Raw genomic sequence first — 57,671 nt, 5'->3', positions numbered from 1 at the left:
TTCTTCATCAGCGGTCTCGAGCGCGATGGCCGCAAGCGTCTCTTCGTCTCCCGCGTCGTCGACCTGGCCCACACACTCGGGACGAAGGTCGTCGCCGAAGGCGTGGAGCGCGCGGAAGAGCTTCAGGCCTGCCGGGAAGCAGGCTGCGACCTCGTACAAGGCTTCCTCGTCTCCAAACCGACCTGCGATGGATCGGAATTGCGCAACGTCTATTCCATTGTCGCATCACTCAGCAGCAAAAGCGCACTTCAGTCGGCGTCCAGCCTCGACAACGAAGGCGTAATCACCCCGCTCGGATCCATCGCCGATTCCACGCGTCTCTCATCCGTCGTGGAATACTTCCTAACTCACCCGGAATGCAGCTTCCTTCCTGTCGTCGACGGCAGATCCATGCCCGTTGGCATCATTCGCGAGCGCGACCTGCGCTCTCTCATGCAGTCTCCATTCGGACGCGATCTTCTGAAGAATGGATCGTTTCCACTCACCGTTCGCGATTATGTCGCGCGTTTGCCCGTCGTCGATGCCAAGATTTGTCCGACCCAGCTGATTGAACAGTGCGCGCAATCAATAGAGGAAGGCATCATCGTCACCACCGACATGCACTATTCGGGTTTCGTGACCTCAAATGCACTCCTGCGCTTGGCTGGCACGATCCGCCTGCGTCAAGCGCAAAGCCAGAACCCGCTGACACATCTGCCTGCCAACGACGCCATCCTGGACTTCATTGGACGTGCCTGCGCCGACAACAGCCAGGAGCATGCGTTCTGCCATCTCGATTTCAACGACTTCAAACCGTTCAACGACGCCTACGGCTTCCACATCGGAGACCGGGCGATCATCATGTTCGCTGAGCTCCTACGCTCCGAGTTTGGCAGCGACAACGCTTTTCTGGGCCACATTGGTGGCGACGATTTCTTCGCTGGTATATCCGGCCCAGCGGAAGATTTCGAAGCGAGGCTGATTGCGGTGCGCAAGCGCTTTGCGTTTGCGGCAGAGAGCCTCTATGCGCCCGAACACCGGGCTAGGGGATACATTGAATCGAAAAGGCGTGATGGCACGCTGGCGCGCTTCCCGCTGCTGTCTTGCTCAGTTGCGCTGCTTCACCTGGCGGCTGGCACACACGACAAAACGACATCGGAAATTTCGCAGGAGCTGGCTCGACTGAAGACCGCCGCCAAGCTATCCGCCACGGGACTTGCTGTGGAGGCAGCGGGTCCGGTAGCGATTGCCATCAATCAGTCCGTTGCGTTGGCCCGCGCAGCAGGTTGAAGCTACTGCTGCCTGCCCGCCGGCCTACAACGGCACCTCTTTCACGCCCGCCGTTTCGAGCGCAGCAAGCCTGCGCCGAAGTACGATCACGTAGTAGAGCATGTAGAGATACTGGAAGGTCTCCATCACTTCGCTGGGACGCGTGAAGACCGACGAGCCCAGAATGACCTTTCCAAGTCCATCGATCCCCTTGAAAGTCAGCGCGATCAGAGCCGCAGGCGCGATCGCGAGCGTCGGCGTGAGAAGCGCGAGCAATGGCTGGCGGAAAGGTCCCGTCCGAAGCTGAATGAAGGGGATCACCAGGCCGCCGATGAACATCGCGGTGTCGAACAGCAGCTTCGGGCGCTGATTGAACCATGCAGACGTATTGTGCAGATTGGTTTCCTGCTGGCGGTTGATCTCCGACCAATAGGACGGCGTGTTCCAATTGAAGAAATGCTGGCCCCAGCTGTGCTCCTCGCCTGCGATGTAAAATGCGGCCAGAGCAAAAAACAGAATCGCGAACCACAAAAGTCTGCTGTTCTTGACGACCTGCAGCCCCAGCGCCTTGAAGCACAAAATGGAGGCGGCCAAAGCGAGAAAGAACTGGGTCAGCTCGAGAAAGCCGTAGCCTTCCGGCAGCACATGCGCGCGATAAAAGTCCAGGGCCACAAAATGAATTGCGACAACCGCCGCAACGATGCCCAGCGGAAGGTAAGTCGTCCACCAGGCATCCGACCGGCGGGGCGACCAGGCGCTAGCAGGAATGGCATCCAACGGAGGCTCCAACGGCCCCAATTGCGAGGAAATGGCCATGTGCAGACCCTAAGAGAAGCGCATGCAGCGCAGTGAAGCAGGCGTGACACATGACAAATTTGCGACGCCGTCACAAGCATCCAATCGGACTTACGTCCAAGTTGCCCTCAGGATTGGCGCGTAAGGGTCACAGGCCGCTTCTGCTGGCGATGTAATAGGCACGTCTGCAGGCAAATTCACAAACATGAACTTTTCTTAAGGTGAGCGTTATCGGTGGCTTCCCCTCTTGAATCGAACGGTCATCGAATTATTTTCGCGCACGCCAGCGGGCACTGGCGCTGAACGGTGCGAAAAAACAAGAACGGCGCCAACAAACATCGCCGTCTCGAATAGGTGGCGCAAAGGAGACTTGAGATGGCGGCTCTCGTGGAGACAAGAGGATTGCGCAAGACGTTCGGCGCGATCAGGGCCGTCGATGGCATAACGCTGAGTGTAAAGAAGGGCGAAGTCCTGGGTTTCCTAGGCCCAAACGGCGCCGGCAAATCCACGACGATGAAAATGATCACGGGCTTCCTCGAGCCCGACGCCGGATCGTCCTCCATTTGCGGGATCGACGTCCAGGACGCCCCCAAAGAGGCAAAGTCCAAGCTCGGCTATCTTCCGGAAGGCGCGCCCGCCTATGGCGACATGACCCCGCACACGTTCCTCGCCTTTATCGCGGAGATCCGTGGTTATCGAGGAAACGACACACGCGCCCGCGTCGAAGCGGCGATTGCGCGCGCAGGACTTCAATCCGTCGTCGATCAGCGCATCGAGACACTTTCGAAAGGCTACAAGCGCCGCGTCGGCATCGCGCAAGCTATCCTTCACGATCCACCCGTCCTGATTATGGACGAGCCAACGGATGGTCTCGATCCTAACCAGAAGCATCACGTTCGCGAGCTCATCCGCGAGATGGCGCCGTACAAAGCCATCATCGTCTCGACGCACATCCTGGAAGAGGTCGAAGCCGTCTGCACACGCGCGGTGGTGATCGCCAAAGGTCGCATCGTGGCCGACGGCACCGCTGAAGATCTGCTCCGGCGTGCGCCGGGCCACGGCGCCGTCGCGATCCACGTCTCGGCAATGGACGCCGCTAAGGTCGCCAAGGCAATCGGCGCCCTTGCAGAAGTCGCCAGCGTCGAGACGAACGGCCAGACGGCCTCCGGCGTCAAGTTACGCGCACTCCCCAAGAACGGAGCCCTCTCCGCCCAGTCGGTCGGCGATCTGCTGCGCGGCCAGCAGCTCTCGTTCGAAGAGATCTACGTCGAGCGCGGAAAGCTCGACGACGTATTCCGCGACATCACCACGACAAACCAGGCCTGATGCCCATGCGCGAAACATTCAGAACCGCCTTCATCATCGCCAAGCGGGAGTTCGCCGCCTACTTCGCGACCCCGCTCGCCGCGGTCTTCCTCACCATCTTCGTCGCGGCCACCGGCGCTTTCGCCTTCTACATCGGCGGCTTCTTCCAGCGCGGACAGGCAAACCTCGACTCGTTCTTCGCCTACCATCCGTGGCTCTACTTGCTGCTGGTCCCCGCAGTCGCGATGCGCCTCTGGGCCGAGGAGCGCAAGAGCGGAACCATCGAGCTTCTGATGACGCTGCCCGTGACGCCGGCCGAGACCATCCTCGGCAAGTTCTTCGCTGCCTGGGCCTTCATCGCACTCGCACTGGTCCTCACTTTCCCCATGTGGATCACCGTCAATGTGCTGGGCAATCCCGACAACGGCATCATCCTCACGAGCTACATCGGCAGCTTCCTCGTTGCCGGCGCCTTCCTGGCCATCGGTGCCTTCATCTCCGCGCTGACGAAGAACCAGGTGATCGCCTTCATCCTCTCGGCAACCGTGTGTTTCCTGCTACTCACGAGCGGGATGGAGCTGGTGCAGAACACGCTCCGCACCTGGGCGCCACGCATCGTCGCCGATGCCGTCGCGAGCATGAGCTTCCTGACGCACTACGAGCAGATCACGCGCGGCGTCATCGGACTCGGATCACTGATCTTCTTCGTCTCCCTCATCGCATTCGCCTTGTTCGCGAACGCCATCGCCGTCAGCCAGAAGAAATCCGCTTAAGGACCGGCCGCCCATGAATGACTTCCTCGCCTCCGTGCGCGCCCGTATCGCCACAGCTTTCTCCGGCCTCGTCGACTACGCGTCGCGCCTCACGCCGGCGCGCCTCGCCTGGGGCGGACTTGCACTGGCCGCCGTCACACTGCTCTCCGTCAACCTGATCGCCTCGCAGACGCTTGGCGGCTGGAAAGCCGACCTCACCGAGGACAAGCTCTATTCCATCTCGCCCGGCTCGGTGACAGTGCTGACCTCGATCGACGAGCCGATCAAGGCACGCCTCTACTTCACGAAGAAACTCGGCGAAATCGCGCCGTCCTACGCGCGCTACTTCGATCGCATCCGCAGCATGCTGGAAGAATACCAGCGCATCTCAGGCGGCAAGCTGCAGCTTGAAATCCTCGACCCCGAGCCCTTCTCAGATGCCGAAGACCAGGCCGTCGCCGCCGGCCTCCGCGGCCGCCAGCTCAACGCTGAAGGCGAGATGGGTTACTTCGGCCTCGCCGCATCGAACTCCACAGACAATCAGGAGGTCATCGGCTTCTTCTCGCCTGACCGCGAGAACTTCGTCGAATACGACGTCACCAAGCTGATCCACGCGCTCGCGAACCCGAAGAAGCGCACCGTTGGCCTGATGACGTCGCTACCGCTCGACGGCGGCCAGAACCCTATGACGCAGCAGCAGAGCCAGCCCTGGCTGATCATGAGCCAGATCCGCGAGTTCTTCGACGTACAAACCGTCGATCAAGCCATCACGGAAATTCCCTCCAAAATCGACGTGCTGCTCGTCGCCCAGCCGACCACGCTAACGCCGCAAACCGCCTATGCCATCGACCAGTACGCGCTCAAGGGCGGCAAGCTTCTCGTCCTGATCGATCCCATGGCGGAAGCCGCGCAACTCGAACTGTTGCAGAAGCAGGGCGAAGGACGCGCAGAACTCGCCAAGCTGCTCAAGACCTGGGGCGTCGGCTTCGATCCCTCGAAAACCGCAGCCGACATTCGCCACGCCCGCCGCGTTCAGTTCGGTCGCGAGCAAGGCATGGTCACGGAATACGTCGCCTGGCTCGGCCTCGACCAGAGCAACATCGACCAGCGCGATGTTTTGTCGAGCGGCATCACAAATCTCAACCTCGCGTCCGCCGGGATCCTGACCAACGTAGACGGCGCAACGACGACCGTAACGCCGATCCTCAAAACGTCGTCTGAGGCGATGGAGATTTCGACCCAAAAGGTAGGCATGTCCGCAGACCCGATTGGGCTACTTCGCGCCTACAAGCCCGGCGGGCACCCCCTCACGCTCGCGGTTCGGATCTCAGGGGATACCAAGACCACCTTCCCGAACGGAGCGCCGAAACCGGAGGCGAAAAAGGACAAAAAGACTGAAAACGGCGCCGCCCCGGCAACGGATGTTGCGAAGGAGCCGTCCAAGCCCGCGGACACCAAACCCGGACCGGGGCACATCGCCTCCGGCCGCGTCAACGCCATCGTCGTCGCCGACACCGATCTCATGGCCGACCGCTTCTGGGTCGAAAGCCGCGAGATGCTCGGCCAGGAATTCGCCGTCCCGTCAGCGAGCAACGCCGCCTTCATCGTCGGCGCGCTTGAGAACCTGACCGGCAGCGACGCGCTCATCGCGCTCCGCGGCCGCGGTATCAAGGAGCGCACCTTCACCCTGGTCGAGGATTTGCGCCGCGATGCCGAGCGTAAGTTCCGCGAAAAGGAGGAGGCGCTCACGGCAAAGCTCAAAAGCGTGGAACAGGAGCTGGAGAAGCTGCAGACCGCAGGCGCCAACGGCAACGTCGTCACCTCCGACAAAGAGCGAGAGGCGATTGAGGGCTTCACCAACGAGATGCTCGAAACACGCCGCGAGCTGCGGCAGGTTAAGCTCGCATTACGCCAGAGCATCGATAGCCTCGACGGCTGGCTCCAGTTCGCCAACATCGCGTTGATCCCGCTCTTGATTGCAGTGGGTGGCGTGGGTTGGACAGTCTGGCGTTCGCGCCGCACCCCGAAATCGTGACGGAGCGCACAGCGATGAAATCCAAGAACTTCGCAGCCCTCGCCACCGCAGCCGGCCTCTCTCTGATCGCAGCCGTCGCCGTCTATTCGGCGCGCGCACCGTGGACCGTGTCCACGACCGGCACCGAAAAGCTGATGCCAGGTCTGCAAACCGATGCCGGAAAGGTTGTGCGCGTTGTCGTGACACAAGGTGGCAAAACCACCACCATCGAAAAATCCAGCGACCAGTGGCAGGTCAGGAACCAGGATGGCTATCCGGCCAGCGCCGACAAAGTTCGTACCCTCCTGACCGCCCTTGCCGATGCGAAACTTCTCGAGCCCAAGACTCGCATGACCGAGCGCTACGCGACGCTGGAAGTCGATGACCCGTCAGGCAAGAACTCCAATGCCCGTCTCATCAAGCTCGAAGACGCAGATGGTGCCACCGTCGCAGCAGTCATTGCAGGCAAACCCCGTCTGCACGGCGGGACGGCGGGAGCGGGAGCGGCGGGGACATACGTCCGCATGCCGGGTGAGGAGCAGAGCTGGCTCGCAAGCACCACGATTTCGGGAGGCGCGGCACTGAAGGACTGGGTCAATCCTCGCGTTTTCGAAACACAGACCGAGAAAATCGGCGAGGTTACCGTCGAGGTGCAGGGCGAGCCGCCATACGCACTCAAGCGCGGTGCCGACGGTACACATCAGTTGGACCCGATCCCGGCGGGCAAGAAAGTCAAATACGTGAACATGGTCGACAACATCATCGAGGCCGCATCGTTTCTCGACTTCGACGGCGTTCGCAAACAGACCGCCAGCGAAGAAGGAAAGGCCGGCTCTGTAACCTTCAAAACGGATGACGGCCTGACGATCACACTGAAGGTTCGCCGCGAAAAGGACGGCACCTGGGCCACGATCGACGCCACGGGCGAAGGCAACGCGAAGAAGACGGCTGAAGACATCAGCGCCCGCGCAAAGGGCTGGGAGTTCGAGATCATGCCCTCGAAGGCCGACACCATGCTGAAGAAGCAGGCCGACCTGCTGGAGGACGCAGCGTCCTGATCCTCAGGGCTTTGCTACCGCTGTCACGATCTCGCACGTCTCCCACACGGGCTTTCTGAAACGCTCGACCAGGAAGTCGATGAAGACGCGCGTCTTGGCTGCAAGAAAACGGTTCGGCGCATAGAGCGCGTGGATGGTGCCCTCCTGCGGCGGATAATCGGGAAGCACGACGGCGAGCTTCCCGCTCGCAATTTCCGATCCGACGAGGAAAGCAGGCAGCCGTGCAATGCCGATCCCCTTCACGGCCGCATCGCGCAGTGTATCGCCGTTGTTGGAGCTGAGGCACGCGGCAACGGGCACCGAGATCGGTTGACCGTTCGCTGTCAACTGCCAACGCGGCACTGTCGTCGAATGTCCGTAGTGCAGGCACTTGTGACTGACGAGATCCGACGGCGTCTCAGGTGAACCGTTGCGCGCGAGATAGGCCGGGCTCGCGACGAGGACCACCCGTACGGTCGAGATGCGCCGCGCGATCAGGCTTGAATCGACCATTGCACCGATCCGCACCGTAACGTCCACACCCTCTTCAAGCGGATCGATCATGCGGTCCGTGAGTGTCAGCTCGATCTTGAGATCCTCGTACCGCTCCATGAATTCGGCAATTGCCGTACCCAGATAGAGGGTGCCGAACGACATCGGCGCATTCACCTTGAGCACACCCTTGGGCTCGTCATGCAGCCGAGAGATCTGGGCTTCGGTCTCGGAGATTTGCGCCAGGATCGCGAGGCACCGTTCGTAGTAGGCCAGCCCGGCCTCGGTCGGCACCACACGCCGCGTCGTGCGATCGAGAAGACGCACACCCAACTCCTGTTCGAGCTGAGTGATCGCCTTGCTGATCGCCGAACGTGTCACGCCCAAGCGACGAGCGGCCTCCGCAAAGCTGCCGCTCGCCACCACCTTGACGAGCACATTCATGGCATCGAGTTTGTCCATCTGGACGAGTGTCTCTCCGTCAGAAGAGCGTCTTGAAGTTCTTGTACAGCGTGCGCGCCACGGCGGTATAGGTCGGAAGCAGCTTCGCGACTTCTCCATCTAGCCGCTCGACACTGCCCGGGCCAAGCGTCGCTTCCAGCGCACGCGCATACTCGGGGATCGCAGCCCAGTCCGCCACTGTCGTGCCGGTCGCTTCCACATGGCATTGCAGGCCATAAGCGCGCGTTCCATAGCGGAAGGCCTGGATGGCACACACATCGGAGCGCGCCAGGGTAACACCACCCTCTGGCAGCTCCTTCACTTCGGCGCCATGCCATTGCAGCACCTGGATCGGATCGGGCACGCCCACGAAGAGCGGATCCCGCTTGCCCTCATCCGTCTGCGAAATCGTCAGAGCGCCGACCTCAGGCTTCGCGCCGGGTCCGACCTTCCCGCCCAGCGCATCCGCAAGAAGCTGATGCCCAAGGCAGAGACCGAAGTAGGGGCGTCCCATATCGGCAACAAAACGCCGGATCGCGGCCTTTTCGGCCTTGAGCCACGGGAACTGATCCTCCTGCCATGTGTCCTGCGGACCGCCCATGACCATCATGCCATCGAACGGATCGAGATCCGGAATCGGCTCCCCCTGGTCCAGCTCGACCGTGCGCCACTCGAAACCATCCTCACGCAGAAAATCCCGGAACACGCCGGGATGTTCGACTTCGAGATGCTGCAGGACCAGAATCTTCATGCGCAGTGCCCCTCCGCTCTATCATGACCGAATATTTGGCATGGTGCTGCCTAAAGGAAAAGCTGCGGCATCGTCACGCGCGAGCACTGCGAAAGGGGGCGATGGCGGACAATTCCGAAGCCGCTAAGCTCGACACCATTCTTCGCGGCTCCTCTGCCAGGTCTCCCCATGCATCCGACTCTTCTGACTGTCCCGATCGAGCTTTGGATGTTCGGTGCGATCCTGGCAGCGGTTGCGATCTTTCATCGCCACACGCTCGCGGTTGCGGTAACCGGCATCGCGGCAATCGCGGTCTATAAAGTGGCCATCACGGGCTTCAAGAGCGGTCCCGGTCTCGAAGGACTGGCCACCCATTTCACGCACGAGAGCGTGCTGCTCGCCAACTTGCTCCTGCTACTGACGGGTTTCGCGATCCTCGCACGCCATTTTGAGGACTCCCAAATTCCGGCCCTCATGCCGGACCTGTTGCCGGACAACTGGACCGGCGGCTTGGCCCTACTCGGCTTGATTTTCGTGATGTCGGCATTTCTCGACAACATTGCAGCCGCCGTGATCGGCGGCACGGTCGCGCGCACGGTCTTTCGCGGACGCGTACACATCGGCTATCTCGCGGCCATCGTCGCCGCCTCCAATGCCGGCGGCTCCGGCAGCGTGGTCGGCGATACGACAACGACCATGATGTGGATCTCGGGTATCAGCCCGGCAATCGTCGTCCACGCCTATGTCGCGGCTATCGTCGCCTTCATCGTATTCGCCATTCCGGCCGCACGAAGCCAGCACCGGTTCCAACCCATCTTAAAGGATGCCGCACCGGGGACTCGGATCGTCCCTGGACGTATTGCCATCGTCGGCCTCATCCTGATCAGCGCCATAGCAGCCAACGTACTCGCAACGATTTACGCACCTGAGATCTTGGATCATCTCCCTTTGGTTGGACTGGCCGTATGGGCTGCCATCCTCGTGGGCGCTGCCCTCCATGCACCCGACTGGAAAATTCTGCCTGAGGCCACGAAAGGAGCGTTGTTTCTGCTCGCGTTGGTCGGGGCCGCCTCCATGATGCCCATTGAGGCACTCCCCGCAGCGTCTTGGTCGACTGCTCTGATGCTGGGATTTGTCTCCGCAGTCTTCGACAACATCCCGCTGACCGCACTCGCAATCAAGCAGGGTGGCTACGACTGGGGCTTCCTGGCCTACGCCGTCGGCTTCGGCGGCTCCATGATCTGGTTCGGCTCATCGGCGGGTGTCGCACTCGCGAACCTCTTTCCCGAGGCGCGATCCGTGAAGGCATGGGTAACGGCCGGATGGCACATCCCGCTCGCCTATGTCACCGGCTTCTTCGTGATGCTGGCCGCTCTCGGCTGGTCGCCGTGAAGTCAGCCGCCGGAAATGGCGGTCAGAATGTGAACCCGATCGCCGGTGTTGAGCGCCGTACCCAGCGTCGCGCGCCGCCCGCCGACAAACACATTGATGTGACGGCGCACGCGCGGCGTTGAATCGCAGAGCCGGTCGCGCATACCCGGCCAGCGCGCGTTAAGCGCGGACATGATCTCCTCGACGGAGCGCGCCGCAAGCTGAAGCTCGGCCGGCGCGCCCGGAAAGAGATCGAGCAACGCGCGCGGGAGCACGACCGAAACGGTCACGGCTTCCATGCTCTCCGCCTTTGTTGTTCCGTCCATGGCCTTTGCTGACGCTAGTCGACGACCAATGTTTCGACCGACGAGATGGTCGGAAGATGCTGCGCGAGGCAAGTCCAGTTCTCGCCCTCGTCGGCGCTCGCAAACAATGCCCCGCCCCCGGTACCGAAATAAACGCCGGCCGGTTCGCGCCGATCCGTCGCCAAAGCCTGCCGCAGCACGCCGAAGTAGGCGTCCTGCTGAGGAAGCCCGTTGCGGAGAGCGCACCAGGAGTTCCCGGCATCGCGCGTCCGCCAGACGGCCGCCCGCGCCTCCGGCATGTACCGTCCATGGATGTCGCCATTGAGCGGCAGGAGAAAAAGCGTGTCAGGGTCGCGCGGATGCACCGCCGCCGGGAAACCAAAGGTTGAGGGCAAGCCAGCCTCGATGCTCGTCCACGTCTTGCCGCCGTCATCACTGCGATACATGCCGCAATGGTTTTGCTGGTAGAGCCGCTCGGACCCGTCTGGCGCGAGCGCGAGGCTGTGCACGCACTGACCCCATTCCGGATATCTCTGGTCCTCCGGCATGTAATCCGCGCGCGTGCCGCGATTGCGCGGCTCCCAAGTTGTGCCACCATCCGCCGAGTGAAAGACTCCTGCCGACGAGATTCCAACCCAGATCTTTTTCGCATCCTTGGGATGCGGGACGATGTGGTGGAGGATGAGCCCGCCACCCCCCGGCTGCCAGTTCGGCCGCGTGGGATGATCGCGCAAACCGGACACATGCGTCCACGTTTCGCCGTCATCCGTGCTCTTGAAGAGCCCAGCCGGTTCCACGCCCGCATAGAGCCCATCCGGCCCCTGCGCCAGGCTCCATGCGGCAGCGACAGGCTCGGCCCCCTCGCCGTAGTTCAGGCCCTCGCTCGAGTGCGTCCACGTTCCGCCGAGATCGGTCGACTTCCACACCGCCCCCCCGAACCACGCGTTACCACCCGCGGCATAGATGGTGCCGCTGGCCGGATCCGCGATGACGTGCTGGATCGGCCACGTGGCGCAGAACGGCCCTTTGAGCGTCCAGTCCCGGCGCACCGCGTCGCTTTCCAGGATGAAGGCTCCCTTCTTGGTCCCGACCAGAATAAGCGTCTTGGCCATGAAAACCTCCCGTTGGAAAACTAGCCCTGCACCGCTGGTACCGATGCGCCCTCAACCAGAGACTTGAGGCTGGCGAGGCCCTTCTCGAACTCGCCGCCGCACATCCGATCCATGTCGACGAAGAGATGCAACACCTTTGCGAACAGCGGCACGTTTCCGTGCATCGTCCAGGTCACCTTCGTCTGTTTCCCCTCGGGAACGAGCGTAAACTGCACACCATTGTTGGCCGCCATCGGCCGCACCATCCTGAGTTCCATGTTGACCTCGGACGACGGCGACGAGCTGACAATCGTCAGCGTACCCTGGCCAACTTCGGAATTTCCATCCCAATCCAGTTTCTGGCCTTTGCCACTCTCCGGTCCGCTGTAGGCCCGCTTGATGTTGGGATCTTTCTTTTCGAACGGCGACCAGGTCGAGAGCAGTCTGAGGTCATTGATGAGCGGAAAGATCTGATCGGGCGCAGCTTCGATCCTTGTGGATCGCGCCGTCTCGAACGTGTCGGGTCGTCTGGAAGCATAGGCCACCACCGCAAGGAACAAAGCAGCGAGGCCGAGCGCGATATAGAGTGCTGTCGTGATCATGATGGATCTCCTCCCATTCCGCTCAGGCGTTATTCTCAACCCGTTTGAGTAGACGCTGCTCCTGCTCACGCAGCTCGGGCGTAAACTCGGCGCCGAAATCTTCGGCCTCGAACACCGGACGGATCTCGAGCTCGCTGTTGCCGGGGTGCGGGTTCGGGCAGCGCTTCGACCACGCGATGGCCTCGTCCAATGAACGAACTTTCCAAAGCCAAAAGCCCGCAACGGTGTTGTCGAGTGAGAAGGGTCCCTTCATCACGGTGCGATCCCGCCCCGAGAAGACGACCCGCGCGCCCTTGCTCGTCGGGTGCAGCCCCTCACCGGCGAGCAAGATGCCAGCGTTCACCAGATCCTCGTTGTACTTGCCCATGGCTGCGAGCAGCTCGGTGCTCGGCATCTCACCGGCCTCGGATTGGGCTGTCGCCTTGACGATGACCATGACTTTCATTGCGTTCTCCTGATTCCTGCTCCTGCATCGTGTACGGGACTAGGACGAACGAAATTGGGAGGAGCCGACAGCGCCGTTCAAAAAATGTAAGCGGAAAGTATTCTTCGGAATCTTGGCGTTATCACGCCTTCGTGCCGGCCTTCTTGGACGGCCCGGAATCCTTGGCCAACCGGTCGAGTACGAGCCGGATGTGCGTTGCTTCCTGCGGGGTCCGCGCCAACGCAATGGCGCGATCGAACGCCTCGCGTGCCTCACTTGTCCGCCCAAGCTCGGAGAGAAGCGCCCCCTTGAGGCCAAAAAAATGAAAATAGCCGGATAGCTTAGCCGCCAGCGGCTCGACCATGGCGAGGGCCGGCTCGGGACCCAGGAGTTTGCTCACGGCCACTGCGCGATTGAGCGTGACGACAGGCGACGGCTGCATCTGCTCGAGCCCGGCATAGAGGCCGTCGATCTGCGCCCAGTCGGTGTCCTCGAAAGTGGGCGCCGTTGAATGCAGCGCCGCAATCGCCGCCTGGATTTGATAAGCTCCCGGCCGGCGATGGCGCATGGCTTTCTCGATGAGCGCTTCGCCCTCCGCAATCATTCCCTTGTTCCAGAGCCGCCGGTCCTGATCTTCAAGCAGGACGATGGCGCCATCCCCGTCGAGCCGCGCCGCCGCCCGCGCGTGCTGAAGCAGCATCAGCGCAGAGAGCCCCAAAATTTCCGGCTCGGACGGAAAAAGTCGGAGAAGCAGTCGGCTGATCCGGATCGCCTCTTCGCAAAGCGGCGCACGAACGTGCGCCTCGCCTCCGCTCGCCGAATACCCCTCGTTGAACAGTAGATAAATCATCGCCGCGACCGTACCGAGCCGTTCGCTGCGCTCCACTGGCCCTGGCGTCTCGAACGCGACACCGGCGTCGGCGACGCGCCGTTTTGCCCGCGTGATGCGCTGCTCCATCGCGGCTTCGCCAACGAGAAAAGCGCGTGCGATCTCAGCCACCGTAAGTCCCGACACGACGCGAAGAGCAAGAGCAATCTGCTGTGTGCTCGGCAAATCAGGATGACAGCAGATGAAAAGGAGCCGGAGGATGTCGTCTCGATAGTGCGCGTCATCGAGCCGGTCGACGAGCGCCGTCTCGGCATCCTCGAGATCCGACAGCACGTCGTCGTCCGGCAAGGCTTCGGATTTCTGTTCGCGTCGGATCGCATCGATCGCAACGTTGCGGCCGACCATGATCAGCCACGCGGCCGGGTCGCGCGGCGGACCGTTCTGCGGCCACGACTTGAGCGCCTTGAGCGAAGCTTCCTGGAATGCCTCTTCCGCCCGGTCGAGATCGCGAAAATACCGGAACAGCGCGGCCATCGCCTGCGGGCGCGCTCCGGTGACAGCCGCATCGAGCCAGGCGAGATCGGTCACGATCCAGCGCTCCAATCATGAAAATAACCGATGGGTCGCACCTCGTAAGCGCCACCCGGATTGACTTCGGCTAGCTCGCGCGTGAAATCGAGCGCCTCTTCGAGGCTCCCGCAGTCGACAACGAAAAAGCCGAGCAGCTGCTCCTTGGTCTCAGCGAACGGGCCGTCGAGAACGACAGCCGGGTCGTTGTCCTTCCGCACCGTGGTCGCGGCGGTGGTGGGCATCAGTCGCGCAACGGGGCCAAGCTGCCCCATCTTCGCCCTCCGCTCCTGCACAACCGCGAGCTTGCCCATCACGGCGTCATCGTGCTCCTTGCTCCAGGCGCATACGACGTTTTCCGCGTGATAACAGAGGATTGCGTACTTCATTCCGGTCGCCCCGCTTGCTGGTCACCTCAAGGACGAACGACACTAGGCGATCCCGACCGTCCCCGCCGAAAAATCGAAAAAAATCTCATTCGGCTCAAACCGTTCCGTCGGGAACAGCGGACGGGCGGCGTTAGGGGCATTCTCTCCTCATCAACTTTGGTGATGGAGAGAACCAATGACCCCGATCAGCACCCTTCTCGCAGCCCGCGCAGCTTTCGCAGCCGCCGTCGCCCTCGGCACCCTGGCCGCGTCGACCCAGGCCGGCGCCGTCAGCCTCTCCGTCAAAATGGCCTGCGCCTCCGACTACTACGCCCACTGCAGCCAGCACGCGCCTGATAGCCCCGGCGTTCGCAAGTGCATGCGCTCCGTTGGCCGCAACCTCTCGCAGGGTTGCATCAACGCCCTCGTCGCAGCCGGTGAAGTTTCGAAATCGGTAGTCGAGAAGCAGGTCGCCGCGAAGTAAGACGCAGGCATCCCCGAAATTCAGCGCCCGGTCCGCCGGGCATACCTAAGGCCGGGGCGGCTCTCCAACGCTCCGGCCTCTCGCCGCTCAAAGCGCTTTAAATTATTGATTTTACGAAATAAAATGGTGCTGCCGGCGAGGATTGAACTTGCGACCTCTCCCTTACCAAGGGAGTGCTCTACCACTGAGCTACGGCAGCTAATACCATGAAATCGCGAAACATATCGGAAGGTTTGCCCGATCCGGGACCGAAGCAAAGCGTTTCGCGGAACATGCTCCTAACAGGGCAAGATCCCCCTGTCCACCGTCGAATAGCCTTCCCTACGTGCCATTTTGGATGATGCAATCCAAGGCCGCAAATGGCGCACCGTTGTCCCGTCCGAAAGCGCGGAACTACTCCCGGAACGCCCGGTTCATCTGGTCCGTAAACGGCTTTGCAAGATAGGAGAGCGCGGTCCGTTCTCCCGTCGACATAAACACTTCCACGGGCATACCCGGAACGATCTTGAGATCGCCAATCGCGCGCAACTTCTTCTCGTCCATCTCCAACCGGGTCATGTAGTACGACTGGCCGGTCTTGGGATCGAGCGTCACGTCCGCCGCCACCTGGATGACACGCCCCGGCACTTCGGGTGTCTTCTGCTGATTAAAGGCAGAGAGGCGAAGCTTGGCCGGCCGGCCGACCACAACCTGGTCGACGTCGTTGGGCGAGACCCGCGCCTGGATCGTGAGATTATCCTCTTCCGGCACAATCAGCATGATCTGCTCCGCAGCCGTCACTACGCCCCCGACCGTGTGAACGGCAAGCTCGTGCACCACACCCTTCTGCGGAGCCCGCAAATCCACGCGCTTCAGCTTGTCGAGCACCGCCACTTCCCGTTCGGAAAGCTCTGAAAGCTTGGCTTCAATCGAACGCAGCTCCCGCTGAGCTTGCGCGCGGGTGTTCTCGTCGACTGCCAGGATCTGAACGTTGATCTCGCTGATTTGTCCCTTGGCCCGCGCGATTTGCGCGACCAGTCCGCCATACTCACCGCCCAGACGCTTCTCCTCGCGCTCCATCGCATAGACGCGCGAGACAGCGGTCAGCTGTTTGGAGTGCAGAATCCGAACTTGCTCGAGTTCCTGCTGGATGATCTTGAGTTCGCCGCTCTTTGCATCACGCTGAGCCGAGAGCCCCGTGATCTCCTCGTTGAGCTGCTCGATCCGGAGTCGGAGCTGATCCTTCTGGCTTTCCCGCGTGCGCCGGTTCTCTTCGAACAATCGGATCTCACCTTCCGCCGCCGACCTGATGTCGGCGCTCTCTTTCCTCAGCGACTCTGGCAACGCGATCTTGTCGAGATTGTCACGCTCGGCAATGAGGCGGGCGCTGCGCGCGGCGAGTTCAATGAGCTGCGAATTGACGATCCCGAGCTCCGCCCGGATCTGGGTCGCATCGAGGCGCATGAGAACCTGACCCGCCTCGACATGATCGCCGTTCTTCACCGCGATTTCGGATACGATCCCGCCATAGCTGTGTTGGACCTTCTTCACGTTGCGCTCGACAACAAACGTGCCCGGGGCAATGACCGCACCGGAAAGATTGGCCACCGCGGCCCAACCGCCGAAGCCAAAGCCGAGAAGCGCCATCAGAAGCGAGGCAAACACCACACGATTGACGATGGAAAATGTCGCTTTGTCCACGCCTTTGGCTAGTTCGCCCTTTGCATTTGGCACGTTGCTAGACCCAGCCATCGCCCAGTACTCCTCGGTCAAATCCAGCTCACATTCGATTTGACGCCGTTACGCGCGCCAATGGAAGTCTTCGTCTCTGAAATCGTAAAATCCCGCGATCTCCAGCTCGAACTCGGCATCGGCATCATGATCGATGTTGCCTTCGAGAATGGTGATTGGGCGCGCGTCGTCGCTGTCGTCATACTTGACCCGCAGCTCACCCGGACGTGCGAACTCCTGCTGCTGCCCGATAATGACGAACTTGCGAATGTTGTGATCTTCAAACGTTTGGTCGAAGGTATCTTCGAGTTCATCGCTGATATCGTCCAGATCGATCCGATCTCCAACCTGGAAGTCGAGAATCTTGTCGCGACTGCCATGGCCTTTGCCGATGGAAACCGACGAGTGGAACACGAAGATATCATCTCCGCCGCCACCCGAGAGTACATTGACCTCGTCATTGGAAATGATGGTGTCGTTGCCGCGTCCGCCGACAGCATTCTCGATCTCGATAAGCGTGTCGTCGCCAAATTCAACGCTCTCGGCACTGCCTGTCTCCAGGTCGATAACTGCGTCGGCACCCGTCTGAGACGCGTCGTAGGTATCGCTGCCATCGCCGCCGTTTACAGTGTCATTGCCGTCACCCGCCAAAGCAACAATGGTATCGTCGCCGGCTTGACCGAAGATCCGGTCCGCTCCGCCCGCTCCCGTCAGCGTGTCCTCTCCCGCGCTACCGTAGAGTTCATTCACCTCATCGTTCCCGACGATCGTGTCGTTACCCTGGCTGCCGATCACGTTCTCGACGTTTGAAAGCGTGTCGTTGCCAATGTCCGCGCTAGCCGCCTCGCCCGCCTCGAGGTCGATACTTGCAGCCGCTGTCGTACGAGACGCGTCATAGGTGTCGACACCCGTACCGCCATCGACCGCGTCATCTCCATCCCCGACAAAGGCAAGGATCGCGTCGTTACCCGCGTCGCCGTAAATTTGATCGCTATCCGCACCGCCAACCAATGTGTCGTTGTCGGAACCACCGCGCAGAGTGTCACTGCCGACGCCGCCGTCGAGATAGTCGTCACCATCGTCGCCGTTCAGCTGATCGTTACCTTCGTCGCCAAACAGCGAATCTCTCCCTATTCCGCCCGATACCTTGTCGTTGCCCAGCCCGCCATGCAGCTTGTCATCGCCACCTTCGCCATACAGTTCGTCATCCCCCTCCTCTCCGAAGACGAGGTCATTTCCAGCGCCAGCGAAAACGATGTCGTTGCCGGCTCCAGCATAGACGACGTCGTCCCCTGCTCCCGCTTCGATACGATCGTTGCCCGCCCCGCCGTAAATGACGTCGTTCCCATCGAGAGCGGCAATGATGTCGTCGCCTGCGAGAGCCTCTATCACATCGATTGAGGTCGATCCCGTTATTGTCTCGCTGGCAGCAGTGCCGGTGATCGTCTTGATCGGACGGGGAACAAGATCAAGGAAGGCCATCTGTTGGACAGAGCCTTTGCCGTCGGACACGAGATACGTGAGGCCCACGCTCGTCGTATCGTCGAACTCCGGAATGTAGACCCACTCCCCATCGCCGCGTTCCACGATACTACCGGACGAGGCGACGACCTCGGATACCGAGAGGGTATTGCCGTCAGGATCATAGGCGTTACGCAACAGGTCGCTCAGGCTGATAACGACCGACTGATTGGAAATGAGGCTTCCGAGCACGACCGGAGCCGTCACCACGGGAAGCCGGTTTAAAGGACGCGCAGTGTTGTCATCATCCTCATCGTCGAAGCCATCGAGCCAGTCTTCATCTCCGCCGCCACCGGACACTCCGTGGCTACCTCTGAACTCACCCAGCGCGACATCCGCCGGATCGAGACGCACGGCCGACCCCGGAATGCCGCCATAGAGACCTTCGTTGTCATTGCCCGCTCGCGGAAGCGACGGCGAGCGCGGAGGCGAGATCGCTTCATCCGGACCGGCATAGGCAGAGCCGAACTTTCCGAAAACATAGCTTTCCGGTTTCGGAGTGCCCGTCGGTTGCTCGTCTCCTGACTGTTCGGACGCGCGTTCCCCAACGGCCACCTCAAAAACGCTTTCCCGGCTCGCCGGAGCCGGTGCGGACCCATCGTCCGCGATCCGCCTCGGAGCATCGGCCGCCGCAGCGGAAGAGATGGGGCTTAGCTCGTCGCCCCACGGCAAAACGTTCTTGATGGCGATGAACACGTTCGCAAGCACAAGGCCCACCAGCACCTTCAAGAACGGCCGGCCCTGCTGCTCTTCGTCGGCGTCGTATTTGCGACGCGGTGACCCGTCGTCATTCAGTTCCTGATTTTCGTCGCCAAAAATGCGCTGCATGGCCGGCTCCGGTTTCTATGCGGCGGGTCTCGGAACGGCAGTCACCTTGGATTGGGCTTGCTGTCCGAGAATTTCGCCCTTCGGCCCAAATGCGGCGAGCTTGCCGTTTTGAACCACGCCGATCAGATCGACGGCCGCCAGCGCGCTCGGGCGATGCGCGATGATGACCGCAACGCCTCCGCGCGCGCGAACTCCATGCACGGCTTGAGTGAGCGCCGCCTCACCTTCCGCGTCGAGGTTGGAGTTCGGTTCATCGAGCACGACGAGGAAAGGATCGTTGTAGAGGGCCCGCGCCAAGGCAATGCGCTGCCGCTGCCCAGCCGACAAAGCCGTACCGTTCGGCCCCAAAGGCGTCTCGTATCCCTGCGGCAAACGCACGATCATCTCATGCACGCCGGCAGCACGCGCCGCCTCCAAGATCTTCTTTCCGTCGGCTGCAGGATCGAGCCGCGAGATGTTCTCGCTGATTGTGCCATCCAGCAGCGACACCTCTTGCGGCAGGTATCCGATATGCTGCCCGAGCGCGTCCGGTGCCCACTGCCCGAAATCCGCATCGTCGAGACGCACGCAGCCGCGCAGCAGCGGCCACACGCCGGTGAGGCCACGCGCCAGCGTGGACTTGCCGCCGCCGCTCGGACCGATTATACCCACGGCATCCCCGGCCTTGAGATCAAAGCTCACGTCGCTCAGCACGACCGTACCCGTGCTCGGCGCGGCAATCGTGGCACGCTCGATTTTGACGTTGGACTTCGGAGGCGGCAGCTGCACGCTCAACGGGGCATCGTCAATAGCCGTCAACGTTTCAGTCAGACGTCCATAGCTGCGACGGACCGCAACGACGTTCTTCCATTGGCTGATGGCCATATCGACCGGAGCCAGTGCGCGGGCCGAAGCCACCGAGGCGGCGATGATGGAACCGGCCGTGAGATCACCCTTGATCGTCAGATAGGCGCCGAGCCCAAGAACGGCCGATTGCAGGATCATCCGCAGCACCTTGGAGATCCCGCTCAACGTTCCACTGATGTCATTGGTCTTCGTCTGCAGAGCCAAATGCTCGGAATTAATTTTCTCGAAGCGGGCGATGGCGCGGCTCGAAAATCCCATCGCGCGGATGACATCGGCGTTTCGCGAATGGCTATCCGCGATCGCTGCACGCGCAATGGCTGCCTGCTGCGTCGAGGCGCTGTGACGCCGCGTGAGGACCTCCGCCAGGATGGTGAGTCCCGTGAGAATCAAGGCGCCGCCAAAAGTTAGGAGGCCGAGCCACGGGTGGAGATAGTAGACGAAGGCGAGATAGAGCGGCATCCACGGAAGATCAAACAGCGCCGTCGGACCTTGCCCGCCTAGAAATCCGCGAAGCACATCGACGTCACGGCTTCGCTCCGTCGATTCCGCGGTCGAAAATCCAAACCGTGGCATATCGATTGCCACCTTGTGCGCAAGCGGCGCCAAGTGGTGATCGAGCTTCGCCCCAAGCCGAACGAGGATCTGCGAACGGCTGACGTCGAGAAGGCCCTGGACGAGATAGAGGCCTATAGCGAGGGTCGACAGTGCGAGCAGCGTGGGTACGCTCTGGCTTGTGAGGGCGCGATCGTAGATCTGGAGCATATAGAGCGATCCAGTCAGCGCCAGAACGTTGACGACGCCAGAGACGACGAACACGAAGATGAGGATGCTCCGAAGCGCACCAACCTCACCAAAAGGCGTCCTCTTCTTGATGAAGGCCTTTTTGCCGTTTTTCTTACGCATCTCGAATTACCCCGATAACCATACTCGAAAGCTACTGCGGAGGCGGTGGTTGCCCACGCCTCCGCATATCGACCTACGCGAAATCGTTGCCGCTGATGTTGGTCCGGCCCGCGATGCGGATACTGAAATCGACATCGCCATCATTGTCCGTCGCGCCTTCCACGATCGTGTCTCCGCCGTCGATGCGAAGGTGGAGCTGGCCGGCCTGATTGAACGCCGTTGACGACGTCAGGTGGTCCGAAACCTCGCCGGTCAGATTGAGCGACGCATAGAGCGCCTGCAGATCGATGAGATCGCCGGCTTCGAAGTCCGCAATCGTGTCGCCATTCGCGGCTGCCGCCGTGTTGAAGACGAAGATGTCGTTACCATCGCCACCCTCAAGCACGTTCGCCTGATTGCTGGCGACAATCACATCGTTACCGGAGCCGCCACGCACGTTCTCGAAGCCCTTGATCGTATCGTGGCCACTCTGCGTGCTCGAAACCGAGCCATTGCCGTTGACGCCCAGATAGACCGTTGCATTGGCGGTCAGCGCCGACAGATCGAGCAGATCCACGCCGTCGCCGCCATCCATGGCATCGTTTCCATCGCCGATGGTGGAAGAAACGGTGTCATTTCCCGATCCCGCGTTGATCTTATCGCGACCCTCGTGACCGGTGATGACGTCGTTGCCATCGCCACCTTCGATCAGATCATCACCCGCGCCGCCATAGACGGTGTCGTTGCCATCGCCACCGAGCAACGTGTCCGCACCATCGTTTCCGATGAGCGTGTCGTTGTCCGCTCCACCAACAAGGTAGTCGTTGCCCGAACCACCCGACAGGTCGTCGTTCCCGGCGAGACCGAAGAGCGTGTCGTCATCGTCACCACCTGCCAACGTGTCGCCGTTCGCACCGCCAATCGCCGTATCCTTGCCGGACGTGCCGAGATAGACGACGAAGGGAAGAGCAGAACCTCCCGAGGGCGGTGGCGTCACCGGATCGGAGTCGTCATCATCCTCGTCTTCAGATTCATCGTCATCGTCGTCCTCGTCGCCGCCGCTCGACGGCGGATCGTCGTCTTCATCCTCCGGCTCGTCGTCATCGCCTGGGTTACCGGTGCTCGGCGTATCATCGTCATCCTGCTGGCCGTCATCGCCGCCAGACGCTTGATCATCTTCGTCGTCTACCGAGAACACGTCCTCCGGCAGGCCGGTAAGACCCGTGTTACGCATGATGATGTCGGCAAAGTTCTGGCCGTCGATAAAGGTCTCGTAGAAATCGAAGTTGTCGAAGCGATCCGAGTAGTAGAACCGGTCCGCCTCCTGGAGCCGGTCGAACTGTTCGTGAAGAACGATCCAGAACGTCTGGCCGACCATACCGCCGTTGATGTGCGTCTCAGCCAGACCACCGACCCACAGATCGACGCGGTCGATTCCTTTCACGATCTTCGTGCCGTTCGGTCCGTCGGCAAGCACGATATCCGGATTGGCCGCAACGAACGCGGCAACCTGACCGGGTTGCAGCACAAGATCGGGGTAGGCCGCCTTGAACTGAGCGATCACTGCATTGCTGAGACCGTTGCGCGTCTGGAAGTCATCCCAGGACGTGTAGGGTGAAAGATTACCGGCATAGCCGAGCGCTTCTTTGATGTACGGATCGTCCGAAGCCATGAGGTCGGCGCGGACCTGGTTCAATGTGCCAAGGCCCACATCGCGGCCGCGCGCAATGTTGAACGCCGCAAGATCCGCGCGGATCCGCACGAGATCGTTTCGCACAGAGTCCACGATGTTGAAATCGACCTCTTCGGCAGGCTGCGTAATGATGCCTCCGATGATCGCATTGGCACCGATCTGCTCGAAGCCCGGCTTCGGCACATATCCCGGCGGGAAGGCCGACGGCGGCACCGTAAACGCAGAGGCTTCGTTTGTGGGATTAAGGAACGCATCGAACAGCGTCACCTGTGTCGGCTGGCCGTCGGCGCCCAAAATCGTCAGAGTATCGGAAATCAGCGAGTGACCGACCCGGTACACCGCGGCCGCGAACTCGTGCGAGATCGATGCCGTCGCATTCGGGTTGTAGCCATCGTGGCCATGGGTGCCGCTGCCGCGCATGCCTCCCAGAAGCGCATCCGCGAACTCATCGAACACGACGCGCTGATACTCGGCCTCGTTGAGCATCTTGGCAGCCTGGAAGATTTCCTCCGGTGTGCCCTGGAAGCCGCCTGCAATCAGCCCTTCGACGTGGAAGTTGTGATTCCGGGCCCAAATGGTGTGCATGGCCGTGAGTGAGATGTTCTCGTTTGCACGCCCGTCGCCCGCCACAAAGTGATCGAGGAGGTTGATAAGCGGATTGGTGTCGAGCAGGAGAGCATGCCCGCTGCCCATGAAGTTCGCGGCAATCCCGGCAACCATCGACTGCGTAATCTGACCGTTCACGACGAGGTTCGGATAGTAGTCCCGGAAGCGCATGGCCTGCCCGGCATCATCGTGGAAGATCGAGTCGTTGTCCCAGTGATGCTTGATGAGCTCACGCAGCGTCGGCAGAAGATTGAAGTCCGGATTGCCCGGGTCATCCACGCCCTGCAGCAAGTGAGACCCAAAACCGCGATGTCCATCGCTTTCACGCAGGAACTGGCCGACCAGCGTGTTCGAGCCGTAGGCCTGGTTCTGGTCCACGTAGGCGGACGTCTTGTTGAGGTGCTGTGGCACCGTGTTTGCCGTGCCCGGAATGACCGCCCCGCGCGTCAAGTCTGCGGGATCATCGCCCGAGCCAGGCACACCGATCGCGATCGACCCGTTTGCGCTGCTCTTCGGGATGAAATCCAATCCGTGATCGAAGTACTGACCGAATGCCATGAAGAAGATGTTGCCGTCGGCAGCATTCTTCGGCAGACCGGCCTCTTGCGTGCTGAGGATGTTACTGATGTTGCGCGGATCGAGCCCAGCGAACATCGGATTAACATCCCGGTTGCCCGTCGCGGGATTGAACGCGCCGTAGTGCGCATCGGTTAGCCGGATGAAGGCTGTGTCGGCAGAACCGTAGTCGTGATGGGCTTCGTTGTTGCCTTGACCGCTGAGCGTTCGCACGCCCGTCGGCACGTCGTCGTCATCACCCGGGAGCGTCTGCCCCTTGACGAGCGCTTTCAGGCCGGCAAGGTCGCTCGCCGTATACTCGAACGCGCCCGTGACGTCGCCACCTGGAGGCGGTGTGTTCTGGAACTGCGGCGGAACGGGGCCCGTGAACTTGATTGAATGCGTACCGTTCGTAAAGGTGTGCGTCCCGTCGCCGTTGTCCACGAGCGTGTAGGTCGCGCGGTCCTGTCCCGGTGCCAGCTCCACGACATCCTGAGGACGAAGCGTTCCGATGATCGTATCGTTGCCGCCATTCGAGCGGAACAGGATGCGGTGAGCCGACTGCAGAGACGAGACGTCAACCGTGTCGTTTCCGGCGCCGCCATTCACGGTTATGGTATCGGGATTGAGGCTGGTAACCGCGAAATTGCCGAGCGGGATAATGCTGTTTGCCCCACCGCCCGGGTTGACGACGATCTCTTCGATATCGCGTAGCTCGGCGATAATCTGACCGGTTCCAACTGCGCCACCGACGCCGTTCGTATTGCGGGTGATGATGATCTCAGTATTGCTGTTGAGACCCGCAGCGGTGAGTCCCGTAATTCCGGCAATGGGAGGCTCAAGCCCGAGAGCCGCCGCGCGTGTCCAGATCCGGAAGACTTCCGACGTCCCATCGCCATTGACGACGAATGTGTCTCCGACGGTGTCTTCTGTCCCACCGTCGACTAGATCGCGACCGTCACCCACTGACCAAACTGCCGTGTCATCGCCGGCCCCGCCGTTGATGGTATCGTCGCCGGTGCCACCAAACAGGGAATCGCTTCCGCCATTGCCGTTGAGGACGTCGTTACCGCCGAAACCGAGAATTACATCGGAGCGATTGATCTGCGCGCCCGTGCCGCCGGTGAGCGTCTGCCCCACATTGCCCAGGCTGTTCGTAACGATCGTCTGATCCTGACCGCCGATTCTCAGCTGCTCAATAGAGACCAGCGTGTCTGTGCCCGAAAGGCCGTTCCTGTTGGTGACCGTCAGGTTTCCACCCGTCACGCCAAAAATGTAGTCGCCCGCCGTGCCAGGCAATATGACGGTGTCGGTGCCGGTGCCGCCACTGAAGGTGTTGCTGGCTGCGTCGCCCGTGAATGTGTCGTTGCCGGATCCGCCCGTCACATTCTCTATGTTGGCGATTCGAGTGAAACCCGAGGCTGTTCCGGCCGCGAGATCAACGGTCACAGCGCTCGTGGTCGTATAAGCTAGCGTATCAGCGCCACCGGCGAGATCGGCGACGACTTGTTCGATATCGGCATTGATGGTGCCCGCGCCCTCGATCTGAGTGATGCGCGTGCCGTTGAAGGACGCCGTCAGCGTTTCGCCGCCGTTTCCGCCGCCGTCCATGATGAACAGCGTGTCGACGTCACCGCCGCCGGAAAGCGTGTCATTCTCGTTCGGATCCCCGTCGATATCGACGACGATCGTATCGTTGCCGGTGCCGCCGCTGATGGTGTCGTTACCCGTACCACCAACCAGAAGGTCGTCTCCTCCTCCGCCGTTCAGAGTATCGTTGCCGCCATTGCCGAACAGCAGATCTCGCCCGGTGCTACCATTGAGCGTGTTGCCAGCGGCACTGCCCGCCAAAATGCTGGAGACGCCCGCGGCCGCGTCCCGGTTGCCAACGTCGTCGGCGCTCATCGCATAGGTGCCGGTCAACGCGTAGCCTGCATAGGTTGTACCGTCGTCGAAGGTTACGGTTTCGACCTCCTCTGGAGCGGTCGCGTAGTGATCCGTAACTGTGACTTGCGATGCCCCGACGTCGATCACCAGATCGCCGCCGCCACCCTCGGCAAAATTCAGTGCCGCAAGCGCCGCACCGCCGCCAACGACGGAAATGGTGTCTGCACCGCCGGCTTCCTGGATCGCATCGTCGCCATCGGCCACACCCACGATGTAGGTGTCGTTATCTGCACCGCCCTGAAGGCTGTCATCGTCGGCGCCGCCTTGGAGCGTGTCGTTACCGGCGCCGCCGATCAGTGTGTTGGCGCCGCCATTGCCGGTCAAAACGTCGTCGAACGCCCCACCCGTCACGTTTTCGATATCGATGAGCGTGTCGTTACCGGCTGCCCCCGCCGCCAGACCGGATGCGAGATTGACGGTCACAGAACCTGTCGCACCAGCGTAACTCGCGGTATCCGTATCTCCTGCGCCACCGTGCAGCACGTCGTCGCCAAGTCCACCGATGAGGGTGTCATCCTCGTCCTGACCAAACAGCGTGTCGTTGCCGGCACCGCCGGTCAACGCATCATTTCCGTCGTCGCCATAGACGACGGCATCGTTTGCGACCGCCACGGTGATCGTGTTGTTCGCATCGCTTCCGGTCATGATCGTGAACGTCTCATTCCGGAAGTTTCCGAATTCGTCGGTCGACCGGATGACAAGCGTATAGGTCGTGTTGGCCGCCATAGCCGAACCCGTGCGCGTCACGACACCAGCCGGCGACACGGTGAAATTCGGGCTGCTTCCCGCCTGCAGCGAATAGGTCCACGACGTGCTGTCCGGATCCACGCTGCTGAGGTTTGCAATGACGGCATTCACACCGGGAAGGGCGTTGTTGCCCGGTGCCACGCCGTTCCACCGGATGTCGGTCGGTGGATCGTTGTCCAAGCGAACCTCGACACCGTCGGAGAACCGGGCGATCTCGACATTGCGTAGCGTGTCGACACCGTCCGAAACCAGGTTTCGGCCCGTAATGGGGTCGACCACGACGCTGACCGTGTTATGCGTGATGGTGGTGCTGCCATCGGCATTGCGTACGATAGTGTAATTGGCGCGGATGTCATTGTAGTGCGCGACGTCGACGTCATTCGCACTGACGCCATCCGTAAGAATTTCACGCACAATATGGAGCTGCTCCGGCTTGATCGTACGTGCGATCATGAGCTCGTAGAGCGATTTCCCGCGCCACGCTTCAGGAATGGACGCATCGTTCGAGAACACGTGCTTCAGGCTGTCGACGGTGGCAATCTCATTGCCCTGGGTATTGGCGACATTGCCGGCCGCCGTGATACGGATGCGCACGTTGAGCCAGCGGTCGCCATCGAGGATGTCGTCGCCGCCATTGCCGCGCAGGCTGTCGCTCCCCGCGCCACCAAGCAGGATATTTCCGCTCTCGAAGAACCCTGTTGGACCGACGGAAACAATCTGATTGAGACCGTCGATGCGATCAATACCGGCCTGATCCAAGCCGTCATTGAAAAAGATGCCTTCGGTCGTTGCAACCGTATCACCCGGCGCGATCGTGCCGAACGTGCGGTCGTCACCGAGCAGCGTATCGTTGTTCTTCCATCCGGAAAGCGCTTCCACCTTGTCAAAGCGGTTACGAAGGATATCCGCCTGCTCGGTCGTGAAGATCGGAACGCGCAAGTCCGCGTTCACGGGAAGATTCATATCTTTGAAGATCGCCCAGTCGAAACCGAACATGCCCTCGTTGCGCATGACGCTTTCGCCCTGAACCATGATGTCGTCGCCCGACTCGGCGTCGAAGTCCATCTCGTCGCCGCCGGCAAACATCACGTCGTGGCCTTTGATGGCCGAATTGAAGAAAAGCTCGGAATTGTCGCCAGCGATGGTATCGAATCCGCCGCCACCCTCCATCCAGTCGTCGCCTTCGTTGCCCAGGATGAAATCAGCGCCATCACCGCCAATGACGAAATCGTCGCCTTCGCCCGCGAACACTTCGGTCGAGTCGACACCAACGAACACAACGTCTTTGCCCGACCCGCCCATCACGATGTCGAGGCCGTTCGAATTAGCCATGACGTCGTTGCCTTCGTCGCCCTTCAGGAAGTCGCCGGAATCTCCGCTATCGGTGATGATGTCGTCGCCGGCGCCGCCGTTGACGAGATCGACGCCTGCACCGGATTCGATCCGGTCATCGCCTGCATCGCCCCAGATCCCATCGTCGCCGAAGTCTGTAATGATCGTGTCATTGTTGTTCGTGCCGCCCACGACGACGTGCTCGCCGCCGGTAAAGCGCAGGAAATTGGTATCCGCGCCCGGAGTAGCCGGGTTGTCACGCTGAACCTTACCGAGTCCGAGAGATTCCAACACCGGATCATTCCCGGTGGGGTCCTTGCCGGGGTCAGCACCATTGTAGTCGGCCTGATTGGCTTCGTTTACTTCCAAGACGAAGTCGTAGTTCGCGAATGAATCCACACCAATGTGGCGCGGAATTTCGTCGTCCGCCGTGCCACGGATGCCATCGGCTCCCGGCAGCGCCAGGTTGGTGTTCGCCATGATCAACTTGGCGAACGAGTTCTGCTCGAGCATGTTCAGGAAGTTCTGCCCCTGCGTGCGGGTCAGATAATACAGCCGGTCGCCATCCTGCAGGTTCTCGAGTTGCAGCTCGAAGATCGCGTTGAACGTCGAGCCCAGCATTCCGCCGAAGGGCATCTTCTTTTCGGCAAGACCACCGATCCAAAGATCGATGGCGTTGAGGCCGCTGTTCTCGGCAGTCCACGGTCCCGTGCTGTTGAGAAATGCCGCCCGCTCTGCGTTCCAGTCCGCAATGGCTGTAGGGTCAGTGAGCGTATCGTCGCCGAAGACGAGCTTCCAAGCCGCATCGCGTTTGGCCTCAAGTGTCGTCGCATTCGTGACGCTGTCGTGGGTGCCGTAGGCCGCTATGAAGTTTACGACCGACAGCGGGTTTTTCAGGTTTGCCGCAAAATCCACCCAGCTGTCGTAGGGCTTCAGGAACGTAGAGCCGCTGGCGTCGTAGAGTTGATCGCGGGCGTCGTTCAGTGTCGGAATACCCGTGTCGCGGCCACGTGCAATATTGATCGCGGCAAGGTCCAACGGCAGACCGAGCAGATTGTTGCGAAGCGCATTGACAACGAACTCGTCGATCTCGTTGCCCCTGGTAATCGTCATCCCGCGCACAATGGCAGCGGCTGCCTCGTCGTGGCTGACGGCTCCTCCGTTATCGAACGCAACGGGATTGAGGAACGCTTCGACGAGGTCAAGATCGTTGGCACCAGAGAGCGCATTACCGTTGGCGTCGATCCTCGGCATGCCTTCGGTCAACATCGAGTGACCGAAGCGATAGACAGTGTTCGCGAATTCCGAGAAGATGGAAGGGTCGACGTCGGTGATGTTATTGAAGACGAAGACGTCGATCGCCGGTTGAATCTTGCGGGCGAATTCTTCGAACACGAGATGCTGATACTGCATCTCCGTCGCGAAACGTGCCGCCTGGAAAAGGCGCTCACCATCCCAGCTCAAGCTGTTGGCGTAGGCGAGCTGATCAAGCGCAGACATCGTGTCAAAGCCGGAGGGTAGCCCGGTGAAATCGACTGCACCCTGACCAGAGAGCCACTCTTCAATGAATGCGACATCTCCGCTGCGCAGAATTGTCAGCTTCTGAGCGTCGACCTGGCGATTGTGCTCGGAGTGGAAGATGTGATGGACGGCCGTCAGACCGATGTTCTCGTTGCCACGCCCGTCGCCCGTGATGTAATGGCGATTCAGCAGTTCATCGTCATACGTGCCGAATGGCTGTGCGTCTGTCGGAGAGCTTGCAGTGTTGTCGGAATCCGGCGTCTTGAATGAATCGGGAATGTGATCGCCGTTGCTATCGAAAAGACCCGGCGCTGCATTGTGTGCGATATCGTCCAGGAACGCGTGATTGGTCAATGCATGGGGCGTTGTGGCCAGATCGAGGGCAGTGGGAAGAGAGCCACTGACACCGATGAGATTTCCATCGCCATCAACTCCCGTCACAACTTGCGGGAACCCGGTGCTTGATCTTATGAACTCACCGTATGCGTCCGTAAGGAGCAGCGGCACATTGAGGACATCGAGATCTGAAAGCTTGATACCAAGAACGCTCTCCGCCTGATGCTTGACGTCTGCCCAGGTCGCGAGCCCGCCATCCTCCCCAGTCAAGAGCTTGCCGGTCGCAACCGGCTTTCCTCCAACCAGAACATACTCCCGCAAAAACACCTGATGCGATGCGTGCGAGGTGTAGGTCTGGTTTTGATCCACGACCGACGTGGTGATGTTGTTCTGTGATCCATCTTCCGTCGGCGTTGCGCGTGTCAGCGCCATGAACGCCATATGAGGCGGCACTTCATCGCCGTTGCCGGCGATACCGTCGGGTCCATGAGTAATGAGCGGATCATCCGGCTGCAGCGGCACATAGATCGTGCCGTTCCCACCCTTGCTGATCAGGTCGAGGCCATGATCGAAGAATTGGCCGAAGAACGTCATCCAAGCGTTGAACGGAGCGGTCAGGCCCTCGTCGGGCGCAACGTTCGGAATGACGAGGGAGCCGTTCTCGGAAAAAACAACGCCGAGTTCTTCTGCCACGGCCTTCATAGGTCCATAAGGGTCGAGCGCGACTTGGTCCTGAACCTGCTCCGCGTGAGTAAGCGCAGCTTCGGCGGCCGTTAGGGCTGCGGCAGCGGTTTGAATAGCGTTGAATGTCGACGGATCTCCAGGAGTGTAACCAGTAATCGCCGTGTCCAGAGCGGCCTCGGCGCTCGCAACGCCCGCTTGGGCGGAAACGACGGCGGCATCCGCCTCGGCCTGCGTGACACGCGCATCGAGAATGCGCTGCAGGTCACCCATCGGATCTTCCGAGCCCGCAAACGTCAAAGCCGCCATGATGGCGGCCGGATTGTTCAGGCTCATGTCGACGACGAGATTCGAAATCGTGCGCGGATCCGCGTCGACCACACTTCCGGGTCCGCCGTAGTTGCCGTTGACGAACGGAGGCTGCGAGCCCGGTACCGGCCCATCGAAGTCGATACTATCGCCGTCCGTATCGTTGACGTAGCTTGGATCGAGCAACCGAGGCATCGAGTTATCTGCTGCTCCCCAGTGCTCGCGCCCCGGGACGAGGTTGCTGTAGGTTCCGTCGACCGTCCGCAGTCCATAAGGGACATGGGGATCGGGGATCGCCAGCGCCGCGCCCTGAGTTCCGGGCGGGACGACGTTTCCTGCCGCATCGACCCAAATCTGGGTAAGCGCCTGGGCAGTAGCACCGGAGTGAGCGGTGGAATTGCCTTCCGCAATCTTGATCTGGCGAAGCACGAACTCGAGGTCGGCTTTGTTCAGGGTGAGAGCGGTCATATTCGTTACTCCAGACGCTTAATTCGGCCCGATGGGCCCGCAGGGAACTCAATGGAGGCGGTCGAACAGCCCGGCTCCGGCCAAATCTTCATCTTGTTTTGAAGTCGTATTTTCGCGCTGCAGGAAGCACAGCCGGGCGCTGACCCAGACGCCGAGAGACGCGAGCCTCCAACCTGACTGAGCGCCTCTTCGGAGAGCGAACGTCCTCTTGGAAGTCTGCGGCGCACAGCTCCGCAAGCCGTGAACATTCCCGCGCAAAAACAATATATTGCTATGAAAGCCTGACTCGGACGACGAGGGGCTCGGATGTACCGGTTGCGGAGCTGACTTGCGGGACCGTTTGAGGAGCTCAAACGCGAAGTTTTCTTCCGCCTCGGCGTCCGAGCATTGCCGTCCGCATAACCAATTTGGCGATCGAAATGCCATACGCGCACTCCCTACGCGTTGGCGAAAGCTATTCAACCTTCCGCGGGCGCTGTATAAAGTCAGACAGCGTACAATGAGACCCCGTTGTGGTGTCTCGCCGGATGGTGAAAGCTGATCGGTCCTACTAGTTCAATTTGTACCAACACGTTTGAGTAAGATGCTTGAATGACGGATCATGCGGCAGGGCATGACGTACAACGACCTCTAGGGTCTGTGGTCCGGCATTGGATCAGACCATGGTCGGACAGCCCAAACGTTAATTGGTTGGCGTATCTTCGCGAGCGCTGGACCGAGCGCACGCTGTCCACACGCTTCATCATTGCATCAACGATCGTCATCATCACCACGATGATGCTGGTTGGAGCTTGGGTTGACGCCCGGATCCGCAAGACGGTGATCGACAATGCGGCGCGCGCCTCCGCCCACTTCATGGAAACGCTGTTCGAGGAACCGCTCCAAGAACTTGCGACCCGGCGCACGCTATCGTCGAAGACCAAGCTGACAATCGCCGGGCTCGTTGAAGACAACTCCCTAGGCCGTCCGATCCTCGAGAGCAAAGTCTGGCTCCCCGATGGAACCATCGTCTTCCGGTCCGAAGGCGCAGGCGTCGGCCAGAAGCCCCCCATGACGCCGGAGCTGCTTGGAGCCGTAAACGGGCAGATCATGGCCGACTTCGAGGATGTGAGCGATATCGAATCCCTCGAGGAGCGCCGCTACGGAAAGCCGATCTTCGAAATCTATGCCCCGATAAGAGAGACCGGCACAGGTCGCATCATCGCCGTAGCCGAGCTCTACGAGGACGCAACAGACATGATCCGGGAGTTTACGATCGCCCGCCAACAGAGTTGGCTTGTGGTCGGTTCGCTCTCGTTCGGAATGCTTGCATTGCTGTTTGGGATCGTGCACCGCGGCAGCGTCCTGATCCTTCACCAGCAGTATGCTCTGACGAATACGATTGCGCGTCAATCCAAGCTCTTGAAGCAGAATGAGGACTTGCGCGCGCGCGTCACGCGCGCCCACCTCAAGAGCGCCGCCCTTTCGGACAAGCTGCTGTGCCGGATTGGGGCCGACCTCCACGACGGACCAGCACAGCTCCTAAGCCTCGCCCTGCTTCGCTTGCACGAGCTCAATCCGGACAAAGCCACGGAACACGATACCAAGCCGCGTGCGACGGAGGCTGTGGAGCAGGTCCGCAAAGTCATGCAGGAGGCACTGGCTGAAATCCGGCACCTCTCAGCGGGCGTCTCTCTCCCGGATATCGAGAATCTGACGCCGGCAGAAATCGTCATTCTTGCCGTTCACGCCCACGAGCGTCACACAAAAACGAAAGTAGACGCGCATATTGGACCGTTGCCCGCCAGTCTGACGCTCAGCGTTCGCACGTGCATCTTTCGTTGCGTGCAGCAGTGCTTGAGCAATGCGTTTCGCCATGCCGGTGGCAAAGGGCAGATGGTGTATGCTGACACAAAGGGAAACATGATACGGCTTACCATTAGCGATGCAGGTCCGGGCTTCGACTTGGCATCGCTCAATCGCCGGAGTGACACGCTCGGCATTCCCGGCCTGCGCCATCGCGTGGAATCTCTGGGCGGGACTTTTGAGCTACGGTCGTCCGTCGGAGCCGGGACAACAGTCCATGTCGAGCTGCCCCAAGGGAGTCTGACATGACCGCCCGACTGCGCGTCGCGATCATCGACGACCACCCACTCATGCGCGAGGGCATCGAGCATACATTGGGGCGCGAACCCGACTTTGACGTTGTGGCAACCGGTGGCAGCGCCAATGACGCTATCCGCATAGCAAACGAGCTCTCGCCAGATCTCATATTGCTGGACGTCAACATGCCGGGAAGCGGGCTGGAAGCCGCCCGCGCGATTACGGCGAGCCATCCCGAAATCCGAATCCTTTGCCTCACGGTCTCGGAGCGCCATGATGACGTAACGGCCGCCCTGGAGGCTGGGGTGCGCGGGTATATTCTGAAAGGGATCGGCGGTCCTGATCTGGTGCGGACAATCCGGTCCGTCGCGGCCGGGGAAACCTACATCACGCCGGAGTTCGCAGCCCGGCTTTTGGCAACACCCCTGCGCACTCCGAAGTCCGCGACACCGGATCCGCTCCAACAGCTCAGCATCCGCGAGGAGCAGATCCTAAAGGAGGTTTCCAACGGTTTGACGAACAAGGAAATCGCCCGCAAGCTCGACCTCAGCGAGAAAACCGTCAAACACTACATGAGCGGCGTCCTGCACAAACTCAGCGCGAGAAATCGTGTCGAGGCAATCGTCGCCTCGCGTCGCCTCAAGGAGGGCGAGACGCCGCCCAAGCGCTGAGCCTAACCTTTCGCGACGTGTCCAACCCTTCCGGGAACATCAACAATCGTTGGGTGCTGCAGCACCGTGAAACCGTTGTCCAATCCACTGGACAGCCACGTATGCACTGTCGCGTCCAGCCCACATATGCCCGCCGCCCGGCATCACGTGCAGCTTGACGCGGAGACCCGCCTTGCAGAGCCCCTCCATGTAGGCACGGGTGATGGCGGGACGCACGAGTTCGTCCGCCGTACCTTGCGCGAGAAAAACTGGCAGAGCCGCTGGAAGCGGCCCGGGCGTGTTCTGGTCCATGATCGCACGCAGCGGCTTGTACTCCGTGGGATCGATCTTCAGGAACTCGCGTTCCAAAACCTTCTCGTCTGAAACTTCTTTGAAGAAATCGTTCGGCGTCTCGATACAATCGCTCGCCAGCGCTTTGAAGCGCGCCGTTGCATCGGCTTCCACAAGGTTGGTCAAGGGAAAGTCGAACACACGCGACCAGGAGAGAACGGCCATCGCGGTCAGTGAGCGGCCGCTGGAAGAATTGCGGTCGGCGCGAAAGAGCTCGACGAGATTTGTTGCGGGAGCTGCCGCGGCGACGCCGACGAGCTTAAGCTCGGGCGCATAGGATTCGGCCTGCAAACCTGTGAAGAGTGATGCATGCCCGCCCTGCGAATGCCCCCAGACGGCAAAGCGGTCCCCTGCGTGCACATCCTTGAGCTGCCGTGCGGCGCGGATGGAATCGAGAACAGACCGTGCCGCGCTGAGGCCGACAAGATACGGGTGATGGTCGCCCGTTCCGAGTCCCACATAGTCAGTCGCCACGATGACGTAGCCCTGGTCCGTCAGCTCATCGATGCCCTGGATCGTACCCGCAATGTCCGGGATGAGCGTCGGAGCACACTTCGAAACCACGCCGGTTGTCGGATGCGCCCAAGCCACGACATCGCGTGGGCGGATCCCGGGATCGGCAGGAAAGATGACCGCTCCCGTGACCGCGACCGGCGTGTCATTGAAGTCGGTGGACCGGTAGAGCACGCGATAGCCTTTGTAACCGGCCCGCACGCCGCCTTCGAGCGGCCAGATCCGAAAAATAGTACCAGGCTTCGCCGCTCTCAACGTCTCGGCTGAAACTTCGGCCTCGGAAGACGCAGCCACAGACGAGCTGGCGGTAAGTGCGTTCAAGACCGCCGCCATCGCGACAGCGCCGCGGCGCAGCCAAAGCAAGAACCGGCTATTCCACCGTCCGCCGGACATCCGCATACCTCCCTCCCCGTGCAAGGACACACTCCCCCGCTTTCTGTCGTCATTGGAAGAACACGGCAAGCCGAATATTGATTATGCTCAAGCGCTTCGTGCAGCCAACACGGCATTATCGCAGAAACCCGAGGAGTGCCCCACGATGTTCAAGAACATTCTGATCGCGACCGATGGTTCGGAGCTGGCCGCCAAAGCCACAAAGCAGGGATTGGACCTGGCCAAGGACCTCGGCGCCCGCGTGACAGCCGTCACTGTCACCGAGCCATGGGTCGCGGTTGCGCCCGGCGAGGTCGCGATGGCCTTCCCTATCAAAGAATACGACGAGAGCGTCTCGGCCAACGCGGCGCACATCCTCGCTGCCGTCGAGAGCGAGGCGAAGGAGAGAGGAATTCCCTGCACCACGCTCCACGTCAAAGACCAGTTCCCGGCCGAAGGAATTATCGAAACGGCACAGTCGCAGGGATGTGACCTGATCGTCATGGCATCGCACGGCCGCCGCGGGCTGATGCGCGTTCTTCTCGGCAGTCAGGCCACCAAAGTCCTGACCGGAAGCACCATTCCCGTTCTCGTGTGTCGTTAACGCTAGGACACAGCCAGTGCGGAGTGGTCTGGAAACGCTGCTTGTTCTCCATCCTTGCCGTCGTCGGGTGGCGTGATCCGGAACCACGCCACGTAAAGCGCCGGAAGGAACACGAGCGTCAACAGCGTCGCGACCATCAACCCCCCGATAACCGCGAATGCCATCGGCCCCCAGAATACGGTGGGCGCGATCGGAATCATGCCGAGAATGGCTGCGGCCGCAGTCAGGAGAATGGGCCGCAACCGGTGCTGAGTGGCACTAACCACAGCATCCCAGGGATGCTCTCCCGCCGCGATATGCTGATCGATCTGCTCTATGAGGATCACGGAGTTGCGGATCACCATACCGGTAAGCGATATGACGCCGAGAATGGCCACGAACCCGAGCGGAATGCCGAACAGAAGTAGTGCTCCAACCACCCCGATCAGCGCCAGCGGCGCCGTTAACAGCACCATCACCAGCTTCTGAAAGCTCCGCAGCTGAATCATGAGGATGGTGATCATGAGAAGCAGCATCAATGGGAAGACTGCGAAGATGCTCGCGCGCGCCTTGCCGCTATCCTCGACAGTTCCACCGACGGTCACCGCGTAACCGGGAGGCAACGCGGACCGGAAGAAACCGATCTCCTTATCGAGTTGCCGCACCACCGTCATAGCTTCCACGCCGGGGGGCACATCCGCCTGAACAGTCACGGTAGGTTGGCGCTGGCGGCGCCAGACGAGCGGCAGCTCCAGCACATAGGAGAGCGAGGCAACCTGCGCCAGTGGCACGTTCTTGCCATCTGGTGTGGCGATCCGCAGACTTCGCAGGGTATCGAGCTTCGCGCGCTCACCTTCTATCGCACGCACCACCACATCGATCAGATAGGTCTGATCGCGAACTTGCGTGATGGTCGTCCCGGAAAGAACCGCGTTGATGTTGCTTGCGATCTGCTGCGAGGTCAGCCCAACAGCCCGCGCGCGGTCCTGATCGATCTCGACCTTCACCACCTTCGACATCTCGCTCCAATCGAAGTTGATGTTGCGCACATTGGGGTTTGCGCCGATCACACCGGCGAATGCCAAGGCCTGCGCACGCACTTTGGCGGGATCATCGCCGCTGACGCGGAACTTCAACGGCCATCCCACGGGCGGTCCCAGCTCAAGCGGACTGACCCGGATCATTGCATTCTCGAATCCCGAAGAGAAGGCGTCCTCCAATCGCTTTTGCACGGCAGGCCGAAGCGCAAACCCTTTGGTCACGACGACGGCTTGCGCAAAGAAACTATTCGAGAGTTGCGCATCGAGCGGAAGATAGAAGCGCACGGCGCCTTGGCCGACGTAAAATGTCCAGTAGTCGATATCCGGATCGGTCTTCATGATCTTTTCGATCCGCTCGACAGTCTCCTCGGTCGCGTGAATAGAAGCGGTTTGCGGCAGCGTGACATTGATCAGCAGCTCCGCGCGATCCGAGGCGGGAAAGAACTGCTGCTGCACAAAGCGCATACCGATCAGCGAGAGCACGAAAATGGCCACGGTAGCGGCAAGAACCACATACTTGGCCCGCAGCGCACGATCGAGAAGCCGCGAGAAGCGCGAAGGCTCATCATGACCATGATGCCGGGGTAGCTTGTCGGGGAGAACGAAAACGCCTGTCAAAGGCGTAAACAGCACCGCGACCACCCAGGACACGATGAGCGCAATGCCGACGACGGCAAAAAGTGTGAAGCAATACTCTCCAGCCGCGCTTTTTGCGAACCCCACCGGAACGAAACCGGCAATCGTGACCAGTGTCCCGGTCAGCATTGGAAACGCGGTCGACGTATACGCATAGGTGGCGGCTGAGATCTTGTCCGCCCCCTCTTCGAGCTTCGAGACCATCATCTCGACCGCAATCATCGCGTCATCGACCAAAAGTCCGAGTGCAATGATCAATGCGCCAAGAGAGATGCGCTGGAGCGAAATGTCGAGGTACATCATGGCCGCGAAGGTCACGGCAAGCACGAGTGGGATGGCAATGGCCACGACGATGCCAGGCCGCCAGCCGAGCGCGAGAAAGCTCACCCCGAGAACGATAGCGATAGCTTCCCAAAGGGTCTTCGTGAACTCACCAACCGACTCCTCAACCACGTGGGGCTGATTGGAGACGAGATGCGGATCGATGCCGATCGGCATATTTGCCGTGATCTGCGCCATCTTGGCTTTGATGGCCTCGCCAAGCGCCAGCACATCGCCGCCCTGAGACATGGAGATCGCAAGGCCGATGGCCGGCTCGCCGTTGTAGCGGAACATCGGCTGCGGTGGATCCACATAGCCGCGCCGGACCGTGGCAATGTCACTCAACCTGTAGAATCGGCCGTTAACTTGGAAGTTGATCGACTTCAGGCTCTCCTCGGAATCGAAGCTTCCAGACACGCGCACCGAAATCCGCTCACTCCCGGCCTCGAGTATACCGCTGGGCACGATGGCGTTCTGCGCCTTTAGGCTGTCCATAAGGGTGGACGCGTCGATACCCAGCGCCGCCATCTGCTGCGTCGAGAATTCGAGATAGATCTTCTCGTCCTGCGTACCGATGAAATCGACCTTCGCCACATCCGGTACCCGCAACAGCGCCGTACGTACCAACTCGAGCTGGTCGCGCACCTCACGCGGATTGAACCCATCGGCAGTGAAGGCGTAGATAACGCTGTAAGTGTCCCCAAACTCGTCGTTGAAGAATGGCCCCTGGATCCCCTCCGGGAGCTGTTGACGGATATCGTTGACCTTCTTGCGCACCTGATACCAAAGATCCGGAACGAGATCCGCAGAGGTACTATCCAACAGGTTCACATAGACGAGCGAGTCGCCCGGCTTCGTATAGCTGCGCACGAAATCGAGATGCGGCAACTCCTCGAGCTTCTTCTCTATCCGATCCGTGACCTGCTCTAAGGTTTGCCTTGTTGTCGCGCCAGGCCAGAGCGTGCGGATGACCATGGTCTTGATGGTGAAGGGCGGATCTTCTTCGCGGCCGAGTTGCTGATATGCGAAAAATCCAGCCACCGCCGACATGAGCATGAGATAGATGACGAGACTTTTGTGACGAAGGGCCCAATCGGAGAGATTGAAACTCGAAGCAGAACCACCGCTCATGATGCGGCCCCCTCGACGAGCCGCACCTTCTGCCCTTCGCGAAGGCGGTTGACGCCCGCCGTTACGACCACGTCACCGTCTTTCAAACCCTCACTCACGACAACCCGATCCGTCTCAAACCGGGCAACCTGAACCGGATGCAGCGTCACCGTGGAGGATGCCTTGTCGTACACCCACACGGCGGGCTTTCCCCCTTGGTCAAAGAGCGCACTTCCGGGCAAGACGATCACGGGAGCCGTCGTGGCTTTCAGCCGACCCAACACGCTCGCACCAAACCTCATGGCAATCGGCGGATTGTCCAAAGTGACCTTGACTTGATAGGTCCGCGTCGCCGGATCGGCGACCGGAGACACTTCCCGCACAACCCCGTCGGCAGCGATGCTCGGGCTGCTGAGAAGGCTCACGACAACCGCAGGCCTCTCTGCGGCCTTTCGATCACGAAAGGCCGCTTCCGCAACGTTGAACACGGCATCGACCTGATCAGGCTTGGCAAGCTTGACGACGGTTTGTCCCGCGCTGACAACCTGTCCGGGCTCCGCGGCCACCGCAGTCACGATGCCGTCGAAGTCCGCCTTGAGTTCGGTATACGCCAATTGATCCTTTGCGAGGTCCAGCGCCGCCCGTGCGGCCTCGAGCTGGGCTTCCGCCGAGCGGCGGTTCTTGACTGCCGCGTCATAGTTGGCCCGCGTGGTGACGCCCTTGTCAACGAGTTCAACCTGACGAGCCTCGGTCGCCTGCGCTTCGAGAAGCACGGCGTCTGCTGAAACGACATCGGACTTGGCCGATCTCAGCTTGTTCTGGAAATCCTGCTCGTCGAGCCGGGCCAAGAGATCCCCTTTCTTGACCGACACCCCCACGTCGACCGCGCGCGAAATGATCTTTCCGCCAACCTGGAATCCAATGTCGCTCTCCTGGCGCGGGCGAATTTCGCCAACAGCCTGGCGGTCATCATCAATGGGTTTCGCTGCGACCACCACCGTTCGCACGGGACGGATCTCTGGAGGAGGTGCGACAGCCTCGCCGCATCCGGACAATGGCGACACCGTGGACGCAAGGAGCAAGAGCCAAAGGAGCCGGCCAAGGCCACAGCCCCTTTTAATTGCTGTCAGCATGATCGCATGCCCCCCTCATAGTCAGAGCCGAAACACCGTCCTCACGGTACCCCCTCCAAGCGGCAATGCCGCCCGTTGCGCTGCCGCATGGACGCACGACGACCTCTGCTCGAATCGAGAAGGTCAGATGGGAAGGCTACTTTGACCGGGAAACGATCTAAGACAACGTCTTCTTGTTGGGTTCTGGGATCACGAGCGGGCCGGCTATGATACGTCCGTCGGGCCCTTGCACCCTCATCTTGATCTCCCGCCCTTGGAAAACGGATCCCTTGAGCTGCCCGATCAGGCCACCGAGAATGTTGGGCTCGCCTGCCCCGGCGATGATCCACGGAATGTCGCCGGATTTCCATTCAGCCGGTGCAAGTCTCAACTGAGCTGATGAATTGCCGAGCTTTTTATCGACCTCCGGCGATACGAGGGCCCAGAGAACAAACCCCACGACGTCGACCGCGCCCGTTGTCTTCGATCGGGAATGTGCGACCAGGAACTGACCATGCTTGATCGCTGGCATCACCATCCACTCGAGTTCGGATAGCTGGTGCTGCCGCGTGGTGGGCGAACGCATGAGCACACTTACGATTTCGCCCAGTGCGGCAGCGGACTGCTTGGCGACAATCATTCTTCGGCCGGACTCGTCGGCGACTTTCGGAATGTCCTGGCCCGAGATCTTGGACGCCCCCAAAGGTCCCTGAGGCGGCATCGGTGGCAGCGGCGGCGGAACAGAAGCACGAGGCGCCGTAGAGTTCTCTGACGCCTCTTTGCCCGTAGATTTTCTGAAAAACATAAGAACACCTTTGATCAGAAATGCGTGCGAAGGCCTTGTAGCTGGCCCTCTCAGCTTGCTCTGATCAACGCCCGAACTTGAACATCTCACGCGTCGCTCTCGGATGACGACGCTCCGTCCGGTTGCTTTCAGTCTCGCCCAAAACAGAGAAAAATGCGAGCCCCACTGACGAACATGAAAAACGCCAGTCTGATTTTGGCGCAAAAAAGCCAAACGCGCTCAGGACTTCTGCCGTCACATTAGGCGACTTGGACATCCGCCCGCTCTGACGGCTTCAGGAACCGTCGAAGCTCCCAAGCCGGCTGCGGCTTTGAGAAATAGTAGCCCTGCAAGCTGCCGCAGCCCATGCTCCGCAACAGATGAAGCTGCGCTTCGCTTTCGACACCCTCGGCCGTGATGCACAGCCCAAGGCTCCGGCCAAGCTGAACGATCGCCTGCACGATGGAAAGGCTATCCATATTGTCCTGCATGTCGTGCACGAAGGAACGATCGATCTTGAGCCGGCCGATTGGATAGGCCTTGATGTGCGAAAGTGAGGCGTACCCGGTTCCGAAGTCGTCGAGCGCGATTTCGATGCCGAGTTTATCGAGCCGAAGGAGCGCCTCCCCGACATGCATCGAGCCGCTACCCAGGAACACGCGTTCCGTAACCTCGATGCAGACATGCTCGGGTGAAACCCCGTATTGGTCGAGCTTCCCCTTCAAACGCGTGGCGAAGCATCCCAGCGCAAAGTCGGCGGACGTCACGTTGACCGCCACACGTCCAAAATTGACGCCTTCCGCCAGCCAGGCCGCAGCTTGCGACAGTGCGAGATCGAGAACCCGTTCGCCGATTGCCACGGCCACACGCGGATCCTCGAACAACTCCTCGAATGCGCCAGGAGCAAGCAGACCGTGAGTCGGATGGCGCCAGCGAAGAAGCGCCTCGAACGAGACCGGCTGCGTGGGATCAGACGGAACAATGGGTTGATAAAATAACTCGAACTCATCCCTCTGGATGGCGTCCAGCGCATTGTCCTGGAGTTCCACCCGGCGCGTGATGGCCGCACGCAGCTCCGGCGTGAACATGTCAGTTCGCCCGCGCCCAAGATTTTTGGCGCGATAAAGCGCAAGATCGGCGTTCTTCAGCAGATCGCCCTGCTGCGTGGCGTCGCGAGGAAACAACGTTAGCCCAATGCTGGCGGAACAGGATCGGAGCGTGCCACCAAGGTCAATGGGCACAGCCAGTGACTTCTCGATCTCCACGATACCGTTGTAGATATCGTCGTCGCTGCTCTGGGCCATGATGAGAACCGCAAATTCATCACCGCCGAGCCGCGCAATGGTCCCCGCGCCGCCGAGCGCATTCTTGAGCCGCGTCGCAACGATCTTGAGAAGTTCGTCACCGGCGTCATGACCGAGCGTATCGTTGATTTCCTTGAAGTGATCGAGATCGATCAGCGCAACGCCGAGAGAGGCCCCGTTCTCGGCCGCCGACGAGATGGCGTCGCGCAGCGTCTCATTGAAAAGCAAGCGGTTCGGCAAACCCGTCAGATTATCGAGCTTCGCCAGAACCCACAGTTTGTCCTGCAGCTTCTTTCGCTCGCTGATTTCCTCGGTGAGCATGATGATCCCACCGACGCTATCGTCCGACAGATACCAAGGCCGGACTTCCCAGCGAAGTATGTTCTCCGATCCATCGGCCCGTAGAAAACGTTCCTCGTCGCTCGTCTCCGTGGCGCCGGCCAGAATACGCTGGTGCTTCGCCCGCCAATGCTCCGGTACTTCAGGAAAGATATCGTAGTGCTGAAGCCCGACCAGCGAGGCTTGCTCGAGACGGTAGTCTTGCAGCCAGCGGTCGGTGTGCGCAATGTAGCGCATGTTCGTATCGAACATCGCAACTGCGGCTGGAGCGTGTTTGATAAACGCCTGGAGCCGTGCGTGGGCGCCTTTGAGATCCGCTTCGGCACTCCGCTGCTCTGTCACGTCGACCCCAACGGTCTGCACGCACTCGATCTCGCCGCAACTGTTCTTCCAAGGGATAACGATCGCCTTGATCCAGATGAGCGAACCATCCTTGGCGCGATCGCAGAACTCGCCGGACCACGTCTGGCCGGAGAGCACCCGTTTCCACATCTCAGAAAGATACGCCTCGTCGTAGACACCGGCACTCAAAGCGCCGATGGGCTGGTTCGCCAGCTCTTCGAGGGAGTAGCCCGTGCGACGAAGAAGGTTCTCGTTGGCCTCGCAAAAGCGTCCCGATGCGTCGACCTTCGACACAAGGAAGTAGTCGTTGAGCATGCGCTCGTACGACTCCGTCTGGCGGCGATAATGGTCGGCAACGGTCCGTTCCTCTTCGGCGACAGTGGCCACCATCGCCGCGATGACGATGGCGACGGCGACAATCGCCGTTACAAATCCGACAACGCGAGCGATGTCCGCATCTGAGGAGACGAGAAGCGCAAGATTTACCGCGGCGAGCATCGCCAAGGCGACCGCGAGAACGGGCCCTTTCGCAATGCCGTGAGTAGCCATCAAAGCGCTGAAGCGCGCCCCGATGCTAAATCGCCTGACAGTACACATCGTAGACCAAAGGATTTGCAGTCGAACACCGACCTAAAAGTGCGAAATCCTACCGCCCACCAACTAAAGAAAATGGTCAAGTCTATTCATCAAATTAGATGCTATCGCGAGCACGCCGCCTATCTGTTTGAAAACAATATGTTTTATTTGGCGTTCTGTACCGTTTAAGCGCGCGCAGATTCATGGAACGACCACAGTCCGCAAGCTATCCGCGCCGATGCACGACGCAGCATAATCGAATTGCCGCTGCACCCGGGCCCAGCTTCTCCTCATGCCGGCACGAAGCGGCCGAGGCGGATCTCTGCATCCTCAACCATTCGATCAATGATCTCGCGCGCCGGCAAAATCTCCTCAATCAATCCAACCACCTCGCCGACGAAGGTGTTGCTACCGTCAGGATCGCCGTCTGCCCAGGCCTGCCGATACTTGGCGGCTTCCTCGTCGGCAACGAGGAGCAGCTCGGCCTCACGGCCATGCCATTTCGCGGTGTAGGCGTTCCTGAGCACACGAGCCGTATAACGCGACGGCCAATCAAGCTTCCGGGCAAGATCCATGACTTGCGAGCGGATCGTGTCGTCGCCGCAGGCTGCGAGCGCAGCCCCGTGCATGCGCACGCCAACGTTTGCCTCCTTGGAAGCCCACAAGCGCGAACCGACCAGAACTCCATCCGCTCCTAACATGAGAGCGGCTGCGAGGCCCCGTCCGTCGCCGACACCACCTGCCGCGCAAAGCAGCGTGTTCGGGGAGCGATGCGAGATCAGGTCGGCAATTTCGGGAACAAGAGCGAATGTCCCGCGCCCCTCGCCGTGCCCGCCGGCCTCTGCACCCTGGGCCACAATAACATCCGCGCCAATGGCGATGGCGTGATCTGCGTCTCGCAAAGTCTGGATCTGGCACATGAGCGTCGCACCAGCCCGCTTCACCCGGTCGGCGAACGGGGCAGGATCACCAAATGAGAGAAAAACGGCTTTGGGCTTGTGCTCCAGAACAAGATCGAGAAGCTGGGGCTGCCGTAGAAGCGACCAGGTTATGAACCCACATCCGAATGTGCCCGGAGCAACCTGCGCCAACTGGCCTTCAAGCCACGCTCTGTCACCATAGCCACCCCCAATCAGTCCAAGCCCCCCTGCGGCAGAAACCGCGGTTGCAAGACGCCCGCCGGCCGCGAACGCCATCGGCGCTGAAATGATCGGATGCTTAAGCGCGAGCCGTTCGGTCAGTCGCGTCGAGAGTGCCATCGCAGCCGCCCCTGTATGAACAAATCGATGTCAGCGCCCCCCGATCGCTAGCACATCGCTGAGCGCCTTCGGCTTCGCCACGAGATCCGCAAGTGTCCAGTTGTCGAGCTCCTCCAGGAAGGCAGCGAGGGCCCGGTTAAGCACGCGCTTCAACCGGCACACGTTCGTGATCCGGCAGGCGTCATCACTGCCAAAGCACTCGACGATCTGAAAATCCTCCTCGACGGCCCTGACCACGTCTCCGAGGCGGATCGCATCTGCCGCTCCCTTGAGGCGAAGCCCGCCTCCACGTCCGCGCACAGTCTCGACAAAGCCATGCTGACCCAACCGATGAACCACCTTCATCAGATGGTTCTCGGAGATCCCGTAAGCCGTCGCGATCTCCTGGATCGTCGCCTGCCGCTCCGGCCGGGCGCCGAGGTACATGAGCACACGGAGCGAATAATCCGAAAGCGTGGTCAACCGCATGAAGCCACTCGCCAAAAATGCCACAGCGGCAGTTCTTGCCTCGCCGCCACCATAAGATATATCCTAAATCTATCTTAGATCGCAGACAAGCCCGAACCCCATGCAGCGCCCCCCTCATCCAAAGGCCCCCGGCCTTGCTGCCGGCATCACCGAGCCCATGATCCATGAACTGGTCCATCGCTTTTACGGTGACGTGCGCCGGGATCCGCTCCTTGGCCCGGTCTTCAATGCGCGCGTAACGGATTGGGACGAGCATCTGGAGAAACTTTGTGCGTTCTGGTCTTCCGTTGTTTTGATGACCGGAAACTATAAGGGGCGCCCGATGCCGGTTCACATCGGCATCCGCGAAATTTCGCCGGAGCATTTCGAACGCTGGCTGAAGCTCTTTCGCACCGCAGCAAGGTCGGTTTGCCCGGCGAACGCCGCATCCCTGTTTATTGATCGGGCCGAAAAAATCGCGAGTTCGCTTTACCTTGGGATTGCCCTTCACCGAGGCGAGGGCCCAGCCGTGACACCGCCCGATTTTGGCGAGCCTGGAGCACGGACCTAGACTTCAGAGGGTTTCCAAAAAAGAAAACTTTGGTGTTCGGCGGAAAGTGGTGCGCGCTAGATGAGTAATCCGACCCTGGCGGATCATCCGTAGAAACCGATGGATCTCAGACTAAAATCGGGCTTCCAAGTTCGGAAAACCGGGCGTATGGGCTCCTGATACTGATCAAAATCGTCGCATAGCTAACAATCGAAGTTTCCCAGGGAACAGACAGGGTTGCTCGAAGATTTAGGGTAACGAACTAACCCTTACTTATTGGTACGAAAGCAAAATATGACTTGATTAAGGCAGGGTCGAGTTCTACATCCGCCGTATGTACGGAGTAATGCGTTATGGCGATTGTTTGCCAGACCGAGAGTTTTAAGCAGCCTGGAAATAACGGCGGAAGTGCCAAGAGAGCCGTTTTTGACGTCGAGTCCGACGTCGTGCTGCAGAATGTCAAAACCAGCGATTTCCTTTTTCAGGCTGGCGACGACCGCACCCTCTATCGGGTCGAGCGCGGCGCGATTTGCCATTACATGCTCTGGGCCGACGGCCGCCACGAGGTGATCGAGTTTGCGTTTCCGGGCGACATCATCGGTCTGGGTCAGTTACGCACCCATTCGACGAGCGCGCAGGCCATGGTCGACACGGTGGTGAGCCTCGTTTCCGAAAAGGAATTCCAAGAGATCCTAGAGAGCGACGACCGCTTATCTTTCCGCCTTGCGGCAGCTGTCGAGCGTGAATTCGATTATCTTCGTGACAAATCCCTGGCCGCAAATGAGCAGCCGGCCTCGGCCAAGGTCGCGAACTTCCTGCTCGCCCTTTCGAGCATGAACGGACCCGAAGGCAGGGACCGCAATCTCATTTCTGACGAGATCACCGCGGGCTTTGTCGCGGAGAAGTTGGACATGAGCATCGACAAGCTCGGGGCGGCTCTTTTGTGCCTCAAAAAGGAAGGGGCGGTTCGCGAGACCGCCGCCGGCCTGCGGATCGTCAACACGGTCACCTTGCAAAAGATGGCCGACGCCGCCTGAACAGAGCCAAAAAACGAGATCGGTATATATCGTCGGCCGCGCGCGAGCGCGGCCGTTGCGTTGAGGGAAACACAGCGGATGTCAGGCAACAAGGCACCGGGCACGGCAACAATCGACAAGCCGGTCCCTGCCAAAAAAAGCGTGGGAAGCTTCTTCTCCGAGCACGTACTCGAGGTTACGCACCACACCGACAAGCTTTTCAGCTTCAAGACAACGCGATCGCCCTCGTTCCGCTTCCAAAGCGGCCAGTTCACGATGATCGGCGTCGAGGCCGAAGGACGTCCCTTGCTGCGGGCCTACAGCGTAGCCAGCGCCTTTTACGACGACTGGCTCGAGTTCTTTTCGATAAAGGTACCCGGAGGTCCGCTGACCTCTCGTCTGCAGCACATCCGCAAAGGTGACATCATCCTTGTCGGACCCAAACCGACTGGGACGCTCCTGAACGGACACCTCCGACCGGGCCGGCGCTTGTTTCTCCTGGCCACGGGCACGGGCTTCGCCCCGTTCGCCAGCCTGCTACGCGACCCGGAAACGTATGAGCGTTTCGAGACCGTAATCGCGGTCGAAGGTTGCCGCACAGTTGCAGAACTTGGCTTCGCTGACCGCGTCGTGGCAGAGGTGAAAAATCACGAGCTGCTCGGTGAGCTCGCGATGGCTCAACTTCACTACTATTCCGCAGTCACCCAAGAGCCGTTCGTTCGCCAAGGCCGGATCCCCGGACTGATCACCTCGGGCACTCTTTTCCAGGATCTCGAGTTCCCCGCCCTCGACCGCGAGGGTGATCGCGTGATGATCTGTGGCAATCCCGGCATGCTGGCAGAACTTACGGCGCTCCTGACCGGACTCGGTTTTGTCGAAGGTAGCAGCGGAGAGCCGGGCGACTTCGTGATCGAAAAGGCATTCGCCCAGCGTTGAACACGCGAATACCTCGGTAGTTTTCCAACCTTTAGAGCGACCCGCTGTCAGTTTTCTGTCAGCGTGGCCGGGCTATGTCTCGCGAGATGCGTAAGCTGAGGACGTCCGCGTAGCATGTTGCCAAGCCATTCCCGCGCCTACCTATGCTTCGACCCACGCGATCACACTCAGGATCTCGACGATCGCGCCACCTGGAAGCCCGCCGACAACGCCATATTGATCTCGGCAACGATGCTGTTTGCCTCTCAAGGCGAAAACTGCCGGATCTGCTGGGAGAAAGTAGCTGCGCTAGCGGACCTGTGCGATGCCACCGAAGGCTCTGCCGCAGCCGAGGCAACCCCGCATCTCGCTGCAACACGTGAAGAAACCGACCGCATGCTGCGTACGGTTCTGCAAAGACGCGAAAGAACCTAGAGAGCACACTCCCGTATAAGCTGCTCGGCTGCTTCTGAGCCGCGCCAGCCGATGATGCGCGCATCCTTGTCCGTGAAAAGAGTCGCATTGAGAAAGAACGTCTCGATCTCGGCCATGGCCCTCTCCGACAGCTCCGTGCTCGCGAACGCTTTGCTGCCTTCCCAGGCAGGCGCCAGGATTACGCGCGGATTCCCAACGCGCCCCGACTTGCTCTGTTGATCGACATCGACCACCGCGAGACAGCGGCACGGCAAGACGACCCCGGGGAAACTGGGCTGATAATGAATGCAGAGCGCATCCACGGCGTCTCCGTCCGCGCTCCGCGTGCTCGGCACGAAACCCCAGTCGAACGGATAGGCAATCCCCATCGCCAGGGTCCGTGAAACCGTGAAGCTCTGCAGCTCCTCATCGAACTTGAACTTCGTCGATGAGCCGCGCGGTGTTTCAACCACCATCCGCACCCGGCCTTTGGCATCGAACGGAGCAAGTTTCGCGAAATTGGACATGATCCACCTGTTAACCCGAAAAGCAGCCTCAAACCTTCGGGACAAACTCCCGCTGCAAGTTGCCATGACACAGCAGGACATTCGCGCCAAGAGGCTGCCTATCGCGAAGACCGTAAAGAGGACAATCGCATATGCGCAAGATCTTGGCCGCAACCTGCGGAATGATGCTGATAGGCTCGCTACCCGCTCTCGCCGATTGCAAGGGAGAGGTCGACGAAGCCTTCGGCAAACTGCGCGGTAGCAAAGGATTTCGGCTCGAGACCAAGATCATCAACGAGAAACAAGGCTCGCTAACGATGACGGTCGACTATCTTCTGCCCGACCGCATGCATCAACGCGTGAGCCTGGGGGACTCCACGTCGAAGATGGAGACCATCGCCATCGGCGATAAGGTCTGGTCGAACCAGGGTCAGGGGTGGTCGGAAGTCCCGCCGAACTTCGCCGAGGTTATTTCCAAGCAACTGAAGGAAACGGTGGCGGAGCCGTCAAAGAGTAAGCTTGAGTACGAGTGCCTGGGGGAAACGTCCTTCGAAGGCAAATCCTTCCTCGCCTACAAGGCCAAGCTGCCTGCGGCCCCCGAGGAGAAGGTGAAAGGCGACAAAGATCAGGCTCCTGAGCCGGACAACATTCAAACGCTCTATGTCGACAAGGCGTCCGGCCTTCCAGTCCGGAACCTCGTGACGAAGGGCGACGGCTCCGACAAGCGCCTATTCGACGGCACCTTCAGCACGCCCTCTGATATCACCATCAACGCACCGGGCTGACCCAAAACAAACATGGCCAGCGACGCTGGCCATGTTTCCGTTCTAATCCTTGCCTCGCCGGCCCGAGGGTCCGGGAAGATGCTGGATCGCCATGCGCATGAGTTCCGGTAAACTGCGCGCTCCGAGCTTCGTCTTGATCTGTGACGTCGTATTGGCGACCGTCTTGTAGCTGATATTGAGCTCGTCGGCGATCACACCATAAGATTTTCCTTCGGCAATCAGCGCCAGCGTCTGAAGCTCGCGCACAGTGAGCGACTTCAGCGGATTTGCGTTGTGCCGCGTTTCACTGAACGCAATCTCCGATGCCATTTCGTGACTGAGATACGGTTTGCCCTGTCGCACGCAGTTGAAGGCCTTCAGGAACTCTTCCGACCGAGCGTCCTTCAATAAATAGCCCGTAGCTCCAGCCTCCAGCGCACGCCGGATGATCATCGGATCGGTGTGCATGCTGAGAACGAGAATGGGCGTGCGCTTGTCATGCAGCCTGAGGCGGCGCACGAACGACAAGCCGCCGAGGGTAGCGGTCTTGATGGAAAGGTCCACGATGATCACGTGAGGATGGTGCGCGCGGTACTGCCGATAACCATCCGCAAGCCCCCCGGCTTGGAGCACGCGGGCCGTCTCGGCTTCTTCGAGAATGCGCGCGCAACCCTGCAGCACGAACGGATGATCATCGATGATGAGCACGCGGAGCTGCTCGGCGGTTTGCATAGCTAATCCCATTTCGTCGTTCGGTCCCTGTCGTCTACTGCCTCGGTCCATAGCGTGCCTTGAGCGTCGCGAGCGCCTCTCCGCGCTCGATGTCCGCAACTCGTAAATTGAAATAGTGCTGACTTACCGCCCCGAAGCCCTCCGTCTGCCCAACCTCACCTGCAATGCCGGTGAGGCCGTCGAGGATATCGGTCGGTCTCTCTCGAATTCCATGCGTGTCAAGCATCTCGGATACCTGCGCGGAACGATTCGCAATCATCCGCTCGCTCTCGCGATAAAGCCCATGAGCGGTCGCAAGCTGCCGAGCGATGCGCTGCACTTCCGGATGATTGACGGGCTTCGGCTTGTCATCCTTTCGGCTCGCTAGCCACTGGCCAGGAGTGATGGTGCTGGAAACGTCGAGCCACGCCACTTTGTGCGGAGCCTCGGCGCCATGCGACGAACGTTCATGCTCTGCTTGCCGCTCGTCACTGCACGCGCCCGTCGCAACTACGACAAGCATTGCAAGCAGCGAACGCCATCTCACGCATGCAGTATGCTTCACGAACCTTCGAGCCTCTGTGATGAAACGTGCATCAGGCGCGATTTCGCTTCGCGCTTCTGCCTTGACACACCACAAGCTGCGCCATCGTCGCAATCACAAAAACGTTACATAGTTACACATGCGCCCGCAAATGGCCGATGCCCGACGCCTTTGCTTTTTTTTCCTGCCGATCTCTGCCAGTCGGACTAGAGACCATCGCGATTGTCGCAGTCTAGCGTGCCGCCCACGGTTCGAGACGCCATGCCGCAAACGGACGAATAAATGTCCGGGTGGATTGAGCAGATCGCTCCGTAACCGTGATGTCCCCGCCGGTCGGAGAGGCATCGCGCTGCTGGATAGAGGTGGGCTGCGGGAGAGCGCATGGGCATCCATGGGAACTCGCGCGGGAACTGCCTCGGCCTTGGGATGGATAACGCGAGGTTTTGGGAATGATGAAGCACCTAGGTAAGGGGCTGTTGGCTAGCGCGTCCTGCGTTGCGCTGACGGTCGCCATGCAAGTGGGCACGGCATCCTCTTCGTTCGCCAACGACAAGCTCAACGAGCTGTCGAAGAGCAACGAAAACTGGATTATGCCGGGCAAGAACTATAGCTCACAGAACTACAGCCCCAACACGCAGATCAACACCGAGAACGTGAAGCAGCTCCGCGCTGCCTGGTCGTTCTCAACCGGTCTGCTGCACGGGCACGAAGGAACGCCGCTCGTCGTCGACGGCGTCATGTACGTCCACACCTCGTTCCCGAACAACACGTTCGCGCTCGACCTCGCCGATCCGGGCCACATCCTGTGGCAGCACAAGCCGAAGCAGGATCCTGCCGCACGCTCGGTCGCATGCTGCGACCTTGTGAACCGTGGTCTCGCCTACTGGCCGGGTGACGGCAAGGTGCCGGCACTGATCATCAAGACGCAACTCGACGGCCACCTCGTGGCACTCAATGCCAAGACGGGCGAAGAGTACTGGAAGGTCGAGAACGGTGACATCAAGGTCGGCCAGACGCTGACCCAGGCGCCGTATGTCATCAAGGACCTGGCCCTCGTCGGTTCGTCCGGTGCTGAGCTCGGCGTTCGCGGCCACACGACGGCCTATGACGTCAAGACCGGCGCACAGGTCTGGCGCGTCTACGCTACCGGTCCCGACAACGAGGTCGGCCTGGCTGACGACTTCAACAGCGCGAACCCGCACTACGGCCAGAAGGGCCTCGGCACGGGCACCTGGGAAGGCGACGCCTGGAAGATCGGCGGCGGCACCAACTGGGGCTGGTACGCCTACGACCCGGATACGAACCTCTTCCACTACGGCTCGGGCAACCCGGCACCGTGGAACGAGACCATGCGTCCGGGCGACAACAAGTGGACGATGACCATCTGGGGCCGCGACGCCGACACCGGCAAGGCCAAGTTCGGCTATCAGAAGACCCCGCACGACGAGTGGGACTACGCTGGCGTCAACGTCATGATCCTCTCGGAGCAGACGGACAAGGCCGGCAAGAAGCGCAAGCTTCTGACCCATCCCGATCGTAACGGCATCGTCTACACGCTCGATCGTGAAAACGGCGACTTGATCTCGGCCAACAAGCTCGACGATACGGTCAACTGGGTGAAGCAGGTCGACCTCAAGACCGGCCTCCCGCAGCGTGATCCCGAGTTCGGCACGCGCATGGACCACAAGGGCAAGGAAATCTGCCCGTCGGCCATGGGCTACCACAACCAGGGCCACGACTCCTACGATCCCACGAAGGAACTCTTCTTCATGGGCATCAACCACATCTGCATGGACTGGGAGCCCTTCATGCTTCCCTACCGCGCAGGTCAGTTCTTCGTCGGCGCTACGCTGTGGATGTATCCGGGTCCGAAGGGCGATCGTCAGAACTACTTGGGCCTCGGTCAGATCAAGGCCTACAACGCGATCACCGGCGACTACAAGTGGGACAAGATGGAGCGCTTCTCGGTCTGGGGCGGCACCATGGCCACCGCAGGCAACCTGGTGTTCTACGGAACGCTGGATGGCTTCATCAAGGCCCGCAACTCGGACACCGGCGAGCTGCTCTGGAAGTACAAGCTTCCCTCAGGCGTGATCGGTCACCCGATGACGTATGAGCACAAGGGGACCCAGTACGTCGGCATCATGTACGGCGTCGGCGGCTGGCCGGGCGTTGGTCTCGTGTTCGACCTGCAGGATCCGACCGCCGGCCTCGGTGCAGTCGGCGCCTTCAAGAACCTCCAGAACTACACGCAGATGGGTGGTGGTCTCCAGGTGTTCTCGCTCGATGGCAAGAACCCCTACTCGGAGGACATCAACGTCGGCGAGTTCGACAGCAAGGGCTGATCTGACAGCCTGAACGGCAGCCGCAGCGTCGCTCCCGGCGCTGCGGCCACCGCCAAAATCACGCCCAATGCCGCAAAGCTGCACGCAAGCAGCACCATGAGACGGCAGGCGTATTGCACCCAGAGGAAACCCCAATGAGCAACGTAAAGCGTCTGACCTCCCGCCGCTTGCAAGGCTTGAAATTCGCGCTTGTCGCCGCTGCGCTAGCCGGTCCCGCTGTAGCCGCCGAAGACGACAACGCCGCAGCCAACGCCAACGTGCTGCGCATCTGCGCCGCCGCCGATGAACTCCCCTATTCCAATCGTGACGGTTCCGGTTTCGAAAACAAGATCGCGTCCGCCCTGGCCGAGACCATGGGCCGCAAGCCGCTCTTCGTCTGGTTCTCGCGCCCCGGCATCTACATCGTCCGCGACCAGCTCGAAATGAAGATGTGCGACGTCGTCATGGGGCTAGACACCGGTGATCCACGCGTCGCGACAACAAAGCCCTACTATCGCGCGCCCTACGTCTTCATCCAGCGCAAGGACACCAAGCTCGACATCAAGGACTGGAACAGCCCCGATCTCGCGAAGGCCACCAAAATCGGGTTCACGCCCGGATCGCCTGGCCAGATCATGCTCGAGAAGATCGGCCTCTTCCGCGAGCACTTCAACTACATGCACTCCCTGACGAACTTCCAGGACAAGCGCAACAAGTTCACGCGCATTCCACCGCAGCGCATGGTCAACGAGGTCGCTGATGCCACCGCTGAGGTCGCGGTCAACTTTGCCCCCGACGTCGCGCGCTACGCCAAGGCGTCCGGAAGCGTGACGCTCACCATCATTCCAGACAACAACACGCGCAGTGACGGCGAGAAAGTTCCGCATCACTTCGATCAGTCAATCGGCGTCCGCAAGGACGATACCGCGCTGCTGTCCGCACTCGATCTCGCACTCGATAAGGCCAAGCCGAAGATCGAAGAGATCCTGAAGGACGAGGGCATTCCGCTCGTAGCCGGCCTACCGCGCTCATGAGCATCTAAAAGACGAAACGCAAAAAACGACGGGTAGCGACCACAGAATGAAGATGAGCAAGGTAATTTGGGCGTCCGCCCTGATCGCGGCAAGCGCACTGGGCGGTGCGGCTGTGCATGCCGAGGACTTCCGGCACACAATCACTGGCGAAGACCTGAAAGTATCCGAGACGTCGCTTCCCGAGGGCCGCGATACCGACGCGGCGAAGAACTTCCTCGCGAACGGAGTGAACCTGTACGCCGAGGTACCGGCCTGCCTCCCGAAAGGCGAGGAGATCTATCTCACGGCCTGTTCGGGCTGCCACGGTCACTTCGGCGAAGGCAAGCTCGGGCCTGGTCTCGGTGACTCCTACTGGACATACCCAAAAAACAAAACGGACAAAGGTCTCTTCGAGACGATCTACGGCGGCGCGCAAGGCATGATGGGCCCGCACAACGATCATTCGATCGATGACCTTCTGAAACTGATGGCCTGGATCCGGCACATGTATACCGGCGACGTGGCCGATGCCGATTGGCTGACGGACGAGCAGAAGAAGACCTTTAAGCCGTTCAAGCCCGAGGAACATTCGTCCGAGACGGCAAAAGCCGACGCGGGTGAGTGCAAGGTATCCGCACAATAACCGGAACAGGCGCTTCTAACGGCGCCCCCGGCGGACTGCGGGTGTCAGGGCGGATTCAACCGCCTGAAGTGAAGACGTGGATTGGAGGAACTGACCCATGACGAAGAAGTCTCTTGTGACGCTCGCCGCAAGCGCGGTGATCCTCGCCGTCGGCGCTGGCGTTGCCGGTGCGTACGACGGCACGAAGTGCAAGGCCGCCGGCAACTGCTGGGAGCCGAAGCCCGGCTATCCGGAGAAGGTCGCTGGCTCGAAGTATGACCCCAAGCACGACCCGAAGGAACTCGCCAAGCAGCAGAAGTCTCTTGATGATCAGGCCGCCCGCAATGCGCAGCGCTCCGAAAACTTCAAGAAGACCGGCAAGTGGGTCTACGACGTCAAGAAGATCCAGTAGTCTCTGCTGGGTTCGATCGGTTTCCTCGGCTGCAGTGCCACGCTTGCAAGAGTTGCTCTGCTTCCTCTCCGAGGGTTCTTGGGGTGCGGCTTCGGCCGCACCTCCTTTTGAACGAGGCGGCGGTTCGGCTCCGCCTGCCGCGAGGTCTTGATGCCGCACGACCAGATTGAGGCCGGTTGCGAAACCGGATCCGTGAACATGCCCGCGTGGAGAGCGCGAGCGGAAAACTTCGAAGCCGAGATCGCGAAGGCCGTGGTTGGACAGGCGCGGGTCATCCGCCTGTTGACGATCGCGCTCTTTGCGCGCGGACACGTCTTGCTCGAAGGTGACGTCGGCGTCGGCAAGACGACGTTGTTACGCGCGGCCGCGCGAGCGGTCGGAGGCGCGTATGAGCGGATCGAGGGCACGATCGACTTGATGCCCGGCGATCTCATTTATCACACCTATCTTGCCGAGGACGGCCGCCCTCGCGTTGACGAAGGCCCTGTTCTCCGCGCCGGCGAAGACCTCGCCATCTTCTTCTTCAACGAAATCAACCGCGCACGCCCCCAGGTCCATTCCCTGCTGCTGCGACTTATGGCAGAGCGCAGCGTCTCGGCGTTCAACCGCGAATTCCACTTTCCGCATCTTGTCGTTTTCGCGGACCGAAACCGCGTCGAACGCGAGGAGACGTTCGAACTCCCGGCCGCCGCGCGGGATCGCTTCCTGATGGAAATCGCCATCTCGACGCCGACCGACGAAGCGACACGCCGCGCCCTCGCATTCGATACCCGGTTTCACGACGGAGACCGGCTCATCGGGTCGTTGGAGCAAGGCATTCTCTCCTACAACGAGCTGAATGCCGTCGCGCGCGCGATCCAGAGCGAGATCAAGGCGAGCGAAGCGCTCGAACGCTATGTCCTCAATCTCTGGCAAGCCATTCGTACCCCCGGCGATGCGGGCATCCAGATTCCCGGCGTTGATACCACCCGCCTCGTGGCAGCCGGCGCAAGCCCGCGCGGCCTGAGCTATCTGGTCCGCGCCGCCCGCGTGGCTGCCTGGCTCGACGGCCGTACGATGGCTGTTCCGGAGGACGTGCGCGCCGTCTTTTACGAGACGATGGCACACCGCATCTTCTTCGAGCCCGTTTACGAGATGCGCCGCGAGACGATTGCGCGCGAACTCATCGACGCCCTCTTCGAAACGGTTCCCGTGCCATGACGGCGAGCGCCGCAGCTCCCGTCCCCAACGATCTGCCGTTTCGGATCATCTGGCGAAGCCGAGCCCTTCGCCAAGGTGTCCATCGCAGCACGCAATCCGGCGCAGGCGGTGCCTTCCGCGATCTTGCGACGCTTCTCGAATACCGCGACCCGCGCCGTATCGATATGCGTCAGACATTGCGCGATCCATTCGGCACGCTGCATGTCCGCAGGTTCGAGGAAAAGAGCCACATCGGCGTCTCCATGCTGCTGGACATATCGGGCTCTATGGCCTTCGAAGGCGCGTCGCGCAAAATGGCCATAGCCGCGGATCTTTCTCAAGTCTTTGCCGCGGCCGCCCGGCGTGGCGGAGACACATTCGCGCTTTACGCCGCGGACGAGGCTCCGAACGACGCTCTCTCTTGCCTGCCGACACGCTCTCGCGCCGGAGAAGCCGAGATGATTGCAGCGCTCCGCCGTTATCACCCTGTGCGGCGCGGCGCTTCAGGACTGATCGCAGCCGCGCAGCGCATCGGCCGCAGACGCAATCTCGTTCTTGTCGTCTCGGATTTTCTGTTGCCCGAAGCCGAGCTCGAAGCGCTGTTTGAAGTACTCAGCGGCCATGACGTCGTGCCGATCAGCATAACAGACTCGCGCGAGAACGTGCGCCTTCCCTCTTGGGGGCTCATCGAACTGACGGATCTCGAAACTGGCCGGCGACGTCTCGTAGCCATGCGGCCTTCATTGAAGGTTGAGTGGCAAAGGAGGATCGAGGCCCGCCGGTCCTTTTTTCGCTCGCTCGCGGCGCGCTATGGGCGCGAACCATTTGAAATCACCGACACGATTGACTGGGATCGCCTCGGTGCGCACCTGGCCAGAGGAGCGTAAGTCATGCATCGCTTCTGGCTTATGCTCGTTCCACTGCTGGTCCTGGCGGGCAATGCCGCCGCTGGCGTCCGCGCGGTTCACACAATAGAACCGCGGGCATTCGGCTACTTCCTCGGCGACACGCTCGAGCGCATCGTCGAAATCGAGACCGGCCCTGACGACGAAATCGTTCCCGCTTCCTTGCCGCGCACCGGGCCGTCCAACTACTGGCTGGAACTGCGCAGCATCGAACACACCTCGACGCACCAGGGCGACGGGCGTCTCCATCGCTTGAAACTCGTCTATCAAACGTTCTATGCACCAATCGACCCGCGCAAGCTCGCCATCCCGACCACCGAAATAACCGTACGTGGTCCGGCCGGCAGCGAAACCGCAGCCATCCCGCCCTTCACGTTCTTGATGTCTCCGCTGCGAGAGATCTTTCCCGAAAAGAGCGGCGAGACATCGGAAACATTCCTACGCCCGGATGTACCGCCGGAGTTCAGCCGCTCGGGACTGTTGCGCACCGCAGCCCTCACCGCATTGGGCTTCTCGGCGCTCTTCCTGGCTCTCCTCGCGCGCGACCTTGCGTGGTGGCCGTTCCATCGTCGGCCAGCGCGCCCATTTTCGCGTGCGGTCCGCGAAATCGGGCAATCCCTCGCCAAGGGCAGCGCGGAGGGTTACAAGACCGCCCTCCTTGCGTTGCATCGCGCATTCGACACTGCGGCCGGCCAACGTCTGCTCGCCGCCGACGTCGACATCTTCCTGGCCAAGCACCCCGAGCACGACGAAGCTCGCGAACAAGTGACACGTTTTTTCTCAGCCTCACGCACCGTGTTCTTCGGCGACGCCCAGCGCGATGGCGAGATCAACATGCCGCCGAGCGAACTGAAGGAGCTTGCCGCTTCCCTTGCGCGTCAGGAGAGGGAAGCGCGATGAACCTCGCCTTGGCATATCCACTCGCATTGTTGCTGTTGCCGCTGACCTTGCTGCCATTCGTCTTGTCGCCTCAGAGGACGCAGAGCTTTCCCTCCATCGAAGGCATCGAAACGGATCCCCTCTCGGCCGCCATCGACTGGGGCTTGCGGATCACGGGGGCCATCGCAATTTTTGCGCTCATCCTTGGCATCGGCGGCCTTCATCGTCTCGGCCGCACCGTCGAGAGAAGTGGCGAAGG

The 57,671-nt window shown here is 60.6% G+C and carries 46 protein-coding genes and 1 tRNA gene (2 of these 47 running past the window's edge); 23 read left to right on the top strand and 24 right to left on the bottom strand.

Features of this window, described 5'->3' with window-relative positions:
- Window positions 1-1,269, top strand: partial view of a GGDEF domain-containing protein gene (locus VHO05_RS15050; RefSeq protein ID WP_329647397.1) — the 3' portion only. The gene continues 564 nt to the left of window position 1, outside the view; 1,269 of the gene's 1,833 nt are visible here — the last part of the coding sequence; the start codon falls outside the window, past its left edge; its stop codon occupies window positions 1,267-1,269.
- 24 nt (window positions 1,270-1,293) lie between these two features.
- On the opposite strand, the gene VHO05_RS15045 is transcribed toward VHO05_RS15050, so the two are convergent.
- Complete coding sequence (locus VHO05_RS15045; protein ID WP_329647396.1) at window positions 1,294-2,064, bottom strand: hypothetical protein; 771 nt, start codon at window positions 2,062-2,064, stop codon at window positions 1,294-1,296.
- Between the two features lie 354 nt (window positions 2,065-2,418).
- Between VHO05_RS15045 and VHO05_RS15040 the strand changes: the two genes are divergently transcribed.
- Genes VHO05_RS15040 through VHO05_RS15025 form a run of 4 tightly spaced genes read left to right on the top strand, consistent with a single transcriptional unit; the run spans window position 2,419 to window position 7,172 of the window.
- On the top strand, window positions 2,419-3,369 hold the full coding sequence (locus VHO05_RS15040; RefSeq protein ID WP_329647395.1) for an ABC transporter ATP-binding protein: 951 nt from the start codon (window positions 2,419-2,421) through the stop codon (window positions 3,367-3,369).
- 5 nt (window positions 3,370-3,374) lie between these two features.
- On the top strand, window positions 3,375-4,121 hold the full coding sequence (locus tag VHO05_RS15035; RefSeq protein WP_329647394.1) for an ABC transporter permease: 747 nt from the start codon (window positions 3,375-3,377) through the stop codon (window positions 4,119-4,121).
- Window positions 4,122-4,134: 13 nt separating this feature from the next.
- Window positions 4,135-6,135: a GldG family protein gene (locus tag VHO05_RS15030; RefSeq protein WP_329647393.1), complete on the top strand. Its 2,001-nt coding sequence runs from the start codon at window positions 4,135-4,137 to the stop codon at window positions 6,133-6,135.
- 14 nt (window positions 6,136-6,149) lie between these two features.
- Window positions 6,150-7,172 (top strand): DUF4340 domain-containing protein, encoded by a 1,023-nt coding sequence (locus VHO05_RS15025; protein ID WP_329647392.1) that lies wholly within the window; start codon window positions 6,150-6,152, stop codon window positions 7,170-7,172.
- Between the two features lie 3 nt (window positions 7,173-7,175).
- On the opposite strand, the gene VHO05_RS15020 is transcribed toward VHO05_RS15025, so the two are convergent.
- Both VHO05_RS15020 and VHO05_RS15015 read right to left on the bottom strand, forming a co-directional pair.
- Entirely contained in the window at window positions 7,176-8,105 is a 930-nt protein-coding gene (locus VHO05_RS15020; RefSeq protein WP_329647391.1) for a LysR family transcriptional regulator, read from the bottom strand.
- Window positions 8,106-8,124: 19 nt separating this feature from the next.
- Window positions 8,125-8,835 carry a type 1 glutamine amidotransferase gene (locus VHO05_RS15015; RefSeq protein ID WP_329647390.1) on the bottom strand — a complete coding sequence of 237 codons (711 nt, stop codon included), beginning with the start codon at window positions 8,833-8,835 and terminating at the stop codon, window positions 8,125-8,127.
- 168 nt (window positions 8,836-9,003) lie between these two features.
- Between VHO05_RS15015 and VHO05_RS15010 the strand changes: the two genes are divergently transcribed.
- Window positions 9,004-10,206 carry a citrate transporter gene (locus VHO05_RS15010; protein WP_329647389.1) on the top strand — a complete coding sequence of 401 codons (1,203 nt, stop codon included), beginning with the start codon at window positions 9,004-9,006 and terminating at the stop codon, window positions 10,204-10,206.
- A gap of 2 nt (window positions 10,207-10,208) precedes the next feature.
- Here VHO05_RS15010 and VHO05_RS15005 read toward each other — a convergent pair whose 3' ends face one another.
- The 6 genes from VHO05_RS15005 to VHO05_RS14980 all read right to left on the bottom strand — a co-directional run bounded on the left by VHO05_RS15005 (window position 10,209) and on the right by VHO05_RS14980 (window position 14,392).
- Window positions 10,209-10,511 (bottom strand): MoaD/ThiS family protein, encoded by a 303-nt coding sequence (locus tag VHO05_RS15005; RefSeq protein ID WP_329647388.1) that lies wholly within the window; start codon window positions 10,509-10,511, stop codon window positions 10,209-10,211.
- 14 nt (window positions 10,512-10,525) lie between these two features.
- A complete protein-coding gene (locus VHO05_RS15000) occupies window positions 10,526-11,602 on the bottom strand; it encodes an exo-alpha-sialidase (protein WP_329647387.1) in 1,077 nt (358 codons plus the stop codon).
- Between the two features lie 20 nt (window positions 11,603-11,622).
- Complete coding sequence (locus VHO05_RS14995) at window positions 11,623-12,183, bottom strand: SRPBCC family protein (RefSeq protein ID WP_329647386.1); 561 nt, start codon at window positions 12,181-12,183, stop codon at window positions 11,623-11,625.
- A 22-nt stretch (window positions 12,184-12,205) separates the two neighbouring features.
- A complete protein-coding gene (locus VHO05_RS14990) occupies window positions 12,206-12,628 on the bottom strand; it encodes a YciI family protein (RefSeq protein WP_329647385.1) in 423 nt (140 codons plus the stop codon).
- Window positions 12,629-12,749: 121 nt separating this feature from the next.
- Entirely contained in the window at window positions 12,750-14,024 is a 1,275-nt protein-coding gene (locus VHO05_RS14985; protein ID WP_329647384.1) for an RNA polymerase sigma factor, read from the bottom strand.
- The gene (locus VHO05_RS14980; protein ID WP_329647383.1) at window positions 14,021-14,392 is read right to left on the bottom strand and encodes a YciI family protein; all 372 of its coding nucleotides are present in this window, start codon (window positions 14,390-14,392) and stop codon (window positions 14,021-14,023) included. Before VHO05_RS14980 ends, VHO05_RS14985 begins: the two co-directional genes overlap by 4 nt.
- A gap of 175 nt (window positions 14,393-14,567) precedes the next feature.
- On the opposite strand from VHO05_RS14980, the gene VHO05_RS14975 reads away from it, so the two are divergent.
- Window positions 14,568-14,855: a hypothetical protein gene (locus VHO05_RS14975; RefSeq protein WP_329647382.1), complete on the top strand. Its 288-nt coding sequence runs from the start codon at window positions 14,568-14,570 to the stop codon at window positions 14,853-14,855.
- A gap of 124 nt (window positions 14,856-14,979) precedes the next feature.
- Here VHO05_RS14975 and VHO05_RS14970 read toward each other — a convergent pair.
- From VHO05_RS14970 to VHO05_RS14950, 5 genes are all read right to left on the bottom strand, one after another.
- A tRNA-Thr gene (locus VHO05_RS14970) sits at window positions 14,980-15,054 on the bottom strand.
- Window positions 15,055-15,248: 194 nt separating this feature from the next.
- Window positions 15,249-16,586, bottom strand: a complete 1,338-nt coding sequence (locus VHO05_RS14965; RefSeq protein ID WP_329647381.1) for an HlyD family type I secretion periplasmic adaptor subunit — start codon at window positions 16,584-16,586, stop codon at window positions 15,249-15,251.
- 48 nt (window positions 16,587-16,634) lie between these two features.
- Window positions 16,635-18,914 carry a cadherin-like domain-containing protein gene (locus VHO05_RS14960; protein WP_329647380.1) on the bottom strand — a complete coding sequence of 760 codons (2,280 nt, stop codon included), beginning with the start codon at window positions 18,912-18,914 and terminating at the stop codon, window positions 16,635-16,637.
- A gap of 15 nt (window positions 18,915-18,929) precedes the next feature.
- Window positions 18,930-20,663, bottom strand: a complete 1,734-nt coding sequence (locus tag VHO05_RS14955) for a type I secretion system permease/ATPase (RefSeq protein ID WP_329647379.1) — start codon at window positions 20,661-20,663, stop codon at window positions 18,930-18,932.
- A gap of 73 nt (window positions 20,664-20,736) precedes the next feature.
- A complete protein-coding gene (locus tag VHO05_RS14950) occupies window positions 20,737-30,837 on the bottom strand; it encodes a peroxidase family protein (protein WP_329647378.1) in 10,101 nt (3,366 codons plus the stop codon).
- Between the two features lie 690 nt (window positions 30,838-31,527).
- On the opposite strand from VHO05_RS14950, the gene VHO05_RS14945 reads away from it, so the two are divergent.
- Together VHO05_RS14945 and VHO05_RS14940 are read left to right on the top strand one after the other, a co-directional pair.
- Complete coding sequence (locus tag VHO05_RS14945) at window positions 31,528-32,931, top strand: sensor histidine kinase (RefSeq protein ID WP_329647377.1); 1,404 nt, start codon at window positions 31,528-31,530, stop codon at window positions 32,929-32,931.
- Window positions 32,928-33,590: a response regulator transcription factor gene (locus tag VHO05_RS14940; RefSeq protein WP_329647376.1), complete on the top strand. Its 663-nt coding sequence runs from the start codon at window positions 32,928-32,930 to the stop codon at window positions 33,588-33,590. Before VHO05_RS14945 ends, VHO05_RS14940 begins: the two co-directional genes overlap by 4 nt.
- Window positions 33,591-33,629: 39 nt before the next feature.
- Here the strand turns inward: VHO05_RS14940 and VHO05_RS14935 are convergent, their stop codons facing one another.
- Complete coding sequence (locus VHO05_RS14935; RefSeq protein WP_329647375.1) at window positions 33,630-34,826, bottom strand: alpha/beta fold hydrolase; 1,197 nt, start codon at window positions 34,824-34,826, stop codon at window positions 33,630-33,632.
- A 145-nt stretch (window positions 34,827-34,971) separates the two neighbouring features.
- Between VHO05_RS14935 and VHO05_RS14930 the strand changes: the two genes are divergently transcribed.
- Entirely contained in the window at window positions 34,972-35,409 is a 438-nt protein-coding gene (locus VHO05_RS14930) for a universal stress protein (RefSeq protein ID WP_329647374.1), read from the top strand.
- A 2-nt stretch (window positions 35,410-35,411) separates the two neighbouring features.
- On the opposite strand, the gene VHO05_RS14925 is transcribed toward VHO05_RS14930, so the two are convergent.
- From VHO05_RS14925 to VHO05_RS14900, 6 genes are all read right to left on the bottom strand, one after another.
- On the bottom strand, window positions 35,412-38,516 hold the full coding sequence (locus VHO05_RS14925) for an efflux RND transporter permease subunit (RefSeq protein WP_329647373.1): 3,105 nt from the start codon (window positions 38,514-38,516) through the stop codon (window positions 35,412-35,414).
- Entirely contained in the window at window positions 38,513-39,628 is a 1,116-nt protein-coding gene (locus VHO05_RS14920; protein WP_329647372.1) for an efflux RND transporter periplasmic adaptor subunit, read from the bottom strand. The genes VHO05_RS14925 and VHO05_RS14920 overlap by 4 nt, the downstream gene beginning before the upstream one ends.
- Before the next feature lie 157 nt (window positions 39,629-39,785).
- Window positions 39,786-40,247, bottom strand: coding sequence for a toxin-activating lysine-acyltransferase (locus tag VHO05_RS14915; protein ID WP_329647371.1), 462 nt, complete (start codon window positions 40,245-40,247; stop codon window positions 39,786-39,788).
- Between the two features lie 404 nt (window positions 40,248-40,651).
- The gene (locus VHO05_RS14910) at window positions 40,652-42,925 is read right to left on the bottom strand and encodes an EAL domain-containing protein (RefSeq protein ID WP_329647370.1); all 2,274 of its coding nucleotides are present in this window, start codon (window positions 42,923-42,925) and stop codon (window positions 40,652-40,654) included.
- A gap of 317 nt (window positions 42,926-43,242) precedes the next feature.
- A complete protein-coding gene (locus tag VHO05_RS14905) occupies window positions 43,243-44,211 on the bottom strand; it encodes a nitronate monooxygenase (RefSeq protein ID WP_329647369.1) in 969 nt (322 codons plus the stop codon).
- Window positions 44,212-44,241: 30 nt separating this feature from the next.
- Window positions 44,242-44,679 (bottom strand): Rrf2 family transcriptional regulator, encoded by a 438-nt coding sequence (locus VHO05_RS14900; protein WP_329647368.1) that lies wholly within the window; start codon window positions 44,677-44,679, stop codon window positions 44,242-44,244.
- A 100-nt stretch (window positions 44,680-44,779) separates the two neighbouring features.
- On the opposite strand from VHO05_RS14900, the gene VHO05_RS14895 reads away from it, so the two are divergent.
- From VHO05_RS14895 to VHO05_RS14880, 4 genes are all read left to right on the top strand, one after another.
- On the top strand, window positions 44,780-45,229 hold the full coding sequence (locus VHO05_RS14895) for a group III truncated hemoglobin (protein WP_329647367.1): 450 nt from the start codon (window positions 44,780-44,782) through the stop codon (window positions 45,227-45,229).
- A 332-nt stretch (window positions 45,230-45,561) separates the two neighbouring features.
- Complete coding sequence (locus tag VHO05_RS14890; protein WP_329647366.1) at window positions 45,562-46,245, top strand: Crp/Fnr family transcriptional regulator; 684 nt, start codon at window positions 45,562-45,564, stop codon at window positions 46,243-46,245.
- Between the two features lie 141 nt (window positions 46,246-46,386).
- Window positions 46,387-47,160 carry a ferredoxin--NADP reductase gene (locus tag VHO05_RS14885; protein ID WP_329647531.1) on the top strand — a complete coding sequence of 258 codons (774 nt, stop codon included), beginning with the start codon at window positions 46,387-46,389 and terminating at the stop codon, window positions 47,158-47,160.
- Window positions 47,161-47,274: 114 nt separating this feature from the next.
- Window positions 47,275-47,574 carry a hypothetical protein gene (locus VHO05_RS14880; RefSeq protein WP_329647365.1) on the top strand — a complete coding sequence of 100 codons (300 nt, stop codon included), beginning with the start codon at window positions 47,275-47,277 and terminating at the stop codon, window positions 47,572-47,574.
- Here the strand turns inward: VHO05_RS14880 and VHO05_RS14875 are convergent.
- On the bottom strand, window positions 47,571-48,080 hold the full coding sequence (locus tag VHO05_RS14875; RefSeq protein ID WP_329647364.1) for an inorganic diphosphatase: 510 nt from the start codon (window positions 48,078-48,080) through the stop codon (window positions 47,571-47,573). The genes VHO05_RS14880 and VHO05_RS14875 overlap by 4 nt on opposite strands.
- Before the next feature lie 131 nt (window positions 48,081-48,211).
- On the opposite strand from VHO05_RS14875, the gene VHO05_RS14870 reads away from it, so the two are divergent.
- Window positions 48,212-48,844, top strand: coding sequence for a hypothetical protein (locus tag VHO05_RS14870; RefSeq protein WP_329647363.1), 633 nt, complete (start codon window positions 48,212-48,214; stop codon window positions 48,842-48,844).
- Between the two features lie 42 nt (window positions 48,845-48,886).
- On the opposite strand, the gene VHO05_RS14865 is transcribed toward VHO05_RS14870, so the two are convergent.
- Both VHO05_RS14865 and VHO05_RS14860 read right to left on the bottom strand, forming a co-directional pair.
- Window positions 48,887-49,555 carry a response regulator transcription factor gene (locus tag VHO05_RS14865; protein ID WP_329647362.1) on the bottom strand — a complete coding sequence of 223 codons (669 nt, stop codon included), beginning with the start codon at window positions 49,553-49,555 and terminating at the stop codon, window positions 48,887-48,889.
- A 34-nt stretch (window positions 49,556-49,589) separates the two neighbouring features.
- Complete coding sequence (locus VHO05_RS14860) at window positions 49,590-50,099, bottom strand: hypothetical protein (RefSeq protein WP_329647361.1); 510 nt, start codon at window positions 50,097-50,099, stop codon at window positions 49,590-49,592.
- 491 nt (window positions 50,100-50,590) lie between these two features.
- On the opposite strand from VHO05_RS14860, the gene VHO05_RS14855 reads away from it, so the two are divergent.
- The 8 genes from VHO05_RS14855 to VHO05_RS14820 all read left to right on the top strand — a co-directional run.
- Window positions 50,591-52,423, top strand: coding sequence for a methanol/ethanol family PQQ-dependent dehydrogenase (locus VHO05_RS14855; RefSeq protein ID WP_329647530.1), 1,833 nt, complete (start codon window positions 50,591-50,593; stop codon window positions 52,421-52,423).
- 134 nt (window positions 52,424-52,557) lie between these two features.
- Window positions 52,558-53,436, top strand: a complete 879-nt coding sequence (gene moxJ, locus VHO05_RS14850; protein WP_329647360.1) for a methanol oxidation system protein MoxJ — start codon at window positions 52,558-52,560, stop codon at window positions 53,434-53,436.
- A gap of 52 nt (window positions 53,437-53,488) precedes the next feature.
- A complete protein-coding gene (gene moxG / locus VHO05_RS14845; RefSeq protein ID WP_329647359.1) occupies window positions 53,489-54,058 on the top strand; it encodes a cytochrome c(L), periplasmic in 570 nt (189 codons plus the stop codon).
- Window positions 54,059-54,155: 97 nt separating this feature from the next.
- The gene (locus VHO05_RS14840; protein WP_329647358.1) at window positions 54,156-54,449 is read left to right on the top strand and encodes a methanol dehydrogenase [cytochrome c] subunit; all 294 of its coding nucleotides are present in this window, start codon (window positions 54,156-54,158) and stop codon (window positions 54,447-54,449) included.
- Window positions 54,450-54,647: 198 nt separating this feature from the next.
- The gene (locus VHO05_RS14835; protein WP_329647357.1) at window positions 54,648-55,649 is read left to right on the top strand and encodes a MoxR family ATPase; all 1,002 of its coding nucleotides are present in this window, start codon (window positions 54,648-54,650) and stop codon (window positions 55,647-55,649) included.
- A complete protein-coding gene (locus tag VHO05_RS14830) occupies window positions 55,646-56,515 on the top strand; it encodes a hypothetical protein (RefSeq protein ID WP_329647356.1) in 870 nt (289 codons plus the stop codon). The genes VHO05_RS14835 and VHO05_RS14830 overlap by 4 nt, the downstream gene beginning before the upstream one ends.
- Window positions 56,516-56,518: 3 nt before the next feature.
- Window positions 56,519-57,433 (top strand): nonribosomal peptide synthetase MxaA, encoded by a 915-nt coding sequence (locus tag VHO05_RS14825; protein ID WP_329647355.1) that lies wholly within the window; start codon window positions 56,519-56,521, stop codon window positions 57,431-57,433.
- On the top strand, window positions 57,430-57,671 hold the start of the coding sequence (locus tag VHO05_RS14820) for a vWA domain-containing protein (RefSeq protein WP_329647354.1). The gene runs 769 nt beyond the window's last position; 242 of the gene's 1,011 nt are visible here — the first part of the coding sequence; its start codon is at window positions 57,430-57,432; its stop codon lies off the right edge, out of view. The genes VHO05_RS14825 and VHO05_RS14820 overlap by 4 nt, the downstream gene beginning before the upstream one ends.

This window comes from Hyphomicrobium sp., assembly GCF_036262015.1.
Classification (GTDB): Bacteria; Pseudomonadota; Alphaproteobacteria; order Rhizobiales; family Hyphomicrobiaceae; genus Hyphomicrobium_C.
The sequence above is the reverse complement of the archived record's forward strand: the minus strand, read 5'-3'. Positions and strand labels throughout refer to the sequence as shown.

What these genes read in the sequence shown, in the direction of transcription:
- VHO05_RS15045 (WP_329647396.1), bottom strand. Translation starts at nt 2,064, where the DNA reads ATGGCCATTTCCTCGCAATTGGGGCCGTTGGAGCCTCCGTTGGATGCC.
- VHO05_RS15040 (WP_329647395.1), top strand. Translation starts at nt 2,419, where the DNA reads ATGGCGGCTCTCGTGGAGACAAGAGGATTGCGCAAGACGTTCGGCGCG.
- VHO05_RS15035 (WP_329647394.1), top strand. Translation starts at nt 3,375, where the DNA reads ATGCGCGAAACATTCAGAACCGCCTTCATCATCGCCAAGCGGGAGTTC.
- VHO05_RS15030 (WP_329647393.1), top strand. Translation starts at nt 4,135, where the DNA reads ATGAATGACTTCCTCGCCTCCGTGCGCGCCCGTATCGCCACAGCTTTC.
- VHO05_RS15025 (WP_329647392.1), top strand. Translation starts at nt 6,150, where the DNA reads ATGAAATCCAAGAACTTCGCAGCCCTCGCCACCGCAGCCGGCCTCTCT.
- VHO05_RS15020 (WP_329647391.1), bottom strand. Translation starts at nt 8,105, where the DNA reads ATGGACAAACTCGATGCCATGAATGTGCTCGTCAAGGTGGTGGCGAGC.
- VHO05_RS15015 (WP_329647390.1), bottom strand. Translation starts at nt 8,835, where the DNA reads ATGAAGATTCTGGTCCTGCAGCATCTCGAAGTCGAACATCCCGGCGTG.
- VHO05_RS15010 (WP_329647389.1), top strand. Translation starts at nt 9,004, where the DNA reads ATGCATCCGACTCTTCTGACTGTCCCGATCGAGCTTTGGATGTTCGGT.
- VHO05_RS15005 (WP_329647388.1), bottom strand. Translation starts at nt 10,511, where the DNA reads ATGGACGGAACAACAAAGGCGGAGAGCATGGAAGCCGTGACCGTTTCG.
- VHO05_RS15000 (WP_329647387.1), bottom strand. Translation starts at nt 11,602, where the DNA reads ATGGCCAAGACGCTTATTCTGGTCGGGACCAAGAAGGGAGCCTTCATC.
- VHO05_RS14995 (WP_329647386.1), bottom strand. Translation starts at nt 12,183, where the DNA reads ATGATCACGACAGCACTCTATATCGCGCTCGGCCTCGCTGCTTTGTTC.
- VHO05_RS14990 (WP_329647385.1), bottom strand. Translation starts at nt 12,628, where the DNA reads ATGAAAGTCATGGTCATCGTCAAGGCGACAGCCCAATCCGAGGCCGGT.
- VHO05_RS14980 (WP_329647383.1), bottom strand. Translation starts at nt 14,392, where the DNA reads ATGAAGTACGCAATCCTCTGTTATCACGCGGAAAACGTCGTATGCGCC.
- VHO05_RS14975 (WP_329647382.1), top strand. Translation starts at nt 14,568, where the DNA reads ATGACCCCGATCAGCACCCTTCTCGCAGCCCGCGCAGCTTTCGCAGCC.
- VHO05_RS14965 (WP_329647381.1), bottom strand. Translation starts at nt 16,586, where the DNA reads ATGGCTGGGTCTAGCAACGTGCCAAATGCAAAGGGCGAACTAGCCAAA.
- VHO05_RS14960 (WP_329647380.1), bottom strand. Translation starts at nt 18,914, where the DNA reads ATGCAGCGCATTTTTGGCGACGAAAATCAGGAACTGAATGACGACGGG.
- VHO05_RS14955 (WP_329647379.1), bottom strand. Translation starts at nt 20,663, where the DNA reads ATGCGTAAGAAAAACGGCAAAAAGGCCTTCATCAAGAAGAGGACGCCT.
- VHO05_RS14950 (WP_329647378.1), bottom strand. Translation starts at nt 30,837, where the DNA reads ATGACCGCTCTCACCCTGAACAAAGCCGACCTCGAGTTCGTGCTTCGC.
- VHO05_RS14940 (WP_329647376.1), top strand. Translation starts at nt 32,928, where the DNA reads ATGACCGCCCGACTGCGCGTCGCGATCATCGACGACCACCCACTCATG.
- VHO05_RS14935 (WP_329647375.1), bottom strand. Translation starts at nt 34,826, where the DNA reads ATGTCCGGCGGACGGTGGAATAGCCGGTTCTTGCTTTGGCTGCGCCGC.
- VHO05_RS14930 (WP_329647374.1), top strand. Translation starts at nt 34,972, where the DNA reads ATGTTCAAGAACATTCTGATCGCGACCGATGGTTCGGAGCTGGCCGCC.
- VHO05_RS14925 (WP_329647373.1), bottom strand. Translation starts at nt 38,516, where the DNA reads ATGAGCGGTGGTTCTGCTTCGAGTTTCAATCTCTCCGATTGGGCCCTT.
- VHO05_RS14920 (WP_329647372.1), bottom strand. Translation starts at nt 39,628, where the DNA reads ATGCTGACAGCAATTAAAAGGGGCTGTGGCCTTGGCCGGCTCCTTTGG.
- VHO05_RS14915 (WP_329647371.1), bottom strand. Translation starts at nt 40,247, where the DNA reads ATGATTGTCGCCAAGCAGTCCGCTGCCGCACTGGGCGAAATCGTAAGT.
- VHO05_RS14910 (WP_329647370.1), bottom strand. Translation starts at nt 42,925, where the DNA reads ATGGCTACTCACGGCATTGCGAAAGGGCCCGTTCTCGCGGTCGCCTTG.
- VHO05_RS14905 (WP_329647369.1), bottom strand. Translation starts at nt 44,211, where the DNA reads ATGGCACTCTCGACGCGACTGACCGAACGGCTCGCGCTTAAGCATCCG.
- VHO05_RS14900 (WP_329647368.1), bottom strand. Translation starts at nt 44,679, where the DNA reads ATGCGGTTGACCACGCTTTCGGATTATTCGCTCCGTGTGCTCATGTAC.
- VHO05_RS14895 (WP_329647367.1), top strand. Translation starts at nt 44,780, where the DNA reads ATGCAGCGCCCCCCTCATCCAAAGGCCCCCGGCCTTGCTGCCGGCATC.
- VHO05_RS14890 (WP_329647366.1), top strand. Translation starts at nt 45,562, where the DNA reads ATGGCGATTGTTTGCCAGACCGAGAGTTTTAAGCAGCCTGGAAATAAC.
- VHO05_RS14880 (WP_329647365.1), top strand. Translation starts at nt 47,275, where the DNA reads ATGTTGCCAAGCCATTCCCGCGCCTACCTATGCTTCGACCCACGCGAT.
- VHO05_RS14875 (WP_329647364.1), bottom strand. Translation starts at nt 48,080, where the DNA reads ATGTCCAATTTCGCGAAACTTGCTCCGTTCGATGCCAAAGGCCGGGTG.
- VHO05_RS14870 (WP_329647363.1), top strand. Translation starts at nt 48,212, where the DNA reads ATGCGCAAGATCTTGGCCGCAACCTGCGGAATGATGCTGATAGGCTCG.
- VHO05_RS14865 (WP_329647362.1), bottom strand. Translation starts at nt 49,555, where the DNA reads ATGCAAACCGCCGAGCAGCTCCGCGTGCTCATCATCGATGATCATCCG.
- VHO05_RS14855 (WP_329647530.1), top strand. Translation starts at nt 50,591, where the DNA reads ATGCAAGTGGGCACGGCATCCTCTTCGTTCGCCAACGACAAGCTCAAC.
- moxJ (WP_329647360.1), top strand. Translation starts at nt 52,558, where the DNA reads ATGAGCAACGTAAAGCGTCTGACCTCCCGCCGCTTGCAAGGCTTGAAA.
- moxG (WP_329647359.1), top strand. Translation starts at nt 53,489, where the DNA reads ATGAGCAAGGTAATTTGGGCGTCCGCCCTGATCGCGGCAAGCGCACTG.
- VHO05_RS14840 (WP_329647358.1), top strand. Translation starts at nt 54,156, where the DNA reads ATGACGAAGAAGTCTCTTGTGACGCTCGCCGCAAGCGCGGTGATCCTC.
- VHO05_RS14835 (WP_329647357.1), top strand. Translation starts at nt 54,648, where the DNA reads ATGCCCGCGTGGAGAGCGCGAGCGGAAAACTTCGAAGCCGAGATCGCG.
- VHO05_RS14830 (WP_329647356.1), top strand. Translation starts at nt 55,646, where the DNA reads ATGACGGCGAGCGCCGCAGCTCCCGTCCCCAACGATCTGCCGTTTCGG.
- VHO05_RS14825 (WP_329647355.1), top strand. Translation starts at nt 56,519, where the DNA reads ATGCATCGCTTCTGGCTTATGCTCGTTCCACTGCTGGTCCTGGCGGGC.